Origin of the sequence: Bifidobacterium tissieri (assembly GCF_002259645.1) — a bacterium.
GTDB classification, from domain to species: Bacteria; Actinomycetota; Actinomycetes; order Actinomycetales; family Bifidobacteriaceae; genus Galliscardovia; species Galliscardovia tissieri.
The window spans coordinates 1-57,671 of record NZ_MWWV01000011.1; the positions used below are offsets into that span (position 1 = coordinate 1).

General features: G+C 61.3%; 42 protein-coding genes, 1 tRNA gene and 1 pseudogene (1 of these 44 running past the window's edge). 15 read left to right on the forward strand and 29 right to left on the reverse strand.

Annotated elements, in window-relative coordinates:
- On the forward strand, positions 1-643 hold a 643-nt coding region (locus BTIS_RS07825; protein WP_143248911.1), incomplete at its 5' end, for an IS3 family transposase.
- A gap of 201 nt (positions 644-844) precedes the next feature.
- Positions 845-2,191, forward strand: coding sequence for an NADP-specific glutamate dehydrogenase (gene gdhA, locus BTIS_RS07830; protein WP_094664296.1), 1,347 nt, complete (start codon positions 845-847; stop codon positions 2,189-2,191).
- 168 nt (positions 2,192-2,359) lie between these two features.
- On the opposite strand, the gene BTIS_RS07835 is transcribed toward gdhA, so the two are convergent.
- The gene (locus tag BTIS_RS07835) at positions 2,360-3,250 is read right to left on the reverse strand and encodes a prolipoprotein diacylglyceryl transferase (protein ID WP_094664298.1); all 891 of its coding nucleotides are present in this window, start codon (positions 3,248-3,250) and stop codon (positions 2,360-2,362) included.
- A gap of 217 nt (positions 3,251-3,467) precedes the next feature.
- Positions 3,468-5,168, reverse strand: coding sequence for a PspC domain-containing protein (locus BTIS_RS07840; protein WP_094664300.1), 1,701 nt, complete (start codon positions 5,166-5,168; stop codon positions 3,468-3,470).
- A gap of 147 nt (positions 5,169-5,315) precedes the next feature.
- On the opposite strand from BTIS_RS07840, the gene BTIS_RS07845 reads away from it, so the two are divergent.
- The 3 genes from BTIS_RS07845 to BTIS_RS07855 all read left to right on the forward strand — a co-directional run bounded on the left by BTIS_RS07845 (position 5,316) and on the right by BTIS_RS07855 (position 9,196).
- A complete protein-coding gene (locus BTIS_RS07845) occupies positions 5,316-6,725 on the forward strand; it encodes an ATP-binding protein (protein ID WP_094664302.1) in 1,410 nt (469 codons plus the stop codon).
- A gap of 92 nt (positions 6,726-6,817) precedes the next feature.
- Positions 6,818-7,552: a LuxR C-terminal-related transcriptional regulator gene (locus BTIS_RS07850; protein WP_245819379.1), complete on the forward strand. Its 735-nt coding sequence runs from the start codon at positions 6,818-6,820 to the stop codon at positions 7,550-7,552.
- 177 nt (positions 7,553-7,729) lie between these two features.
- Positions 7,730-9,196 carry a metallophosphoesterase family protein gene (locus BTIS_RS07855; RefSeq protein ID WP_094664304.1) on the forward strand — a complete coding sequence of 489 codons (1,467 nt, stop codon included), beginning with the start codon at positions 7,730-7,732 and terminating at the stop codon, positions 9,194-9,196.
- Between the two features lie 61 nt (positions 9,197-9,257).
- Here BTIS_RS07855 and BTIS_RS07860 read toward each other — a convergent pair whose 3' ends face one another.
- Positions 9,258-9,914: an HAD family hydrolase gene (locus tag BTIS_RS07860; protein WP_158216874.1), complete on the reverse strand. Its 657-nt coding sequence runs from the start codon at positions 9,912-9,914 to the stop codon at positions 9,258-9,260.
- Between the two features lie 61 nt (positions 9,915-9,975).
- Between BTIS_RS07860 and BTIS_RS07865 the strand changes: the two genes are divergently transcribed.
- Positions 9,976-10,686, forward strand: a complete 711-nt coding sequence (locus BTIS_RS07865; protein ID WP_094664308.1) for a nucleotidyltransferase family protein — start codon at positions 9,976-9,978, stop codon at positions 10,684-10,686.
- A 76-nt stretch (positions 10,687-10,762) separates the two neighbouring features.
- On the opposite strand, the gene BTIS_RS07870 is transcribed toward BTIS_RS07865, so the two are convergent.
- The 4 genes from BTIS_RS07870 to BTIS_RS07885 form a co-directional block, all read right to left on the reverse strand.
- Positions 10,763-10,847 (reverse strand) — tRNA-Ser (locus BTIS_RS07870).
- 92 nt (positions 10,848-10,939) lie between these two features.
- The gene (locus tag BTIS_RS07875) at positions 10,940-12,094 is read right to left on the reverse strand and encodes an MFS transporter (RefSeq protein ID WP_245819381.1); all 1,155 of its coding nucleotides are present in this window, start codon (positions 12,092-12,094) and stop codon (positions 10,940-10,942) included.
- Between the two features lie 360 nt (positions 12,095-12,454).
- Entirely contained in the window at positions 12,455-14,686 is a 2,232-nt protein-coding gene (locus BTIS_RS07880; protein ID WP_094664312.1) for an exo-alpha-(1->6)-L-arabinopyranosidase, read from the reverse strand.
- A 52-nt stretch (positions 14,687-14,738) separates the two neighbouring features.
- A complete protein-coding gene (locus BTIS_RS07885) occupies positions 14,739-16,058 on the reverse strand; it encodes an MFS transporter (RefSeq protein WP_158216875.1) in 1,320 nt (439 codons plus the stop codon).
- Positions 16,059-16,488: 430 nt separating this feature from the next.
- Here BTIS_RS07885 and BTIS_RS07890 point away from each other — a divergent pair, with 430 nt between their 5' ends.
- Positions 16,489-17,085 (forward strand): TetR/AcrR family transcriptional regulator, encoded by a 597-nt coding sequence (locus BTIS_RS07890; RefSeq protein ID WP_094664316.1) that lies wholly within the window; start codon positions 16,489-16,491, stop codon positions 17,083-17,085.
- A gap of 85 nt (positions 17,086-17,170) precedes the next feature.
- On the opposite strand, the gene serS is transcribed toward BTIS_RS07890, so the two are convergent.
- Positions 17,171-18,457, reverse strand: coding sequence for a serine--tRNA ligase (serS, locus tag BTIS_RS07895; protein ID WP_094664318.1), 1,287 nt, complete (start codon positions 18,455-18,457; stop codon positions 17,171-17,173).
- 194 nt (positions 18,458-18,651) lie between these two features.
- On the opposite strand from serS, the gene BTIS_RS07900 reads away from it, so the two are divergent.
- The gene (locus BTIS_RS07900; protein WP_094664320.1) at positions 18,652-19,932 is read left to right on the forward strand and encodes a diacylglycerol/lipid kinase family protein; all 1,281 of its coding nucleotides are present in this window, start codon (positions 18,652-18,654) and stop codon (positions 19,930-19,932) included.
- An 83-nt stretch (positions 19,933-20,015) separates the two neighbouring features.
- Here the strand turns inward: BTIS_RS07900 and BTIS_RS07905 are convergent, their stop codons facing one another.
- The 3 genes from BTIS_RS07905 to BTIS_RS07915 form a co-directional block, all read right to left on the reverse strand.
- Positions 20,016-20,291 carry an HPr family phosphocarrier protein gene (locus tag BTIS_RS07905; protein ID WP_094664322.1) on the reverse strand — a complete coding sequence of 92 codons (276 nt, stop codon included), beginning with the start codon at positions 20,289-20,291 and terminating at the stop codon, positions 20,016-20,018.
- A gap of 159 nt (positions 20,292-20,450) precedes the next feature.
- Positions 20,451-21,290, reverse strand: a complete 840-nt coding sequence (locus BTIS_RS07910) for a PRD domain-containing protein (protein ID WP_094664324.1) — start codon at positions 21,288-21,290, stop codon at positions 20,451-20,453.
- 81 nt (positions 21,291-21,371) lie between these two features.
- Entirely contained in the window at positions 21,372-23,573 is a 2,202-nt protein-coding gene (locus tag BTIS_RS07915) for a glucose PTS transporter subunit IIA (RefSeq protein WP_094664326.1), read from the reverse strand.
- A 135-nt stretch (positions 23,574-23,708) separates the two neighbouring features.
- On the opposite strand from BTIS_RS07915, the gene pgm reads away from it, so the two are divergent.
- Positions 23,709-25,385 carry a phosphoglucomutase (alpha-D-glucose-1,6-bisphosphate-dependent) gene (pgm, locus tag BTIS_RS07920; RefSeq protein WP_094664328.1) on the forward strand — a complete coding sequence of 559 codons (1,677 nt, stop codon included), beginning with the start codon at positions 23,709-23,711 and terminating at the stop codon, positions 25,383-25,385.
- 133 nt (positions 25,386-25,518) lie between these two features.
- Here the strand turns inward: pgm and BTIS_RS07925 are convergent, their stop codons facing one another.
- From BTIS_RS07925 to BTIS_RS07960, 8 genes are all read right to left on the reverse strand, one after another.
- Positions 25,519-28,059, reverse strand: coding sequence for a hypothetical protein (locus BTIS_RS07925; protein WP_143248912.1), 2,541 nt, complete (start codon positions 28,057-28,059; stop codon positions 25,519-25,521).
- Complete coding sequence (locus BTIS_RS07930; protein WP_094664332.1) at positions 28,056-29,480, reverse strand: hypothetical protein; 1,425 nt, start codon at positions 29,478-29,480, stop codon at positions 28,056-28,058. Before BTIS_RS07930 ends, BTIS_RS07925 begins: the two co-directional genes overlap by 4 nt.
- Entirely contained in the window at positions 29,477-30,418 is a 942-nt protein-coding gene (locus tag BTIS_RS07935) for a heme ABC transporter ATP-binding protein (protein WP_094664334.1), read from the reverse strand. The genes BTIS_RS07930 and BTIS_RS07935 overlap by 4 nt, the downstream gene beginning before the upstream one ends.
- Complete coding sequence (locus tag BTIS_RS07940; RefSeq protein WP_169713079.1) at positions 30,415-31,635, reverse strand: FecCD family ABC transporter permease; 1,221 nt, start codon at positions 31,633-31,635, stop codon at positions 30,415-30,417. Before BTIS_RS07940 ends, BTIS_RS07935 begins: the two co-directional genes overlap by 4 nt.
- 12 nt (positions 31,636-31,647) lie before the next feature.
- The gene (locus BTIS_RS07945; protein WP_211279445.1) at positions 31,648-32,895 is read right to left on the reverse strand and encodes a heme/hemin ABC transporter substrate-binding protein; all 1,248 of its coding nucleotides are present in this window, start codon (positions 32,893-32,895) and stop codon (positions 31,648-31,650) included.
- Between the two features lie 291 nt (positions 32,896-33,186).
- Positions 33,187-36,345 carry a fibronectin type III domain-containing protein gene (locus BTIS_RS07950; RefSeq protein WP_094664336.1) on the reverse strand — a complete coding sequence of 1,053 codons (3,159 nt, stop codon included), beginning with the start codon at positions 36,343-36,345 and terminating at the stop codon, positions 33,187-33,189.
- 209 nt (positions 36,346-36,554) lie between these two features.
- The gene (locus BTIS_RS07955) at positions 36,555-36,746 is read right to left on the reverse strand and encodes a hypothetical protein (RefSeq protein WP_094664338.1); all 192 of its coding nucleotides are present in this window, start codon (positions 36,744-36,746) and stop codon (positions 36,555-36,557) included.
- A 536-nt stretch (positions 36,747-37,282) separates the two neighbouring features.
- Entirely contained in the window at positions 37,283-37,504 is a 222-nt protein-coding gene (locus BTIS_RS07960; RefSeq protein ID WP_094664340.1) for a hypothetical protein, read from the reverse strand.
- Positions 37,505-37,896: 392 nt separating this feature from the next.
- On the opposite strand from BTIS_RS07960, the gene BTIS_RS07965 reads away from it, so the two are divergent.
- The 3 genes from BTIS_RS07965 to rpiA all read left to right on the forward strand — a co-directional run bounded on the left by BTIS_RS07965 (position 37,897) and on the right by rpiA (position 41,431).
- A complete protein-coding gene (locus tag BTIS_RS07965) occupies positions 37,897-38,517 on the forward strand; it encodes a hypothetical protein (RefSeq protein ID WP_140556976.1) in 621 nt (206 codons plus the stop codon).
- Positions 38,518-39,107: 590 nt separating this feature from the next.
- Complete coding sequence (locus BTIS_RS12325; protein WP_094664344.1) at positions 39,108-40,493, forward strand: ribonuclease H family protein; 1,386 nt, start codon at positions 39,108-39,110, stop codon at positions 40,491-40,493.
- 239 nt (positions 40,494-40,732) lie between these two features.
- A complete protein-coding gene (gene rpiA, locus BTIS_RS07975) occupies positions 40,733-41,431 on the forward strand; it encodes a ribose-5-phosphate isomerase RpiA (protein WP_094664346.1) in 699 nt (232 codons plus the stop codon).
- A 577-nt stretch (positions 41,432-42,008) separates the two neighbouring features.
- Here rpiA and BTIS_RS07980 read toward each other — a convergent pair.
- A complete protein-coding gene (locus BTIS_RS07980; RefSeq protein ID WP_004268639.1) occupies positions 42,009-42,098 on the reverse strand; it encodes a 30S ribosomal protein bS22 in 90 nt (29 codons plus the stop codon).
- Between the two features lie 193 nt (positions 42,099-42,291).
- Positions 42,292-42,900 (reverse strand): hypothetical protein, encoded by a 609-nt coding sequence (locus tag BTIS_RS07985; protein WP_094664348.1) that lies wholly within the window; start codon positions 42,898-42,900, stop codon positions 42,292-42,294.
- 249 nt (positions 42,901-43,149) lie between these two features.
- Between BTIS_RS07985 and BTIS_RS07990 the strand changes: the two genes are divergently transcribed.
- The gene (locus tag BTIS_RS07990; RefSeq protein WP_245819382.1) at positions 43,150-44,871 is read left to right on the forward strand and encodes a DNA repair protein RadA; all 1,722 of its coding nucleotides are present in this window, start codon (positions 43,150-43,152) and stop codon (positions 44,869-44,871) included.
- Positions 44,872-44,949: 78 nt separating this feature from the next.
- Here BTIS_RS07990 and BTIS_RS07995 read toward each other — a convergent pair whose 3' ends face one another.
- Together BTIS_RS07995 and BTIS_RS08000 are read right to left on the reverse strand one after the other, a co-directional pair.
- Positions 44,950-45,723, reverse strand: a complete 774-nt coding sequence (locus BTIS_RS07995) for a hypothetical protein (protein ID WP_143248913.1) — start codon at positions 45,721-45,723, stop codon at positions 44,950-44,952.
- Positions 45,724-45,850: 127 nt separating this feature from the next.
- Positions 45,851-46,939, reverse strand: a complete 1,089-nt coding sequence (locus tag BTIS_RS08000) for an HhH-GPD family protein (RefSeq protein ID WP_094664352.1) — start codon at positions 46,937-46,939, stop codon at positions 45,851-45,853.
- A 670-nt stretch (positions 46,940-47,609) separates the two neighbouring features.
- Between BTIS_RS08000 and BTIS_RS08005 the strand changes: the two genes are divergently transcribed.
- Entirely contained in the window at positions 47,610-48,209 is a 600-nt protein-coding gene (locus tag BTIS_RS08005) for a tRNA (cytidine(34)-2'-O)-methyltransferase (protein ID WP_094664371.1), read from the forward strand.
- 198 nt (positions 48,210-48,407) lie between these two features.
- On the opposite strand, the gene BTIS_RS08010 is transcribed toward BTIS_RS08005, so the two are convergent.
- The 5 genes and pseudogenes from BTIS_RS08010 to BTIS_RS08030 form a co-directional block, all read right to left on the reverse strand.
- On the reverse strand, positions 48,408-50,537 hold the full coding sequence (locus BTIS_RS08010; RefSeq protein WP_094664354.1) for an FIVAR domain-containing protein: 2,130 nt from the start codon (positions 50,535-50,537) through the stop codon (positions 48,408-48,410).
- Between the two features lie 224 nt (positions 50,538-50,761).
- Positions 50,762-51,307 (reverse strand): annotated as a pseudogene (locus BTIS_RS08015) (arsenate reductase/protein-tyrosine-phosphatase family protein); the annotation flags it as partial.
- Between the two features lie 127 nt (positions 51,308-51,434).
- Complete coding sequence (locus BTIS_RS08020; RefSeq protein WP_094664358.1) at positions 51,435-52,280, reverse strand: hypothetical protein; 846 nt, start codon at positions 52,278-52,280, stop codon at positions 51,435-51,437.
- A 91-nt stretch (positions 52,281-52,371) separates the two neighbouring features.
- Positions 52,372-53,787, reverse strand: coding sequence for a hypothetical protein (locus tag BTIS_RS08025; protein WP_211279446.1), 1,416 nt, complete (start codon positions 53,785-53,787; stop codon positions 52,372-52,374).
- A 145-nt stretch (positions 53,788-53,932) separates the two neighbouring features.
- Positions 53,933-55,705, reverse strand: coding sequence for a DUF4012 domain-containing protein (locus BTIS_RS08030; RefSeq protein WP_245819380.1), 1,773 nt, complete (start codon positions 55,703-55,705; stop codon positions 53,933-53,935).
- A gap of 432 nt (positions 55,706-56,137) precedes the next feature.
- On the opposite strand from BTIS_RS08030, the gene BTIS_RS08035 reads away from it, so the two are divergent.
- Positions 56,138-57,589 (forward strand): glycosyltransferase family protein, encoded by a 1,452-nt coding sequence (locus tag BTIS_RS08035; RefSeq protein WP_143248914.1) that lies wholly within the window; start codon positions 56,138-56,140, stop codon positions 57,587-57,589.
- On the opposite strand, the gene BTIS_RS11720 is transcribed toward BTIS_RS08035, so the two are convergent.
- Positions 57,536-57,671 carry the 3' portion of a hypothetical protein gene (locus BTIS_RS11720; protein ID WP_143248915.1) on the reverse strand. It continues 161 nt past the right edge of the window, so 136 of the gene's 297 nt are visible here — the last part of the coding sequence; its start codon lies beyond the right edge, outside the window — the gene reads right to left on this strand; its stop codon occupies positions 57,536-57,538. The two genes, BTIS_RS08035 and BTIS_RS11720, sit on opposite strands and share 54 nt — an antisense overlap.

A 57,671-nucleotide genomic window follows, 5' to 3' on the forward strand; every position in this document is an offset into this window, starting at 1 on the left:
CATCGTCGTCTCCGCGAAGCGCGTCATGCGGCTGATGACCCGCCATGGCATGGTGCCGGTGTTCAAGAGCGCGAAGCGCTACAGCTCCTACAAGGGAGAGATCGGCGGCGCGCCGGCCAATCTCGTCAACCGCGACTTCCACGCCGCGAATCCGAATGAGCTGTGGGTCACCGACATCACCGAGTTCTCGATCCCCGCGGGCAAGGTGTACCTGTCGCCGGTGATCGACTGCTACGACGGCATGCCGGTCGCGTGGACGATCGGCACCAGCCCCAACGCCGCGCTGGCCAATGGGATGCTCGAGGACGCGTGCGCCACGCTCAAACCCGGTCAGACGCCCGTCATCCACTCCGACCGGGGATGCCACTACCGGTGGCCCGAATGGATTCGCATCTGCACGGATCATGGATTGACGAGGTCGATGAGCGCGAGGGGCTGCAGCCCGGACAACGCCGCCGCCGAGGGGTTCTTCGGCCGGCTCAAGCAGGAGTTCTTCCACAAGAGGAGCTTCCAGGGCGTCACGATCGACGAGTTCATTGCGATGCTGGACGAGTACATGGTCTGGTACCGGGACAAGCGCATCAAACTCGAATACGGGATGAGCATCATGGACAAGCGCATCCAGCTCGGGCTCGTCGCCTGAACACATGTGATATCGTTCTGAACGACCATTCAGACAACGAAGTCCAACAAAACGTCACCACCCCCTTCCTTTGCTGGACATCCTGTTTTATGATGAGGATGTTTCATCAATCAGAGCATCGCCGCCCGTCCATGACTGTCGCGTTTATCGATGACGGGGGAAATCGAGGGCGGCATGACTCCCAACATGCTAAGGAGCATGATGCTGAACAACGAGTATCTCAAGCGCGTCTACGCACAGGTGGAACAGCGCGACGGAGACCAGCCCGAATTCCTGCAGGCCGTGCGCGAGGTCTTCGAGACCCTCGAGCCGGTTGTCGAGAAGCACCCCGAGTACGAGAAGAACGGCGTTCTCGAGCGCATCGTCGAGCCCGAGCGTGTGGTCAAGTTCCGCGTGGCCTGGGTCGACGACGAGGGCAAGGTGCAGGTGAACCGTGGCTACCGTGTTCAGTTCAACTCCGCCATCGGACCGTACAAGGGCGGTCTGCGTTTCCACCCGACCGTGAACGAGGGCGTCATCAAGTTCCTCGGCTTTGAGCAGATCCTGAAGAACAGCCTGACCACGCTGCCGATGGGCGGCGGCAAGGGCGGCTCCGACTTCAACCCGAAGGGCAAGTCCGACGCCGAGGTCATGCGCTTCTGCCAGGCCTTCATGACCGAACTGTGCCGTCACATCGGCCAGTTCACCGACGTTCCCGCCGGCGACATCAACGTGGGCGGCCGTGAGATCGGCTACCTGTTCGGCCAGTACAAGCGCATCCGCGACGAATACTCCGGCGTGCTCACCGGCAAGGGCCTGGAGTTCGGCGGCTCGCTCGCCCGCACCGAGGCCACCGGCTACGGCGTGTGCTACTACACCGCCGAGGCGCTGCGCGTGCTGAAGAACGATTCCTTCGAAGGCAAGACCGTCGTGATCTCCGGTTCCGGCAACGTGGCCATCTACGCCGCGCAGAAGGCTGAGCAGCTGGGCGCCAAGGTCGTCACCGTGTCCGATTCCAACGGCTACGTCTACGATCCGAACGGCATCAACGTCGACGTGGTCAAGCAGATCAAGGAAGTCGAGCGCGGCCGCATCAAGGAGTACGCCGAGCGCGTGGACGGCGCCGAGTACCACGAGGGCTGCTCCGGCGTGTGGACCGTGCCGTGCGACATCGCCCTGCCGTGCGCCACCCAGAACGAGATCAACGAGGAGTCCGCCAAGGCTCTGGTCGCCAACGGTTGCAAGGTCGTCGTCGAGGGTGCGAACATGCCGAGCACCCCGGAGGCCATCGCCGTGTACCAGGAGAACGGCCTGCTGTACGGCCCGGCCAAGGCTGCGAACGCCGGTGGCGTGGCCGTCTCCGGTCTGGAGATGAGCCAGAACAGCTACCGCCTGAGCTGGTCCTTCGAAGAGGTGGACGCCAAGCTCAAGAACATCATGGAGACCATCGTGTCCGAGTCCCTGGCCGCTGCCAAGGAGTACGGTCACGAGGGCGATCTGATGCTCGGCGCCAACGCCGCCGGCTTCGTCAAGGTCGCCAACGCCATGGTCGCCCAGGGCGTGCTGTGATCTGACTTGATCTGCTCTGATCTGATTCGCTGATACGCGAGACGAACAGTGCCCTACCGTCTGTACTCGGTAGGGCACTGTTCGTTTCCGTACGCGTTTCGTATCAGTGCTCCAACACTCCAGCGCTCTCAACCACGATCCGTAGCGTTCCGCCACGTCCGCACCTGATCACTTGCTTACCGCCCGGACGTGATGAAATGTACGGATAAGAACACCCGCGATGAGGGCAAGTCCGGAGACGGCGAGAAGCACCGCCAGCAGAATGGCGTCGATGGAACCGGATTGCGCGGAGAACACCGGCTCAGGGAAGCGGTAGACGGCAAGGAAGCCGATGCTGGAGAGCATGAGCAGAATCAGGCCGAAGGTGACGGTCAGCGCGCTGACACCGGTTTTCCACGGGGAGGATTCTTCGGTTTTCTCGGATTCGTTGCGTTCCTTGTCTGGTTCGGTCGCGAGTGCAGTCGTGGCCTTGTTGTCGGTATCCCCAGAATTATGCGCAGGGGTGTGCACGGTATCGGATCGCGTCGCGGAATTATCCCCAGAGTTATCGTCGCCGTCCACAGTGAGCCGCACAGCCTTGCCTGGAATCGGAATCGTGGATTCGGCCGGTGCGTCGGCACGGAATTCCCCAGTATAGGGGACGTCGGACGCGGCCTGCACGGTTTCGGCGGTTCGTGTCGCGGTTGACTTTGCCGCCGATGCCGTGGACTGCGACGCTGCGTCCGACGATGTCACCGCCGGTATTGTCATCGTCGGCGCCACCTCGTGCGCAGCCGACGCGTGTGCATCAGACGACGTGACGGGCAGCGGCGTGGTGGGGGGAAGATCACTGGCAGTATCGACGGTATCGCCGGACCTGCCAGACGCGGTTTTCGGCAGTTCAACGGTGCTAACGGAATCCGCGGAGAACAGCGGTACTTTGGCCGCATTGGCGGCAAAGGGATTCGCGGACGAGACGGAATCGTCGGCGGACAATACAGGAACATTGTCGAGGGATGCGGAAGCGGGGTTGCCGGTGGGGTCGGTGTCGGACTTGCGGTTGGATGATGCAGAAGCCATGATGACAGTCCTTAGCTTTGGGTTCAGGTTCGAATTCGAATTCATGTGTGTTGTCTGAATTCGAACGATTGATGGTGTGCAATTGGGTATGTGATGATGTGCGTCATCGTGCGATCGGCTGTGTGATCGTGCGTTTGCAGTTGTCGTCCACGAACACGAAACGACTGCATGCAACACACGAATTCGCGAGCACGATCAGGACGGGAATCAGGGCAAATCAGGACTTGGGGGCGATCACCTCGACCGAGGCGAAATGAATGGATGCGTCGATTCTGAGCAGTTTGGTGTCGTCATAGGACCAGTAGGTGTTGTCCGACGACAGATCGTATGCGTCCCCATCGGAATACTCGCCGTTCGAATCGGCACTGTCAGCGCTATCGGCACTGCCCGCGCTATCGGCGCCGTCAACACTGTCAGACTGGAAACCCGCGGCATCGGCGGACACCTGGCCGCTGGCAAGATCGTCGTATGAGTGATCCGTGAATCGACTCAGCCACGGCGAACTCGAGGACAGACCCTGCAGGCCATCGATACCGGTCATGTACCCCATCGATTCGTTGCCCAGCAGGAAACTGCATCCCTTGGGCATGCGCACCACGAGTTTCGCATATTCCACGTGCAGGTGAATGGTACCGGTCGGGCATTCCTGCAATTGACTGAGATTGATCGTCGCGCGACTGGACAGATTGAAGGAGCGCTCGCCGCTTAACGTCAGACCGTCACGATACATCTGCATCTGATCGTCGCCGGACCCCAACTCAAGGTTCGAAGAGACTGTTTTCCGAACGGGATAGTGCGATTCGTCGGCGGAAAACGTGCCGGCATACATGATTCCGGACATCGACAGCACCGTCACGGCGACGAGAAACAGCGCGGCGATCGGCAACAGTCCGCCGGACTTGCGGCCGAGGAATCCGAGCACCACCAGCGTCGCACCCATTGCGAGCGCGGCGGCGCACACCCAGAGCAGCACATTGCGGATGGCATCCAGCTGACTCGTCTGCGCGACGACGTTCGTCAGCAGCACGCCGGCCAGCGAAATCAGCAGAAGGCCGCAGGTCACGCCGACCACGATGAATCCGGCGGGGCGTCGACGTGGACGCCGGACGGTCGGGCGCGGCATCGTAGACGACGCGGCCGCGGATGTCGTCGGAGATGAGCCAACCGACGGGTCAACGTTCATGACGGGAATCGGGATGGATGAGACCGCCGAGGCGGGCCGCCCGTCATCAACACCGTCATCAACACTGTTCTCAACGCTGTCATCACCGTTGCCAGCGCTACCGCCGCGTCCGCCTGAAACCGGACGAATCCGACTGGACGGCACCACCACATATTGCGCGTGCGATCCGCTCCAGTTCAGGAACATCAGCAGCACTGCCGTGGCGATGCAGAACATCCAGAATCCACTCATGCCGCGGACCGCCCCGCCCATCAGCGACGACGGCAGACTGCACGCCGTAATGAACGCGGTCCAGAACAGTGCGCTCGCGCCGACGAATGGCCACGACAGTTTGGCATGACCGAAGTCCTGCAGCAGAATGCGTCCGGTGCGTCCGTCGGGCAGAATCAACCATGCCAGCGCATACACCGCCGCGCCTACGCCGAAGAAACAGCAGGCCGCCACGAATACGGCGCGGATCAGCAGTTCGCTCACGCCGATGCGATAGGCGATGCCACTGCACACGCCGCCGATCCACCGGTACGGCGAGCGCTCCACCGCGCTGGCCCGCACCCAGCGGAAGAATCGGATCTGTTTGGGGGGATTATGCTGCGCAGACTGCGACGATGCGGCGGTCTGAGCGTCATCGTTGCGAGCGCCGGCATGGATACCGGATGTATCGGAGGCCGACGTCCCGGGACGCTTCCCGGTCGCGGATCCGGCCGTCTTTGAGTTCGTTGTCTTGTCGTTGTTCATACCTTTATGAGACCACGCTCTCGTATCACTCGTCTATGAGGGTTCGCCCTGATCTTTGCCTGACATTTGGCGATGATTGCCTGATCTTTGCCTGACATCGTTGGGGAATCGGCATGGCCTGACGTTGACTACGGTAGGACTGGAATCATGATGATCGTATGGAATTCCCCGATGCGTGTGATGCCGCGAGCCGATGCCCTCCGACTGGCCGCCGAGCATGGGCGGGACGACGATGGGCTGGGCAACACCGTCAACGAAACGGCGACGCCCCTGGCACTCGCGTCCGCACCGCTGCTGCGTCCCGACCGCAGGCACGGCGGATTGCTGTGTGGCGTCTGTTCGGGACTGGCCGCTCACCTTGGTCTGCCCACGCCGCTGGTACGCGCGCTGATGGTATTGCTTGCGCCGGTATTCGGTTTCAGTCTGGTGCTGTATGTGTTCCTGTGGGAGTTCGTTCCGCGTGGCGATCCACGCGCATCCTCACACGAGCCGCCGGACTTTGCGCAACTGCCACTGGCCAGGGGCAACGCGCGGATCGTTGAGATGGACGAACCGTCGAATGCGAACGCAAGTGCAGGCGCAGGAGCAGGCGCAAGAGCCCGATCATTCGCCGACATTTTGCACGACGCGTCCACGATTTCAGTGGTCGTCGCCACCTACACGGCATTGATTCCCGTGTCGGCGATCGTGGGCATGCTGGTTCACGAATCGTCGCCCGTGCTGACGCTGCTGTTCGCGGCCACGGGCGTGCTCGCCGACTGGTCGCTTCGCCGGTATCCGCGGACTTCCGGCAGGATCAGTCTGGTCACCGGATGTTCGTTCCTGATGCTGGCGTTGCTGGCATTCGCCTCGTCGATCGGGTATGAGGATTCCCGTGGCATACCGTTGCGCATCATCGTCTGCGTGATCATGCTGATGACCGCCGGCGCGATGATGATCCGTCCTCGTATCGCCGAAATGACCCGTCGTCTTGCCGACGAACGCGCGGCGAAGGAGCGTGAGGAGGAGCGCGCCGACATGGCCGCGCATCTGCACGATGGTGTGTTGCAGACGCTGTCGCTGATTCAGGTGAACGCCGACGATCCGGCGATCGTGCGGCAGCTGGCCCATGCGCAGGAGCGCGAACTTCGTTCCTGGCTGTATCAGAAGCGCGCGGTGGCGGCCCAGTCGTTCGCCGCGGAGCTCAAGGACGTGGTGGCCGATATGGAGGCTCGCACCGGCACGACGATCGAAACCGTGACCGTGGGCGACGCGCATCCCGATGAGTCGCTCACCGCTCTGCTGGAGGCGACACGTGAGGCGTTGACGAACGCCAGCCGTCATGGCCGGCCGCCGATCAGCGTGTACTGTGAGGTGATGGACGACGGCGTTGATGTGTATGTGAAGGATCACGGTGATGGTTTTGATCCGTCGCTGGTTCCGGAAGGCCGGCTGGGGGTGCGCGAGTCGATTGTGGGCCGTGTGCGTCGGCGCGGCGGGCATGTGGATATCGATTCGTCGGCCCGGCTCGGCACCGAAGTGCATATGCATATGCCGATTGTCGGCGGACTGTCATGAAGGACGCACAGGATCGTACGGAACCGTGCGGAATCATGCGGAACCGTGCGGAATCATGAGCCGCGCGAAGAATGGGAGGAAGGGTGACGACGATGTCCGAGGCAATGATGGACAGTACTCAGCCCGATGAGCACATCACCGTGGCCATCGTGGATGATCATGAGGTGTTTCGCGCCGGCGTGATCACGATTCTCGGCGATCGGTTCGATGTGGTCGGTCAGGCGGCGGATGTGGAGGGGTCGGTGGCGATGATCACGCAGACCAAGCCGGATGTGGTGCTGCTTGACGTGCACGTGCCGGGAGGAGAGGGCGGCGGAGGCGCGGAGATCATTCTGAAGTCACGCAAGGCCTCGCCGAATTCCGCGTTTCTGGCGCTGTCGGTGTCGGATTCCGCCCAGGATGTGGGCTCGGTGATTCGAGCCGGGGCGCTGGGATATGTAACCAAGACGATCTCGCGTATGGATCTGATCTCCTCGATTCATCAGGTGGCGCAGGGGTACACGGTGTTCTCGCCAAAGCTGGCGGGATTCGTGCTGTCCATGTTCCAGGCCGGAGCGGCGAACACCGGCGATCCCGGATCGTCCAACGGCACGGCCAACGTAGGGTCCACACCCCGCGCTGAATACGATGACGAGCTGAACCAGCTCACTCCTCGCGAGCGCGAGGTGATGCGTCTGATCGCCCGCGGCTACACGTATCGGGAGGTGGCGGCCAAGCTGTTCATCTCCATCAAGACCGTGGAAACCCATGCCTCGCGCGTGCTACGCAAACTGCAGCTGTCGAATCGGGCCGAATTGATCCGTTGGGCGTCCGATCGCAACATCTAACGGAGAAAAAATCACACAACTGCAATGTACCCGAATTGGAGCATTGGAATTCCAACGGTCATTATGGCGTACATTGCAGTTGTGTGATTTTTTGAATATGTATGGAAGGCAAACAGCAGCTTTCGACTTCGCACACAGCCGTATATTCCTTCATCCCCCGTAATACAGTGGATAAATATGAATCTTCGATTTCGTAAAAACGGCACGTTCCGAGTGCTGCAGATGGCCGATATTCAGGACGGTCCTGACGTCAATGAGGACACTATCCGCCTGATTCGTGCGGCGATCGCGGAAGGAGATCCCGATCTTATCGTGCTCACCGGCGATCAGATCCGCGGATATGATCCCGCCTACATTGACACGTTCCTGCGTCGTCGTGACGATGAGCCCGGCGAGCATATCCGTTCGGTGACCAAACTTGAGGCCCGCGTACGCGGCATCACGCCGATGGACGAGTCCGGCCCCGATGTGGACGCCGACGCCGCCGATCACAAGGCGCTGCTGGCCGCCGCCATGGACGCCACCCGACAGAAGGTTCGTCGCACCTTCGCATCGTTCCTGTCGCCTGCGATCGAGGCGCATGTGCCATTCGCGGCCACGTATGGCAATCATGACTTCCAGTGCGGCATTCTCGTGGACGAGCAGGATGACATGTATCGCGAGTTCGACGGCTGCCTCAATCCGAAAACCGACGCGCACACCGACACGAACGCCAACACCAACCCGCTGACCTGCGAGCCCGGCACGTTCGCCCTGCCCATCGCGGCGTCGGATGGCAGCGATCGCATCGCCATGAGCGTGATGATGGTCAATTCCGGCGACTACGCCGGCAAGGCCGGGGACGAGGACGGCGAGCCCGCCTCCTACATGGAAGGCACTCCGCAGGCGCTGCACTCCTTCACTCACGAGCTCTACGCCCGGCATTCCAGGACCATCGATCTGGCCGACAGCGCCGGCTACGGCTCCCCCAGCCCCGAGGCCCTGCAGTGGCTCGGTGACGTGCAGCGTCATCTGGGCGAGGCCAACGGCGACAACGCGCCGGTACCGTCCATCGTGTTCCAGCATATTCCCCCGCAGGAGTTCTACCGCTGCCTGAGGCAGGTTCCCGCGTGGACGCCCAACGCCGTGGAGGGCACGCGCGCCTTCGCCCACCGTTGCTACGTGATCGACGAGTCCATTTGCCGTCCCGGCGCGATACTCGGCGAATCGATCGGATGCCCGGATGAGGATTGCGGCGAGGTGGACGCCATGCGCAACGCCGGCGGCTATTTCGCCCTGTTCACCGGCCACGATCACAAGAACGCGTTCATCGGCCATGTGGATGGCATGGATCTGGGCTACGCCCCCACCTGCGGATTCGAATCCTACGGCCCCAAATCGGCGTTGCGAGGCATCCGTCTGTTCGTGTTCCACGAGGACGATCCGGCCGCCTACGACTCCCGCATGCTCACGTTCGGCGAACTGATCGGCCGCCACAGCGGCAACGAACTGCGCGTGTTCATCGGCGATCATCTCATGACCGATGGCGCTTCGGTACGCAATCAGCTGCGCCGTCCGAAGGTGTTCGCGGCGGCCCTGCTCACGGCCGCAACCACCGCCCATGTGGTCTGGCACGATGTGATCCGCCGCCTGTGGCGCAGATAGTCAGGTATCAAGTAGTTGAAGGTTGAGGGTAGGGTTGAGGGTTGCACCCCCGCAACCCTTCTCATCTTGAGAACGCGCCGAACCCGGCAAGCTGGGCACGCGCGTCAAGCGCGTTGGTGAACACGAAGGAACGGAATCCTGCCTCCTGCGCCGCGTGCACATTCCATGTCTTGTCGTCGATGAACACGGACCGTCCGGGATCGATGTCGAATCGTTCCGCGGCCAGTTCATAGATCCGACGATCAGGCTTCTTCAGCCGTTCGGTGGACGAGACGACCACGTCACGCAGCAGATGCAACGACGGGTACTTCCCCATCGCGAAGTCCACGGCGTCCTGCGTGAAGTTCGTCAATCCCCACATCGGCACGCCACGACGGTCAAGATCGACAAGCAGCGTATCCATGCCCGTGATCATGCCGCGGAACGCCTGCTCACGATGCGCGTAATACACGTCGAACATGCGCTCACACGGATCGCCCTGATGATGCGTCCGGTAGTCGGCCGCCGCCTCGGCCGGGTCGAGACCGCCGTCGAGCAGACCGTCGTAATGCCACATGCCGTACGGCGCATCCTCATCGTAGAAATCCCGCCAGGCGTCGATGCCAAACTCGGCGGTCAGCAGATCATACGTGCCACCCCGGGGATCCCAGTTGAGCAGCACGTCGCAGAAGTCAAAGACGACGTTCAATCCGTCGCGATCATGATTGTTCCCACTCATATCACTCATATCGGCGACACTAGCACGCACCGTCATGCCACGCCGGGCCTAGACTGGCCTCATGAGACGAAGTCTGATCGATCTGTACACGTGGCGACCGCAGGTGGTGGCCGCGCTGTGTGATGCTTTTGGCGATTCGTTGCGATGTGTGGGGCTGCAGGGCAGTTATCTGCGCGGCGAGGCCAATCCGGACAGCGGCATCGATTTGCTCGTCATTCTCAACGACATGGATATCGACGACCTGTCGACGCTACGACGGGTGATCCGCGATCTGCCGTACGGCGAGCGCGTGGTGATGTTCGCGTCCGGCCGGCGGCAGCTGGCGCACTGGCCGATGTATGAGCTGTTTCAGTTCGCACAGGGCACGGAGACGTGGTACGGCAGTCTGGAGAACAATCTGCCGAGCATGGAGCCGCGTGACACCGTGCTGGGCGCGCAGGCCAGTCTGGCGAGTCTGTATCATCTGACGAACAATGCGTTTCTGCGTCATGGCGATGATCTGGAATCCTGCGTGGAGACGTTGCACGCTGCGTACAAGCATTTCTTCTTCTCCCTGCAGATCATCGAGTATCTGCGGACGGGGCGGTTCCTGCCGACGAAGAGCGATCTGCTGGAGGTGTGCGTACGCGACGGGCATGACGATGAGGCCCGGATGATGGAGTTGAGTATCGACGACAACTCGATTCGTATTGCGATCGCCGATCATGATCTCAATGCTCCGTATCGTTGGCTGCTCGACTGGGTGAGTCGTTCGATGCGACTGCTGGGCTGACCGACGTGCAGCGGCGCGTAGCACATATCAGCGCATATGCAAAGGGCTCCTCAGCAATCGCCAAGGAGCCCAATCGCGGACAGAACGAGATTCGAACTCGTGGTGGCTTGCGCCACAACGGTTTTCAAGACCGTCTCTTTAGACCGCTCAGACATCTGTCCACGGAATTTGCGAGCGGGAGTTCCCCGAACGCAAAAGCACGCGAACCATCATAATGCAAAGCGGCCGGTTCGCCAAACCGATCGGTGTTCGCTCACTTGTTCTGGGCGGCCTCGCGGCGTTTGAGGTCCACGTTCAGCCACACGGCGGTGAGGAACGCGCAGACGGCGAAGATGGCACCGAACGGGCCGAGCCAGCGCATGCCGATGTGGTCGGTCACCAGACCGCCGACGGCCGACCCCAAGGCGATGCCGATGTTGAACGACATCGAGTTGAATGAGGATGCGAGATTCAGCGATCCGGGATGGGTGGCCGCGGCCACGTCCATGTACAGCACCTGCGACGACGTGTTCTGCAGATACATGAGGAAACCGAGGGCCAGCAGCACCACGCACCCGATGATGGGGTTGAGCACGGCGAACGGCAGTGCGACCATGAACACCGCCTGGATCAGGTAGATCGGACGCCCCTTGACCAGCGGCACCACGCCACGGCCACGGTCACCGAGCTTGCCGCCATACAGGTTGCTTGCCAGACAGGCCAGACCGTATGCGGCGAGCGCGACCGAGATGTACTGCGAGGGAATGCCGATCTCCTGTTCGAGGATTGGCGTGAGATACGTGTAGAACACGTAGCTGGCAGCGGCCGCGAACACGACGGCGAGGATGCCGCCCCAGATGCGCTTCTCGGTGAAGATGAAGAACTGGGCGAGGAACCGCGACTTGGGGCCGTAGTGGTTCTTCGGCAATACGACGCACATGAGCACGATCAGTGCCACGGTGAGCACGTTGATGACGTGGAATGCCCATCGCCAGCCAAACGTGTTGGCGATGGATGTGCCGATCGGCACGCCGAACACGGACGCGATGGAGAATCCGGAGAACACCCAGGCCACGAATTTGGTGCGGTTCTTCGGTGTGGCCACGTCGTCGGCGAAGGTCATGGATACGGCCACGGTGGTGCCGGAGATCAGTGCGATCACGATTCGTGCGGTCACGAGCATGCCGTAGCCGACGGCGAACGCGCACATGATATTGCCGATGAGGAACACGATGGCGAGGAACAGCAGCGTGCGGAATCGTTCGAACCGGGAGCTGATCGATGCGCCGATCGGGGTAGCGGGCGCGTAGACGAAGGCGAACAGCGAGACGAGTCCGCCCACGGTGGTCAGGGATACGTTCAGACCTTCGGCGATGTCGGGCAGGATGCCAACGACGATGAATTCGCTCATGCCGAGCATGAAGCTCATGGCGATCAGGGAGATGACCGGCAGGGTGAAGAACCGATCATCGCGCAGAGCCGGAGCGCCGGCGGCCGATGCGGACTGAACAGCCGCACGGGAGGATTCGCTTTTGACGTTCTTCTGGCTGGCGAGTTTCGACTCCTGCGTCATATGGTGATCTCTTCCACATACGTCTCCGTCCATGCGATTGCGAACGGAGATCATCCTATAGGGACACGTAAAAAATAACGCTGTCTCCTGACAAGAAAAACGCCGGCCCCGTCGTAGCCAAGACAACGGAACCAGCGCTTGCGCAATAGTGCGATTCTCATCGGAAGCAGGCGAAACCAGGATCCGACTTCGCTATTCAGCTACTCCGCTACTCCATTACCGGATCAACGCCGCCTTATAGTCGGCGAGCACGGATTCCTTGAACCAACGCCCCTTGGGGCCGACGAAGGTGGTGATGCTGTTCAACGGCACCGTGAGGAAGAACATGGCGTTCACCTCGTCCTCGGGCCAGAACGTGGAACCGTCCTGTTCGAATTCCGTCGCACGAGCCTTGAAGATCGCGGAACCGAGCGGGTCGTCGAGCCATTCCTTGACCGTGGACATGTCGGTCAGGTGAAGGGCCTTGCCGTCGCCGTCGAGCGTGATGAAAACGGTATCGTTCACGTCACGGGACGAGGAGGCGAATTCGATCGTGTAGTCGCCGGCCTCCACGTGCCAGTCCTCGTAGCGCTCGGACCAGTAGGCGAACGCACGATCGTCAAGATCAAACTCCACGGTCTTGCTTTCACCAGGCTTGAGATCCACCTTGGCGAATGCCTTGAGCTCATGGCAGGGGCGTACCGCGGACGAATCGTGGTTCGGCGCCACGTACACCTGCACCACCTGCGAGCCTTCGCGATCGCCGATGTTGGTGACGACCGCGCTCACGGTCGCACTGGTCGGGCCGGTCACCGTGGCCTTGGCATCGCCGATCTCGAATGCGGTGTAGCTCAGTCCGTAACCGAACGGATAGGCGACTTCAAGATCGCGGCTGTCATAGTAGCGGTAGCCGACGAAGATGCCTTCGCCATAGTCCACATAGCCTTCACCGCCGGGGAAGTTCACCATCGACGGATTGTCTTCGATATCCAGAGGAATGGTTTCGGACAGACGTCCGGTGGCGTCCACGTCGCCGTACAGCACATCGGCGATGGCTTCGCCGCCGGCCTGGCCGAGCAGCCATGCTTCAAGCAGTCCCTTGGCGTCGGATTGCCAGTCACGCACGGAGACCACAGCACCATTGGACAGCACGACCACCACGTTGGGGTTGACCACGGAGACGGCGTGCAGCACTTCGATCTGCTTGGCCGGCAGGTCAATGTCCGTACGATCGTAGCCTTCGGATTCAGCGCTGTCGGGTAGCCCCAGGAACATGACCACCTTATCGGCGTTCTGCGCCACCGCGACCGCTTCGCCGGTCAGCGCACCATCCTGCTTGGCATCGTCGAGCGTGAAACCGGGAGCGAAGTCGGTCACCACGCCGCGTTCGGCGAGCGCGTCGAGGAAGGAGACCATGCGGGTGGGGTTGATGTGGGAGGATCCTCCGCCCTGATACCGCGGGGTGCGGGCGAATTCGCCGATGACGGCGATCTTCTCATCCTTGGCGAGCGGCAGGATGCCACAGTCGTTCTTGAGCAGCACGATGGATTCCCGCGCCGCACGGCGGGCGATCTCATGGTGGGCGGCCACGTCGAACGTGTAGTCGCGTTCCATGGCGGGACGGGTCTTCTCGAGCAGGTCGAGCATGCCCTGCGCCATGCGATCGAGCTGTCGTTCGTCAAGGCGTCCCTCACGTATGGCGATCACCACGTCATCATCGGTGTTGCTGGGAGGCATTTCGAGGTTGAGCCCAGCGGCGACGGATGCGGCACGGTCATGCACGGCACCCCAGTCGCTCATCACGATGCCATCATATCCCCATTCGTCGCGCAGCACCGTGGTGAGCAGCCACTGGTTTTCAGAGGAGAACACTCCGTTGATCTGGTTGTATGAGCACATCATGGTCCACGGCTTGGCATGCTTGACGATGTATTCGAATGCAGCCAGATAGATCTCGCGCAGCGCGCGCTCGGTGATACGCGCGGAGACGCGCATGCGGTCGGTTTCCTGATTGTTGGCGGCGAAGTGCTTGAGCGAGGTACCGACGCCCTGCGACTGCACGCCTTCGATGAGCGCGGCGGGCAGGCGGCCGGCGAGCACCGGGTCCTCGGACCAGTATTCGAAGCAACGACCTCCCAGCGGGTTGCGTTTGATGTTTACGCCGGGTCCGAGGATGACAGCCACCTTCTCCTGCACGCATTCCTCGCCCATGGCCACACCGACCTCGCGCGCGAGTTCGGGATTCCACGAGTTGGCGAGGCCAGCGGCTGGCGGGAAACAGGTGGAGGGTACGGCATCATAGAGTCCCGAGGCGCCGGTGGACTGCTTCATCTTGCGGAGGCCGTGGGGGCCGTCGGTGATCATGTATCCGGGAATGCCCTTGGATTCCACACCGGTGAGATGCCAGGCGTCCGCGCCTGAGGTGAGGGTCGCCTTTTCTTCGAGTGTGAGTTCGTTGATGTTGACCATAATGTGCTCCTTTGCGCTGTTTTGATGATGGTGTGTGCTGGGATTGATTGGGTTACTTGGCCTTGCGGATCAGGGCGATGAACACGCAGGAGATCACGAGCACGATCGCACCGATGAGGAAGGCGAGCTGGTAGCTGTCGAACGCCATGACGATGATTGATGTGGCGACCGGACCGGCCATCTGACCGACCGTGTTCGACAAGTTGAGGATGCCGAGATCCTTGCCGGCTTCGGCTTTGCTGGGTAGTACGTCGACGTTGAGTGCCTGATCACAGGCGTTGTATACGCCGTATCCGAAACCGTACAGGCCGGACCATGCATACATGGCCCATACGCTCGGCGCGAAGGCGGGGATGAGGAAGCCGATGGCGATGATCACGGCGGCTCCGATCACGAGGGCCTTGCGTCGCTGGATGAGGTCGGAGAGCGGACCGGTGACCGCTGATGCGATGAGCGAGGCGATCATGATGATCACGGCGGTGACAGACAGCACGGTGGCGGAACCAGTGGCGTCGAGTCCGATGTACTGCTGCAGGATGTATAGCTGGTAGTTGACGATCATGTACATGGAGGTGACCATGAACAGACGTCCAAACAGAGCCAGGTAGAAGTCGCGGCAGTTCTTGGTGGGCGGGGTGAATGCCTTGATGAGCGAGCCGAAGCCTTCGTTGGTGCGAGGTAGGTTCTGCGCGGAGGGCTCCTTGGGCCAGATGACCACGACGAGCAGGCCGGTGACGCCGAGCAGTACGCCCGACAGCAGGATACCGAAACCAAGGTTGTGGATGAGCTGGGCACCGACGATCTGTCCAACGGACTGGCCGACGGTCACGCCGAGGCCGTAGGCGGCGGACATGCTGGCTCGGTTGTTCTCCGGCACGCGGTCGGACAACACGGCGAGGAACGGGGCGAGCAGCATGTTGAGGAACAGCTGGGCTCCGCACCAGCACAGAATGATCAGCGCGGGACTGCCGACGACGGAGGTAAGCCAGAGGAACAGTCCGGCAAGAGCGGCACCGACGATCATGAACGGCGACCGACGACCGAAGCGGGAACGGGAGCGATCGGACAGGGTGCCCCACAGCAGATTGGCGGCAAGCGCCACGAAGGCGCCGATGGAGTTTAGCTGGGCCACGAGCGCGGTAGGGTTACCCACGCCGTCATCGAGGAACCGCTGCGGCAGCAGGATGCCGATGGCCGCGGCGAATGGCGCATACCACAGGATGCCACACAGCAGAAATCCGGTGAGGAATCGCGCGCGCTGCGCCATGGTGATGGGTTGGCTGGCAAGGGCTTCGATCGCATCGTGCGCGCTGATCGCCCCATCGGGCTGTTCGAGTCCTGCTTCTGTATGCTTTGCCTGCGAGTCTGTCATGCTCATCCACTCCTTTGATATGAGCCGCTTCGCCGGCGGCGAAGCGCATCCTTCCCATGCCCTGACGCGGTAGGTCTGCTTCGACCCCTCGCATCCCGCGACCAAATGATCAGATTGGTTGATCAATCAGTCGAATCGTCAATCGGGCTTGTACAACCAACACTCATTTTTACTTGAGTAAAATTTGACCGTACGTAAAAAATATACCAGATGGTAAAAAAGTGCAAGAACGTTAGAATATGAGGCGTGTCCAACCATATATACGCATTACATAGGCGGCAAGCAATCACGCATTAACATCACAAAACCACTGCGGTATCACACACTTCTCATATCGGACTTTACCGTTAGGTAAAAGTTATGTACGCTAATATACAACTGGCACCGTTGCCGGCCACATTCATCACGACACTATGGGAGAGCAGCCATCATGAGCAAGTTCGACAATCGTCTCGACACGATACTCGATGCAGCTACGGAACTGATGGCCAAATACGGGTTCTATGGAACTTCGCTCGACCGCATCAGTGACATGACCGGCATGAGCAAGCAGAATCTGCTCTACTACGTGAAGAACAAGAAGAACCTGCTCACACTGATCATCACCGAACGCTACGACGAGACTCCGGAATTCGTAAGCTTCATCAACCGCCACACCCGCGGTAACCCGGAATACGAAGGCCCCACGCCACTGCCCGCCTACTACCGCCTACTGGCACGTGTCAACGAGAAGCGTCCCGTATTCGTGCAGCTGTTCAGCATGCTCAATGCGGAGACACTGGAACCATCACACCCCGCACACGACTACTTCATCAAACGAGAAAATAAAACGCTGGCCTGGGCCGGCCGTGCCGACTGGCAGATTCCTCCCGGCGTGGACCTCCACACCACCATGCGCGTATGCGACGCCACCATGGACGGCATTCAGGTGCAATGGCTGCACGACACCAGTACGCCATTGACCGAGCTCTGGGCCGCATGCGAAGAACGGCTCTTCCCCTCCCCCATCTGGGATGGATATCGCTGACCTGAACAGGCACAACAAAAAATTCCCTCCCCGGGAAGGGGAGGGAATTCAAGACTCGGATCCGACGGATACTCCGGAATCGGAATCAGGCTTCCCAGGAGGTGGGCTCGATGACCTCGCGGCCGCCCATGTACGGACGCATGGCCTGCGGGATCACGATGGATCCGTCCTTCTGCTGGTGGTTCTCGAGGATCGCCACGATCCAGCGGGTGGTGGCCAGCGTGCCGTTCAGCGTGCTCACCGGACGGGTGGAGCCGTCCTCGGTGCGCTCGCGGATGTTGAGGCGGCGGGCCTGGTATTCGGTGCAGTTCGAGGTGGAGGTGAGCTCGCGGTAGCGGCCCTGCGTCGGCACCCAGGCCTCGCAGTCGAACTTGCGGGCCGCGGAGGAGCCGAGGTCGCCGGCCGCGGTGTCGATGATGCGGTACGGCAGCTCCATCTTGCCGAGCATCTGCTGCTCCATGCCGAGCAGCGCCTGATGCTGGGCGCGGGAGTCCTCCTGCTTGCAGTAGACGAACATCTCCACCTTGTTGAACTGGTGCACGCGGATGATGCCCATCGTGTCCTTGCCGGCGGCACCGGCCTCACGACGGTAGCAGGAGCTCCAGCCGCAGTAGCGCAGCGGGCCGTTCTCCAGATTCAGGATCTCGTTCTCGTGCATGCCGGCGAGCGCCACTTCGGAGGTGCCGACCAGGTAGTCATCATCGGGCTCGCGCAGGCGGTAGATCTCATCGGCGTGCGCATTGAGGAAGCCGGTGCCGGCCATGACCTCGGGACGCACCAGCGTGGGGGTGATGGTGGTGATGAAGCCGTTCTCCTCGGCCTGATCCACGGCCATGGTGAGCATGGCGATCTCCATGCGGGCCACGGCTCCGCGCAGGAAGTAGAAGCGGGATCCGGAGACCTTCACGCCGCGACGCATGTCGATGCCGGCCACGCCCACACCGAGATCGAGGTGGTTCTTCGGCTCGAAGCCCTCGGCCTCGAAGTCGCGCGGGGTGCCGATCTTCTTGACGACCACGTAGTCGTCCTCGCCGCCTTCGGGGGCTTCCGGCTCCACGATGTTGGACAGCTTCCACATGGCGGAGGTGTATTCCTCGGCGGCCTTGTCGGCCTCGGCCTTGTATTCGGAGACCTTGTTGGCCAGCTCCTTGGTCTCGGCGATGATCGCGGCCTTCTGGTCGGCCGGAGCGGAGGCGACCTTCTTGCCCATGGCCTTCTGCTCGGCGCGGGCGGCTTCGAATTCCTTCAGCGCCTCGCGACGGGCGGTGTCGGAACGCAGCACCTCGTCCACGAGTTCCACGGATTCGCCACGCTTGCGCTGCGATTCCTTGACAACGTCGGCGTGTTCACGGATGAATTGAATATCAAGCATACGGTTTACGTTAACGCCCACATGAGACACGGACAGCAACGCTCTTTCCGTTGATTTTTCGGCCCGTCCGCGGTATTTGCACAAGTATCGCCCGAGTTGGGACAACGTTTGGATGCAGCGGATTTTGTGGGAAAACGGAAGAAATCTGCGAGCCGTTGCGGATTTGCACGCCGATCGGATAACACAATGGGAATATGTTGTCATCGTTGTCCCCCCTGTGGATCGCGCTTATCGTGATCGTCGTGGTCGCCGTCATCGGCGTTGTCGTTTTCTTCGCCGTGCAGGCGTACCGCAAGCATCGGCTGGCGACGGCCATCGTGCAGAGGGACAAGGCACCGGTACATTACGCGTTCATTCTCAACCCGTCCAAGCCCGGTGCCGAAGAGGTCAAGCAGCAGATCCTCGAATTCTTTGAATCGCATCACCTTGCCGAACCGATGATCGTGGAGACACAGCTCGACAAGGACGGACGCGATTGCGCTCGCGAGGCCATGGCACGCGGCGCGGACGCCATCGTGGCGGTGGGCGGCGACGGTACGGTACGCACGTCCGCCAGCGCGGTGGCCGGCACGGATCGTCCGTTCGGCATCGTGCCGATCGGCACGGGCAATCTGTTCGCCCGCAATATGGGCATTCCACTCGGCGACGTCGAGGCCGCACTCACCGTGGCCACGTCGCACGGCTCCCGCAAGGTCGACATGGGCCGTATGGCGCTGCTGGATTCAGATGAGCCGGAACGCAAGCACGCGTTTCTGATCATCGCCGGCATCGGTTTCGACGCGGCGATGATCGACGACACCGATCCCGCGCTGAAGAAGAACATCAGCTGGCTCGCGTATTTCGTTGGCGGCGTGAAGAACCTGTTCACGCCGCACTATCACGGCGATGTGACGATCATCGGCACGGACGGCAAGGAACAGACGTCGAAGAACATCTCGTTCCGTACGTTCATGGCCGGCAACTGCGGCCAGATTCCCGGTTTTTCGTTGATGCCGGAAGCCTCGTACGACGACGGCATCCTTGACTTCGAACTGATCGACACGACCGGCGGTCTGATCGGCTGGGCGAACCTGTTCGGCGATGTGGTGCATCAGACGATCATGGGCAAGCCCGGGCAGAACCCGCTGTCGACGAACTCGTCCGTCGATCAGATCCAGGGAGTCCGCGCCCGTATTCGTCTGGAGAAGCCCGCTCTGGCCGAAGTGGACGGCGACATTCTGGGCAAGACGTCACTGATCGAATTCAGCGTGCAGCATCGCGCCCTGTGCGTGCGCGTACCCGAGGTGCCCGCGACCGTATCCGACGCCACGGGCGTGATCGCGCCGGTGAACGTGCCGGAAAGCAAGGACGGCAAGGCCGAGAATTCCGCGAATGCTGAAAATACTGACCCGTCGAAAACCGAACACAAGGACGGCAAGGACGACGCCGGTGACCATGCCGACAAACAGTCCGCACAACACCAGTCAGCAGACTGAACACAACCAAACCCGAATCACAAACTGAACCGAAACCGACCGGTTCGCCTTGACGTCAGGAGACGCTGGGAGCCCTTCTGACGTCAAGGTCTGACGTCAAGGTCGCTGGAGAGCAGCGCGGTCAGCGAGTCCAACGCACGCTGCGCCTCGGCGGAATCGTCGTTCACGCTCACGGTGACGGTGTCGGCACCGTCCACATTCAGCATCATGATCTCCAACGTGCTGGCGGCGTCGGCCTCCCCGGCCGGCGTGGCAATGCGCACCTCGAACCCGGAATCCTGCACGGCCTGGGCGAACAACGCGGCCGGGCGGGCATGCAGTCCGAGCGGAGTGCCGACCTTCACGGAACGGGAAAGCATAGCGGTCCTTTCTGTTGACCCATCCGGAACAGTTCCGGCAATATCCTGTCACATCCGGATGATCACAGTACAGTCAGGCGGTCGTCAATACGGATGGACGACCGCCAGTCAGCACAAGTAGCATTATCAGCGCCATCAAACGAACGTCGGGCCGCCCGGTCACGCGGCCTTGCCCGCCACACGCGCCACGTGCAACGCCAGATACGCCACCTCGTCCTCGGTGATGTCGGCATCGAGTCGCAGCTCCAGCACCGAGGCGATACGCGACGCGCACTGCATGGCCTCCGGATAGGAGTTCCGGATGGCGGACACGATCGGATCAGGTTCGGATTCCAGCTGCTTGTGCTGATGGATACGCACGAACAGATACCGCAGATGCGTGATGAACCGTCCCACGTTCACCGACGACTGGTCGAGTTTCACACCGTAGCTCTGCTCGATGATCGCCAGCATCTGCTGGATCACGCCCGTCATCGTATACGTGTATGTCAGATCGCCCGATGCGAAACCGGCGTTCACCAGATGCATGGTCAGCGCGGTTGACTCCTCGTCCGGCAGCACGCCGTCGAACCGCTTGTTCAACGCGGCGAGCAGCATCTGCGCCTGCACGTATTCACGCGGGTACAGGTTGCGCACCTCGCCCATCAGCGGGTAGGCGATATGCACGCCCTTGCGGATGCGCGCCACGGCGTTGTCCACGTGATCGGCGAGCGCCACGACGAGCGTGGTGCTGCCCAGCTCGGATTCGTCCAGTCCGGCCTCGCGCATCGATTCAAGTACGGCACGCAGTGTCTCCGGCGGGATGTCAGTGAGCATCTGCGCCAGATGGTCGGGATCACGCCCGTCCGATGGCACGAACTTGCGCACCACGCTCGCCGGGTCGATCCTTTTGCCCGGCTTGCCTTGGAAGCCGATGCCTCGACCGGTGATGATCACCTCGCCACCGTCATCGTCCTTGGCGAGCACGACGTTGTTGTTGAACACGCGAAGTATTTCCATACCGAATCCCTGTTCCCTTCATCCCATGTCGTTCAGTGCATGTCGTTGATCGTTCAGTATCGTCAGCGCTATCCGATGCCGTCAGCGTTCCACTCTGATCGCCGTATCGCCCGGTTGCAGCATGACGTCGAGTACCGGCGAGACCGTTGCCATCCGACTGCTGTTGGTCACGGTCATCACCGTCACCGCATTGCATCCGGAATCGACAATGCGGCCGAAATCAACCGTCGCCAACACATCACCGGCTCTCACTCGTGCTCCTTTGGACGCCATCATGGCAAAACCCGTGCCTTGCATCTTCACTGTACCAATACCGATATGCACCAGCACCTCGATGTCGTCGTCGGTTTTGATACCGAACGCATGCCCGGTTTTGGCCACGGTTTTGAGAATGCCCGACACGGGTGCGATCACGGGCGTTTCCACGCCGCTGACGGGATCGGATGACGGCAGCACGCCCACGCCTTCGCCGAGAGCGCGTGAAGCGAACACGGGGTCGTCCACGTCGTCGAGCGCGACCGTGCGGCCTGGCACGGGGGATCCGATGAGGGTGACACCGTCCTCGATGGGCTCGACGGACTCGACGGATTTGATGGGCTCGCCAGGTTTGGCGGACGGTGTCTCGACGGTCTTCGCCGTTCCACTGCCATCGTTCCCCGCATCGTCATCGTTCTCTGTACCGTCATCGTTCGCAGACGTATCGTCATCGGCCGAATCCGCGTCCGCGCCGGCCGCGCGCATGCGTGCGCGCTCCTCCGGAGTGCGATAGTCGAGCGCCATGATCAGCAGCATCGGCACCGTGAATCCCACGCCGATCGACACCATATACACCCACATCGGGTCGAACACCGGTATCGTCAGCAGCGACGTGAACGCGAACGCGCTGGCGGTGACCACGTGCACCACCGTTCCCGACGGCGTGACCGAGGGGAACATGAGCCCCAGCACGCCAATCACCACGCCGCCCGCAGCACAACCGGCGAGCATTCGACGGTAGATCAGACGATGCCGAAGATGGATGCCATACAGGCTCGGCTCGGTCAGGCCGCCGAGCAGCCCGGCAGTGAGCGCGCCCAACGCCGTGGACCGCATGGCCTTGTCATGCTCGCGCAACGACACGATGAGCACGCCGGCCGTGGAACCGAAGCAGGCGAAGTTCCACACGGCCATCGGCCCCTGAATGAAGTCGTAGCCGAGCATCTGCACGTTCATCAGCATGAGCGCGTTGAGCGGCCAGTGCAGTCCCACCGGCACCAGGAACGGATAGATCAACGGCAGCAGCACGGCGAACGCGAACGGCGCATGCACGCTCAGCCATGCCAATGCCGCGCAGATGCCGTTGCTCAGCCACACACCGAACGGTCCGATCACGAATCCGGTGAGCGGCGTGATCACCGCCATGCTCAGAAACGGCAGGAACACCATGCGCATGTTGGCCGGCACCACGCGGCGCAGACCGTGGTAGAGTCCGGCGAGCGCCAGCACCATCAGCAACGGCACGAACACGTTGCCGCTGTAGTCGCTCACCAGCATCGGCACGCCGAACACTTGCACCACGCACGATCGCATTCCCATCGTCGCGTCGACCGAGCAGGACGCGGTCGGCAGATCCATGAGCCCCGTGTACTGCGGTGTCATGAACGCGGCCATGATCATCGCGCCCAGCCAGGGGTCGACCTTGAGCTTGCGCGACGCGTTATACGCGACGATGATCGGCAGGAAATAGAACACGCCCTTCCACATCACGGTGATAAACGTCCCGCCGGGCGAATCGTCGCCGCCGACGGTCATGCCGAACGCGGTGGCCAGATTGACGATGGCGATGATGATCGAGGCCCCAAGCAGCACGCCGATGATCGGACGGAACGAATCGGATAGGTATTCGAAGAACCATGTCAGCCATCGTGCGCCGCGTTCCCGCCATGCGGTGAATGTGGGGATGGGTGTGTCGGATACGGCCTCGTCGAGCGTTGCGTCGTCTGTGGTAGTTCCCGTGTCGGCGGTTTCGACGTCGTCGGCGTCGACATCGGTCATGCCGGGCAACGCCATCACGGCATGGTAGATGTCCTCCACATCACCGCCGATGACCACCTGATACCGGTCGCCCTGACGGGGGAATCCGGCCAGTACCGCGGGATTGGCGTCGATCGCCGCCTGATCGACTAGTGTCGCGTCGGCCAGTTCGAACCGCAGACGGGTGGCGCAATGCGTGAGTCCGCGAACGTTGCCCGCTCCCCCGATGGCCGCGATGATCGCCCGCGCCGTATCACGTTCGCTCGCCATGGTCCGATCTCCCTCGCTGCTCCCTTGTGTCCGCCATTGACCCACCACAAACTTATCCCGTTTTCTTCGCCGGCACGACAGTGATTGTTCATTTCGTGCACGCGTTTGCGCAGTTTCGTGTGGCAAGATGGTCTTATGGTTGCTAAAAATGCGGGACTTCCCGCCACCCCAGAAGATCTGATCAATGTCGATGAGGTCATCGGCAAGTACTATGACCTCGTCCCCGATCCCTCGGTTCCCGAGCAGCGCGTGTCGTTCGGCACGTCCGGCCACCGCGGATCGAGCCTGAAGACCTCGTTCAACGAGGCACACATCGTTGCCATTTCGCAGGCTATCGCCGAATTCCGTAAGAAGGACGGCGTCACCGGACCGCTGTACATCGGTCGTGACACGCACGCCCTGTCGGAGCCGGCATGGAAGACCGCCATCGAGGTGCTGGTCGCCAATGGCGTGCGCGTGCGCATCGATTCCCGCGACGACTTCACCCCCACCCCCGTGGTCTCCCAGGCCATCCTGACGCACAACCGCGCGGCCGACGGCACTCAGCGCTTCAGCGGCGATGATCTGGCCGACGGCATCGTGGTCACCCCGTCGCACAACCCGCCCACCGACGGTGGTTTCAAGTACGATCCGCCGACCGGCGGCCCGGCTCCGGCCGAGACCACCAACGCGATCGCCGCCCGTGCGAACGAGCTGCTCGGCGACTACAAGTCCGTCAAGCGCGTGCCGTTCGAGCAGGCCGTCAAGTCCGACCTGGTGGAGCGCTTCGACTTCCGCGACCACTACGTGTCCGATCTGGGCAACGTCATCGACTTCGACGTGATCCGCAACAGCGGCGTGCGTCTGGGCATCGACCCGCTGGGCGGCGCCTCGGTGAACTACTGGCCGCTCATGAACGAGAAGTTCAACCTGTCCATCGACGTGGTGCGTCCCGAGGTCGACCCGACCTGGCGCTTCATGACCATCGACCACGATGGCAAGATCCGCATGGACCCCTCCTCCACGTACGCGATGAAGGGTCTGGTCGACGAGCTCAACGCCGGCGCGTGGGACAAGTACGACCTGGTCGGCGGCACCGATCCTGATGCCGACCGTCACGGTATCGTCTGCCCGAACTGGGGCGTGATGAACCCGAACCACTACATCGCCGTGGTTGTGGAGTACCTGTTCGGCGGCAACCGTCCCGGCTGGCCGGCTGGCGCGGGCATCGGCAAGACGCTGGTGAGCTCCTCCCTGATCGACCGCGTGGCCGCCTCCATCGGCGCCAAGCTCGTCGAGGTTCCGGTGGGCTTCAAGTGGTTCGTCGACCCGCTGTTCAAGGGCGAGGTGGCCTTCGGTGGCGAGGAGAGCTCCGGCATGAGCTTCCTGCGTCGCGACGGCCGTGTGTGGACCACCGATAAGGATGGTCTGATCCCCGACCTGCTGGCCGCCGAGATCACCGCCAAGACCGGCAAGAACCCGGCCCAGCTGCACCAGGAGCAGGTGGAGCGTTTCGGCGAGAGCTGGTACAAGCGCATCGACACGCCCACCACGCTCGAGCAGAAGCAGAAGTTCGCCACCCTGTCCGGCAGCGACGTGACCGCCACGCAGCTGGCCGGCGAGGACATCACCGCCAAGCTGACCGAGGCCCCGGGCAACGGCGCCAAGATCGGCGGTCTGAAGGTGACGACCAAGGACAACTGGTTCGCCGCCCGTCCGTCCGGCACAGAGAACATCTACAAGGTGTACGCCGAGTCGTTCGTCTCTCCCGAGGCGCTGGACAAGGTGCTCGACGAGGCCGGTGCCGTGGTCGACAAGGCGCTCAGCGAGTGAAACCGATCGGATTGATCGACTGATCGGACGGTCCAAGTAATCCGGATAGTCCGATAATCACAAGGTCCCGGTATCGCATGATCTGCGGTATCGGGACCTTGGCGTATTCGACGTAATTCAGCGTATTCACACTCTATCTGCCGGCGAGGAGCCGATCGAGCGCTGCGGAGGGATCGAGTCCCAGCCGACGTCGGATGAACCATCCGCATCCCAATGGCAATGCGGTCGCTGCGGCGATACCTGCCGAACCGGCGGCGATGGTCCGCGCATTGTCCTCGATCAACGGGCCGGCGTCGGCCGCCGATGTGGCACCGTTGCCGTTCGCACCGGGAGACGCGGAACGACCTGTGCCGTCATCCGCAGTGTTGTCGCCCGTCGCACCCGTGTTCTGCTGCGCGGTGGTCTTCTTCGCCGACGAGCTCTTGGAGCCTGCGGAACCGTTCGTTCCGGACGAGGTCGAGGCCCTGTTCGCAGTCGTACCACCCGTGGATCCTGTCGATCCCGCGACGGCCGCACCGGCACCCGCGGCCGACGCCGCCACCGGCGAATCGGCAGGAACGTCGACCTTGTATGAGGCGTCGAACTGCACGGACATCGGCAGCGTGACCTTGGCGAAATCGCGAGCGCCGCCGGCCGTGTACCAGTAGGCGGACTGGCCGGTCTCCAGCTGGAAGTCGACGAACGACTGCGGGAACGAGCCCCAGTACGCCGCATTGGTGTCGTCCTTGGCCGCCTGACCGCCGTGGTCGCCGCTCGCCGTCACCGCGACGCCAAGATATTCCGGTGTGACGGTGAAACCGTGCGCCGGCTGCGCCTGCTGGAGGTTCACATTCCTGATGTCGGCCACGTGAATCGTCCGGGGAGACAGCGTGACCCACTTGCTTGAATCGGTCATGGACGATCCGTAGCCGGAGGCCGTGGCGGTAAGTGCGCCGTTGCCGTTGGCGTCAAGCGTGAGCTTGGGGTCGGTCACGCTCCAGTAGGTCATGCCGCCGTAATAGGCGACCGTCCACGAACCCTTCCATGAGATCTCGACGGAACCGTCCGCTGCCATGGTGCCGGAACCGTTGGCGATCACCACCTGCGATTCGGTGTTGACCGATCGGCCGTCCGCGCGCTTGCTCATGGTGACGTTGTCACCATCGCGGGTGAGACATTTGCTGTCCCATGATGCGCGCGCCCACTGTCCGGCCGAGTTCGGCTTTTCGATGCTGACGTTGCCGTCCACCGCCTTGTAGAAATCCTGCGTCCAGACCTTGGCTGAGCCGGTGTTCGCCGCCTTGCCCGCCGACAGGAAGTTGCAGTCCCCGTAATAGGACGCCGAGTTCGTCTCGTCGTTCATGCCCCAGCGGAGGGTGACGTTCGAGTAGGTGACGGTGGCGTCGGTGTTGTCGTTGGAGTCATCACCGGAGCCGTTGTTGTTATTGTTGTTCCCGTTGTTGTTGGAGTCACCGCCATTGTTGTTGGAGTCACCGTTGTCGGTATCGCCTCCGGAATTGTTGTCTCCGCTGCCGTTGTCGCCGCCGGAACCATTGTCGCCGGAACCACCGTTGTTGTTCCCGTTGCCGCCGGAATTATTGTCACCGCCATTGTTTCCATTGTCTCCGCTGCCGCCGTTGCCGCCATTATCACCGCCGCCGGGATTCGACGGTGTGCTCGGCGCGGCGTCTCCCCACGCAACGCTGATGGGCGAGGCGACCTTGCGCGGCTGGATGCTGTTGGCGTTGCCATCGGTGGTGTACCAGTACGACGTCTGCCCGGTACGCTCGTTGAACGCTACCCACGACTCGGGGAACGATCCCCACCAGTCCTTGTTCGCATCGGTCTGGGCGACCTGTCCGGAACCGGCCTTCACACCGAGATAATCGGGCTGGGCGTCAATGCGCTCATCGCCGAACACGATCTGCTCGGCGTCGCCGTTCTTCACTCCGGTGGCGAAATCGGCCAGATGGATGGTCGTGGCCTCCAGCGTCTCCCACTTGCTCGGATCGTTGCGATCGGCGCCGTATCCGGTGGCGGTTCCGGTGAGCGTGCCCTTGCCGTCCTTGATGTCGAGCACGGGATCGGCGATCGACCAATAGGTCATGCCGCCGTAATACACGATGGTGAACGACGCGTTCTTCCATTCGATGTGTGCGATGCCCTTGCTTGCGTTGACGGTGCCGGTGCCGCCGGTCAGTCGCACGACGTTCTCCGAGTACGTGGGTTCGGCGTCGGCCTTGCCCTGCGGGGTGAACGTGAGTCCGCCGGTCCGTCCGCTGATGCTGGTGCCGTTACGGTTCGTGCATCGATCGTCGAACCCCGATACCTGCTGCAGATCGCCGTTCGCATCGGGTTTGAGGATCTGCGCGTGCGCGTCCTCGTCGACCGTACGGTACAGCGGATTGCCGTCGGTGTCGACCGAATCGGCGGTCCAGATGCCGGCGCTGCCGGCGTTGCCCGACGTGCCCGCGGACAGCGCGTTGCATCCGCCGGCGTATGCGCCGCCGCCGCTTTCGGGGTTCACGCCCCAGTCCAGTACGACGTCACTCACCGTGGTATCGGTCGTGGTGCCATCCCCGTCGCTTGTTACGGCGAATGCGGGTGCCATGGCCGCCACCGATCCGGCGCAGACCGCCGTGACCGTGGACAGCGCGCAGATGGTCTTCAGTATGGTCTTTCCAAGACTCATCATGATTCCTTCCGCTCGGATCCGGCCGAATCGGTCTTGTCGTCGGCGCCGGAGTTATCGACGATGGGCAGCGTCTGCGTCTCCTGCACATCGGATCCCGTGGAACGCAATCCACGCAGTCCGCCGCCGGGAACGAATATGGATGGCGTACCGGCGGACTGTGCAACAGCTGAATTCGCAGTACTGTTCACCGGCGAATCGCCCTGAGACGGAACCGCGAAATCAGACGGATTCCCCTCGGCCATCGCCTGTGCCTTGTCGGCCTTCGCCTGCTCCTTCAACACCCGCTCATGCAGTCGACGACGGTGCTTGGCGGTCCTGATCTCCTCGCGCGCGCGGACGCTGGCGGCCTTGCGCTCGCGACGCGCGGCCTCCCTGTCCAACGCCGCCGGCGAAATGCCGAGCAGCAGCGACTTGGCCGCAAGATATCCGCCGACTCCCGCAGCCAGCACGATGATCGAAATCCCCAGAATGATCACCGCCGCCATGATCAGCCATCCGGCGATTCCCCAGGTCGGTACGTTGGTCATGCCATTCCTCTCCGTTGTCGCTCCCGCAGCCGTGGTCGCCGCATTATCGTTCGCCGCATTGTCGTCTGCCGCGGCGGCATCGTTGGTCGATGTATTGTCTGCCGTACCGTTCTTCGCATCGGCGTTCGCGTCACCGTTCGCCGTATCGGCGGACTGCGTCTGATCGGCGTTCTGATCGTTGGATTCCGTGGAGCCATCGGCGGACTGATCGTTCTGCGACTGCTGGTCGGACGCCGTCGCGAACGTCATCGGCGTGAACGTCTCGTTCGTCGAATTGGCCACGCCATGCGCGCCGATCGTGATGATGCCGCACTGCACGGCCGTGCAATCGACATCGACCGGATTGCCCGACCGGTCCACGCTGGTGAACTTCGCACCGGGCACGGTGATCTTGGCATGCCACGTGCCATCCGCAGCGAGCTGTCCGCCATTGGCGGCCGACGCGGTCGAATCGCCGGGGAACGCGACAAAGACGTCATAGCCGGTCGGATTGTTCTCGTCATCCGGCACGTACCGGTAGGTCTCCCCCGTCACCCCGCCCTTCGACGGCTTCCAGGAATCCCCGTTCGGATCGCTGACCCAGCCGAACAGCACGTAGATGCCGCCGAATCCGCCCTGCACCGACTGGAATCTGCTGCCGGACAGATCAACGGTCGTCGCCGAATCGGGATGCAAAGTGCCGCCCTCCACCGACGTCGACACCTTGGCGCCGGCCGCATGCGCGGGCAACGGCAACGCAACCGACGTGACGATCGCGATCACCACGGCAGTCACGGCCATCATAATCATCGCCGCACGTCGTACCGCGTCGGTCATGAACGTATCGGCCGCGATCGTGCCGGGCCTGTTCGTGCCGATCCGGAAACCCCGGCCCCTGCTCAACTCGTCGCTCACTGCACTCCCCCTGATTCCACGGTTCCACCGCCAGCATCAACGCCAGCATCAACGTCAACGCCAGCATCAACACCAATGCCATGCCTGCCATGAACATTGCGGTCCACGACCGGACGCCACGGCACGATGATCAGTCCGCCGTCGGGATGACGCAGCACATCGATCCGGCACTGATACACGTCACTCAGCAGCGTCGGCGTCAGCACCTCCTCCGGCGTGCCCAACGCTCGCAGACGCCCCCGCTCCAGCAACGCCACACGATCGGCCCACGCGGCCGCCGCATCCAACGCATGCACGATCACCACCACCGCACATCCCGCGGCCGCATACTCACGCCCGACGCGCATCAACATCTCCTGATGCTTCACATCCATGGCCGCGGTCGGCTCATCAAGCAGCAGAATCGGCGCGGTCTGCGCCAGCACACGGGAGAACGCGGCACGTCCCCGCTCACCGCCGGACAGCGACGTGTACACACGGTCGGCAAACGGATCGACCTCGGTCATGGCCATCGCATCGTCGACGATATCGTCGTCATGCATCTCCTGAGCGGTGCCCTCCCACGGGGATCGGCCCATACGCACGATGTCGCGCACATCAAACGGGAACGTCACGTCCACGGACTGCAGCAGCACCGCGCGACGCATGGCCAATTCCGTGGAATCCCAGGCGTCGATCGGCTTGCCGAACAGGGAGATGTCACCGTCATCGAGCGGAATGTCGCCGGTGATCGCGTTGAGCAGCGTCGATTTTCCGGCACCGTTCGGCCCCACCAACGCCAGCAGTTCGCCGGCACGAATGTCAAGATCGATGTTGGACAGCACCGGGCGCTCGCCGATGGTCACGCTCACGTTCGACAGGTCCAGTACGCATTCGCCCGGCTTGGGCATATCGGGCACCAGATGATCGGTGCGCCACGGCATTGTCAGAGTCATCATGCCCAACCTCCCGACTTGGAACGGCTGCGTCGCAGCAGCCAGAAGAAGAACGGGCCGCCGACCAGCGACGTGAGCATGCCGATCGGCAGATCGGCGAAGGCGATGGTCGTACGTGCGGCGAAATCGGCGATCGTCAACAGCAGTGCGCCGCCCAGCGCGGACGCCGGCAGCAGTGCGCGATGCCGCGGACCGATGATCATGCGCAGCAGATGCGGCACCACGAGTCCGACGAACGAGATGATACCGGAGAACGCCACCGCCGACGAGACCAGCAGGGCCACCGCGATCATGCAGACGAACCGCAGGCGTTCCACGTTCACGCCAAGATGACGGGCCGGCTTCTCGCCCAACGACAGCAGATCGAGACGACGGGCCATGCACTGCACGATGATCATGCCCACCACGCACAGCGGCGTCACCAGCGCGACCTGCTGCCAGCGGCTGCCGTTGAACGAACCCATCTGCCAGAACACGATCTGATCGCGGGCACTGGTGGGCGCGGCGAACGTGAAGAACGCTATGAGCGCCCCTGCGATGGCGTTCACCGCCACACCGGTGAGGATGAGCGTGACGACTTCGGTACGGCCGCCGCGACGGGCGAGCACGTAGACGAGCATCGTGGTGCCCAGACCGCAGACGAACGCCAGGAACGGTGTGGTGAACGAGCCGAGGAACGTCCAGCCCATGAGAATCGAACAGCTGGCACCCACCGCGGCACCCGACGATACGCCGACCGTGCCGGGTTCGGCGAGCGGATTGCCGAACACGCCCTGCATCACCGCACCGGCCACGCCGAGCGCGGCACCCACCACGATGGCCATGGCGATGCGCGGGAATCGTACGTTCCACAGCGCCTCGTTGCCGAACGAACGACTGGGGCCGTTGAGCCAGTGGATGCCGATCTTGTTGAGCACCGATCCGATCACCTGATCGAACGGGATGACGAGCTGGCCGAGCGACGCCGACACGATGGTCATGATCAGCAGCGCCACGGCCATGATCAGGAACGTGGCGGCGGTCCGGCCCATTCCGGTTCGGGAGGCGTTGGCGGCGAGGGCGAGATCGGCGGCGTTGGCGTGGATGCGGGCCTCGCGATCGCGCTGGGATTGCTGAGGTGCCTGGGATTGCTGGGCGACGATGCGGTCCGGACGATCATGCGGACTGGGACTGACGCCGCCCGCACGTGCCGTATCGTCTGCACTCGTTGTGCGTGTCATGTGTGCGTGCTCCTAATTCTGCTGACTCTGCTGACTCTGATTTGCACCCTGCAGCTGGTTCTCGATGACCTCGGGCTTCTGGTCCGGCTGATACGACAGTTCCGGCGCATACACGGCGGTGGCGAGCGCGGCCAGCACCTGCGCGGTCTGCGGTCCGAAACTCATGATCTCGTAGTCGCTCATGTCCACCACACGCCGATGCTGTCCGGCCGGTGTCTCCTTGATTCCGGGCAGCTCAAGCATGGAATCAAGGCCGCCTGCGGATTGCACGCCGAGCGTCATGGCGAGGATCACATCCGGTGCCGCCTTGATCAGCGCCTCGGCATTGGTGGGGGCCATGCCGTTGAATCCGACTTCCTTGGCCACGTCCACCGCGCCGATCGACTGGATGAGCGAATCGGCGCCGGAGCCTTCGCCGAACCAGTAGTAGATCGACGTGCCGCGGACGTAGAGGAACACGATGCGTGGCTTGTGGTCGGCGTCGGCCGGCACGAAACGTTTGCCGATCGTATCGATGGTCTGGCTGATTTCGCTGTTCGTGCGTTCGACGAGCTGCTTGCCGAGTTCGCTCACGCCGAGCGCGTCGGCCACGGCCTGGATTTGCGTGCCGACGCCGTTGATGCCCTGATCGCTGACGATGGGCACGAACACGACGGGCACGCCGGACTGGCGCAACTGTAACTGCACGTCGTACGGTCCGATGCTGGTGTCGGTGATGATGACGGTGGGCGACAGCGCCATGATCGCCTCGGCGTTAAGATCCATGCCGTTGGCGGTCACCTTGGGCAGCTTGTCCATGCCGGACGAGCCGGTGGCGGTGTCCCTGCCGACGAGGTTGCACCCGAATCCGAGCGCGTACACGGCGGCGGCGAGGCCCCCGTTCTGGTTGAGCGCCAGGATGCGGGTCGTGTCGGTAACGGTCTGTTCGGGACCGTCGGAGCTTTTCACGGTCACGGGCAGCTGCTGCTGTTCGAATGGCGCGTTGCTGATCGGGATGATCTGGTCGGATTTGGTGTAGGCGGTGGTCGGTCCTTCGATCGTGCGCGGATTCTGCAGTTTGGCCGCAGTGACGTCGGGCAGTTCCGGAGGGTTCGGTTCGGTGGAGGCGTCCGGCACGATGCATGATTCGAGGCTGGCCTCGCTGATGGTGCCGATGTTGGCGCATCCCGCCACGGACAGCAGGCATGCGACCACGAGCGCCGACGTCAGCAGCGTGCGTGCGCCGCGTCGGAAATCGCTGATCATATGTCCGATGTGCATGGGTGATCCTTGTGGGGGTGTGGGTGTTTGTGTGTATGTGGGTGTGGGTGTGGGTGTGGGTGTTTGTGTGTGTGGGTGTGGTTGGGCTTGTGGAGTTTTTTTGGGGGGGCGGAGGCGGCAATCGGCAAATATGATCCGGCTCTCCTCCACCCATCGAAGGGTGTCATGACCGATGTCATGACGGGAAGAGAACCGGATCGTTACGTGTGATGATCAGTCGGATGATTGGTGCGATCTCGACGATCTCACGAATCATCCGACGATCAATCGTCACCCAATCGTCACCGTGACTCAGTCGCGGTTCATGCGGCGACGGGCGGCGAACGCGATGCCGGCGCCGGCGGCCAGCACGAGGGCCACACCGAACACGCCGAGGACGGCGGAACCGGTCTTGCTCAGCGTGGCGGGCTTCTTGGTGGCGTTCGCGGCATTGGCGGAAGCGTTGCCATTGCTCGTCGTGGTGGACGAGGTGTTGCCGTTGCCGTTCGACGTGGTGCCGGAGGTGCCGTTGTTGTCGGCACCGCCGTTGTTGGTGTTGCCGTTGTTGTCGGTACCGTTGTCACCGGTGTTCGGCGCGGACACGTGCACCGGCAGCGAAGCGGACACGGCGACGTCGTCGATGGTGGCCTTGATGGTCACAGTCGCGGAGCCGGCCTTCAGCGCGTTCACGGTCGCCTTGGCACCGGTCTTGTCGGCGGTCACCTTGGCCACGGCGGCGTCGGAGGACTCCCAGGCGACGGTCACGTCGTCGGTGTTCTCGCCGGCGATCACGGCGTTCACGGTGGCCTTGCCGTCCACGTCGAGCTTGAGCTCGGTGATGGTCTTGCCGTCGGCGTTGGCGAAGGTCAGCTTCGGCGCGATCGGGGCGGGGGCCACGGCGGTGCCGCTCTGCGTGGCGTCACTGGTGCCCTTGGCGTTCTTGGCGGTCACGGATGCGGTGTACTCGGTGGCCGGGTCCAGCTTGGTGAAGGTGTGCTGGAACGTGTCGGCGTCCACGTCGGCGGTCAGGTCGGAGGCCTTGACCTTGGCCGCGGAGGCGTCCTTCGGCGTAAGGGTCACGGTGTAGCCGGTGATCGCGGAGCCACCGTTGTCCTCGGGCTTCTCCCAGCTGACGAGCAGCTCGTGGGCGGCACCCTGCTTGGCGGTCACGTTGCGCGGGGCGGACGGCTTGGTGGCCTCGGTCGGGGTCACGGCTGCGGACTTCTCGGACGCGGCCGAAGAGCCGGCCTCGTTCTTCGCCACGACGGTGGCGGTGTAGGAGACGCCCTTGGCGGTCAGGCCGTCGAAGGTGACGGTGGTGGCGTCGGCGGCAACGTCCTTGGTGATCGGAGCGCCGGTGGACGGGGTAAGGGTCACGGTGTAGCCGGTGATCGCGGAGCCACCGTCGGACGGAGCCTTCCAGTCGACCTTCACCGAGCCGGCGGCCGGCACGGAGACGGCGGGCTTGGCCGGGGCGGCCGGAGCCTGGGCCTGGGCCTTGAGCGAGATGGTCTTGGCGGTGTCGAGACGACGGTCGCTCAGCGACAGTCCGTGCGCGGCGGTGGTGCCCACCACGTAGGTCTTGCCGTACTGGAAGGTGTTGGCGGGAATCGTCACCTTGGTGGTGAACTCGCCATCCTTGATGTCGGCGGCCTTCACCCAAGCGGCCTTGAGGAAGTCCTGGGGGCTGGTCGGGTTCTTACCGGCGGTCCACACATCGGCGTCGGCGACCACGGCGTAGGCGCCGTAGTAGGCGGCACCACCGGTGAAGCCGGTGCCCTTGACGGTGAAATCGGTGTCCTTGGTCGGGTCGATGTCGGAGACCGGGGTCACGGTGATGGTCGGGGTGGAAGTCGGGTCGGCGTTCGGGGTCACGGCGTCGGAGGCCGGGGACGCGGCGCTGGAGCCCTTGTCGTTCTTGGCAACCACGCTGGCGGTGTACGACACGGCCGGGGCGGTGAGCTTGCCGAAGGTGGCGGAGGTGGCGTCGGCGGCAACGTCCTGGGTGATCGGGTCACCGGTGGACGGGGTGAGGGTCACGGTGTAGCCGGTGATCGCGGAGCCACCGTCGGACGGAGCCTTCCATTCCACCTTCACCTGGTACGGATCGGCCATGGAGCCGGCCACGGTGGCAGTTGGCTTGGCGGGGGCGGCCGGGGCGGTGGCCTCGGGCTCGGCGGCCTTGAGGGTCAGGGCCACGGCGTGGTCGAGGTTGCGGTTGGTCACGGACAGCATGTGTGCGGCGAACGTGCCGACCACGTATTCCTTGTTCGGGTCGAGCGTGTTGGCGGGGATGTCGAGCACCTGGGTCCAGTTGCCGTCCTTGTCCAGGTTGGAGTAGCCGTCCTTCGGATCGTTGGCGGGACGTACCCACTTCTGAACCAGGAAGGCACCCTGGTCGGTCGGGACCTTGCCCGGCTCCCACACGGACTTGTCGGCGATCACCACGTACGTGCCGTACGCGGCGCCGGAACCGGTGTATCCCTTACCGGTGACGGTGACCTGCTGGTCCTTGGTCGGGTCGATGGTGGTCGGATCCGCGGACAGCGTGCCGACGTTGCCCACCTTGGACGGATCCTCGGCGGCCTTGGCGGTGTAGGCCACGGTGATCGGCGTGGGGGCCTTGGCCGAGGCGTTCGCATCGGAGGTGCCGTTGTTGTACCAGTAGGAGGACTGGCCGGTCTTGTCCTGGAAGGTCACGAAGTCCTGCGGCCAGGATCCGCCGTCCGGGGCCTCGGTGGTCTTGATGGAGTTGTACTCGGGGGTGACGGTGAAGCCGGTGTCGGTCACCTTCACGTTCTTCAGCTCGGCGATGGTCTGGTTCTCGGCGACGGGCAGCTTGCTCCAGCTGCTGCTGCCGCCACGATCGGTGCCGTAGCCGGACAGATCGGCGGTCAGGGTGGCGGTGCCGTCGGCGTTCACCTTCAGCTCCGGATCGGCGGCGAACCAGTAGGTCATACCACCGTAGAACGCGACGGTGAAGGAGCCCTTCCACGTGATGTCAGCGGTGTTGGCCGTCGTGTCGATCGTGCCGGTGCCCTTGCTGAAGTTGACGGTGGCACCGGTGGAGGAGCCATTGCCGCCGGAGTACGGCGTGGCGGTGGCACCGCTGGCGGTGAGGCACTTGGTGTCCCACGTCGGGGTGACGGTCAGGTCGCCCTTGGCGTCGGGGTACTTGATGCTCACGTTGCCGTCGGCGGCCTGGAATCCGGGCTTCGGATTGTCTGCGGTCCAGGCGGTCATCGCCTTGCCCGTGTCTCCGGCCTCGCCTGCGGAGATGAAGTTGCAGCCGCCCACCCAAGAGCCGCCGGTGGCGATCTTGCTCAGGCTCCAGCTCAGCGTGGCGTCGCTGGTGGTCTTGGCGGTGGTGTCGGCGGCAGAGGCCACCGGCACGATCAGACCGGCACCCATCGTGGCCGCGGCGACCACGGAGGCGAGCGCAGCGGCCCGTTTCCTGTTGTTGAAGAACACTGGTGTTCCTTTCGTCTCATTCCCCAGCGCCCGCTGCGAACCCCGATCGGCGCATGACTGCGTTACGCGATCATCGTTCCATTTCGTACACGTCGTTCACGTTCATCAGGGCACGGAACGAATCCCATGAACCCCAACGAATCCCATTGGCGTGTGCGACTCAACGTCTATTCCGGAGCCTCCCTTATGGGTAATAGGTCCGGTTCGTGTCAGGCGGGCATCGGCGCCAGCGTTCCGACGAGACGATCCCGGCATGCATCAACCATCGACCCGTCGTCGGCCGTCACCGACTTTCGTTTATTCGTTTCGGCCACCGGCATGCCGTTCGGGCACAGCCGCTGGTCCAAGCGTCGGTTCAGTCGACGGCCTGCGCCGTCGGCTCGGTCGACCGCAATGATCATGACGATCCTGCGGGATAGTCCAACACTGTTCCACGTCCATCGCCTCGACTGCTCCAACTTGTGTATGACAGGCGTGGTCCGTGAAGAACACTCGCACGATACGACGAGGAAAAAATCATTCTCAAGTCTTGATTTATCCAGGAAAACTACGTAGTCGCGCGCGCGATATCAAGAATCATTCGCAAAATCAATACCTGTGATAAGAATCACACTTGTCCATTTCCCCATTTCCCCGGCATATCCCTTACCACGTATCCGGTCAGTAGCATGACACACTGCCCGCTAGAGGTCTGCAGTAGCCTACGTACAAACCTGCAGCAGAGCAGCCCTCTGTCAATCCAGCACAATCAGTAATCAACACAATCCGTAACAGCAACGCACTCATTGCGGGTTTGTCACAACTGAAAACCAACCCGCAGTGAAAGGTGACCTTCACTGCGGGTGCAATAGAATCGCACGATCAACCCGCAGCAAGGACCAGTCCCCCGTGCGGGTCCACCAACGCAACATAGAAAACCCGCAGTGTAGATCGCTCCTCACTGCGGATACATTGCAATACGGATATCAACCCGCAGCAAAGCCTCCTCCTCACGCAACGAATCCACCTGTAGCGTCTGGTTGAGCAGGTCTGCAGCCCCCACGCACAACGGATCCGCCACACCAAACCTACTCACCAACCCAACGACAGCCCCTTTCCACTGCCGATGCGGCAATAAGCGAATCCACTGCGCCTCAACGGAATCAACACGAATCCACATTCGACCACATTGGCCAATTCCCCTGGTCAAGCTGGTTCCCACGCAATAGCGTCGATCATATGAGAACGAACACAGCCATCGAGACCCTCCTCGACAATGCACAACAGACACGACGCTGCGCTGCCGGCGCCAACGAATCCCAACGGAAATCACTACGATTACGAGCGCATCAACAACTCCTCGTAACCCCGTATCGCAACATGTACGCACGTCCGGAATACTGGCAATCGCTAAGTCCTCCAGAACGACATCTGCATGTGGCACGAACACTCTCCGAAATCCACTCTGCATGGACTTTCGCCGGTCTGACCGCCATCTGTGCGTATGGAATCGAGCATTCGTATGCATTGCATCGAGAATTGACGGTTCATATCGCAAGTGCCACGAAGATCGTGAATCGCAAGAACGCTCCGATACGCCGAATACATGTCCACGACATTCGACGCTATCAAGCCAACGGCATACCCGTCACCGACATCCATCGCGCACTCATCGATTGCGCATCCATGTATTCGTTCACCGACACACTGCCGATGTTCGATTCCGCGGCGCATAAAGGAGTATCACTGAACGGTCTTCCGGAATCCTGCCGGACACTCAGCATCGACAGCGCCAACGTCGTCGCACTGTGCGCATACGCGGATCCGCTGAGCGAGAACGGCGGTGAATCATTCGCCCGCGCGACGATCATCGAACTGGGATTCATCGTGCCTCGACTGCAACGGCCGTTCATGAATCCATCGAATCCGAACGCGCCGTTACGCGCGGATTTCACGTGGGAGCTGCCTGGAGGCATACTCATCGTGGGTGAATTCGATGGCATGGAAAAGTACGTCATGAACGATACGACACGCAGCAGCGTTCAGGCCAGAGTGCATGCCGAACGAGAACGAGAGAACCAACTCAAGGCTCAGGGCGTGACCACGATCGTACGGTTTGAATTCGAGGATCTCACTCATCCCGAACGGCTGGAGCACAAGCTGCTGCAAGCAGGCGTGCCGAAGCGGCGGTGATATGACCGTAAGTGCGGATCGTACCGTACGTGGAATCATACGGATGAGCGTGATGTGTACCAGCAACAACCATCCTTCGATGCCGATTCGGCACAGGCTGGATGCAGACCCGCAGTGAAGCGGTCAGTCCGCTGCGGGTCTGCATCACATTATGCGCGAACCCGCAGTGAAGAGCATGCATAACTGCGGGAATAGCGGAGTAGTACTACCAACCCGCAGTCAGCGGTTCTCCTCCATGCGGGTTGCTGTCAAACCGCACACCAACCCGCAGCAAACAGCTCTCTTCTATGCGGGTTTTTACTGATCCACACACCAACCCGCAGCAAAGATCATGTTCCATCTGCGGATCCGAACAAGTCGTCAGCGTCCAGCTATCCATCAGTTACCGAGGCAAAGCAATACCGATCAGAATCCACGTACATCCACGCATATTTGACGTGCCTCGCCGCTCCTACAAGCCAGACCTAGATCAACAGGAGAATCATTCCGCAAGCGATACCACACCCTCATGTGATGAACAAATTGGACTGTAAGTGGACGACGGCGCGACGCGGATGTTCCCGAGAAGGGCAGACGGTAGGGTGGGGCGTATGACGATTACTGTTTCCACAGACGGCAGCGCGCTGGGCAATCCGAACGGTCCGATGGGATGGGCGTGGGCCGATCATGAGGCGCATGCCGGCGGACGTCCTGGTCACGAACACAGTGGCGACTGCGATGCCGGTGGCGCCACGAACGGCACGAATCAGATCGGCGAATTGTGCGCGGTGCTCGAGGTGCTGCGCGCGCATCCCGGCAGCGAGCCGCTGGTGATTGAAACGGACTCCCAGTATGCGATCAACTGCTCCACCAAGTGGGTGCACGGTTGGAAGCGCAACGGATGGCGGAATTCGCAGAAGAAGCCGGTGAAGAATGCGGCCGTGATCAAGGCGATCGACGTGGAGCTTGCAAAACGTCCCGGACCGGTGAAGTTCGTGTGGGTGAAGGGGCACGCGGGCAACGCCGGCAACGAGAAGGTGGACGAGCTGGCGCGCACGTACGCGGAGGACTGCCGGTCCGGCGCCCGCGATGGATACCTGCCCAAGGAGGGTTGGGAGTCGCTGCTGGCGTCGGAGTATGCCAAGGGTACGGATGTGCCCGCCGACGCGCAGATGCTCATGGATGGGAAGATCACGGCGGCTGAATATCATCTGGGGCATGGCGAGGATACGGGTGGCGTTGGCGCGGCCGGTGGATCGTCGGGGAGTGCGGCACGCGCCGACGCACGTGGTACGGGTGTGGCTGCCGATCGCAGCGAACGCACCGATCGCGGTGAACGATCGCACACGTCGCATACGTCGCGTGATCGTGGCACGAAGTCGTTGACGCAACGTCTCGCCGGAGAGGAGGGCGTCCCCGAACTGGCTGATTTTTCGGCTGCATCGACGGCTACGAACGCGTCGGCAGGCGGAACCGGTATCGGTTCGAGTAATCGCACTGTCGGCATTGACGTCGACAACGGTTCAGTCGACGATGGCGGTACGATCATCAGCGGTAATATCAACGGCGGCACGACTGGCGATCGTGCTGCCGGACACGCTTCAGCAGGAAGCACTCCGACCGAAATCGATACGGATCGGCGCAATGCGGCCACGGCAGAGGATGGCAGGAATGCCGCACATAGCCGTCAACTGGCGGAGCCTCAGGCATCCGGTCCTGCGACCGGAACCGTCAACGACATCGTGCAGAATACCCGTCAGACCGCCGCCCGACAGACGTCGCCTGCTGCTTCGCAATCGCCGCGACGGGCGACCGGGAGCGGATTGCACGCGTCAGGACGGATCCGGATCACGCCGCCGCCGTCAAGCAGTCCGTCGTTTGCCGGCGGCACGATCACGATCAACGGCACGATCTCGTTCACCGGAACCGTGGATGCCGACGGATACATGCAACTCGACGGCGATGTGACGATCATCCCGCATGGTTCGCGTGGGTGACGGCAGAACGAACCGTCGCCCGCGAGCCGAACCGCCACTGGAAGCAGTAAGCATAGGAACGTACGCGCCAACCGCACCGCCACCCACAAACCGCACCGCCACCTGCCAACCGCACCGTCACCCACGACAATGCGGCAATATGGCCCCCCGAAATTCCACGCGGCCGCCTAGACTGGGCAGGGAACTCATAGAACGTTCAAAACCGATCGCTCAGACGCACATATCGCGAAGGAGAAGACATGGATAAGGCACAGCAGGACGCACTGAAGAAGGCGGCGGGCATCGAAGCCGCCAAGCTCGTTGAGAACGGCATGATCGCGGGTCTGGGCACCGGCTCCACCGTGCGCTTCCTCGTTGACGAGCTTGGCCGCCGCGTGCAGGAGGAGGGCCTGCAGTTCACTGGTGTGACTACCTCCCGCCGTACCCAGGAGCAGGCCGAGGGCTATGGCATCAAGATCGTGGATGTGGATGATGTGGACCACATCGACGTGACGATCGACGGTGCCGACGAGGTGGACAAGAACTTCAACGGCATCAAGGGCGGCGGTGCCGCTCTGCTGTGGGAGAAGATCGTGGCCATCAACTCCAACAAGATCGTGTGGATCGTGGACGAGTCCAAGGTGGTCGACACCATCGGCAAGTTCCCGCTGCCCGTCGAGGTGATTCCGTTCGGTGCCGGCCACGTGGTCAAGAAGTTCGAGGCCAAGGGCTACAAGCCGGTGCTGCGTCTGGACGCCGACGGCAAAGAGGTGCGTACCGATGAGAACAACTTCATCGTCGACCTGCACCTCGAGCGCATCGATCATCCGCAGGATCTGGCCGAGGACCTGATCAACACCGTGGGCGTGGTGGAGCACGGCCTGTTCCTCAACATGGTCGACACCGTGATCGTCGGCGATCCGAACGGTCCGCGCGTGATGACCAACGGCAACAAGTGACCGGACTGCGAACGGATACGATCCGATCCATCTGGTTCATCCGAACCATCTGATTTCGCGGTTTATCCAGTAGTGCCGTCGACATCTTTGTCACAATATGACGATAGATGCCGACGGCACTTTTGTATATCGTTCTTTATGTCCATTTCCGCCATATACACGGGCAGTGAGTTATTCATAACGTCGTGTGCCCACGACCATCGGGACCGTTCGATGCTTATTCGCCTTACGTGTACGTCCGATAGGCATCGCAGTCCATCCCCGATGCTTGTTTGACGCACACATACGACCGATAAGCACCGACACTCTTCCTCGATGCTTGTCCGACACATGCATGTGTCCGATAGGCATCGCAACACATCCACCATGCCCATTCGCCGTACGCATGTGTCCGATACGCACCGTAACTCATCCCCGATGCTTGTCTTACGCATGCGCGCGTCATACAGGCAGCCCGTCGGCCGCGCAACCAACCAACCCCAATCCCAATCTTTCACATATAACGAAAGGTCCCGAACCACGTCGTGTGATCCGGGACCTTTCCATGCTGTTGAGCTGCTCGCAACGGAGCGCAACACTACTTGCGCTGGTGACGAGTCTTACGCAGCAGTTTGCGGTGCTTCTTCTTGCTCATCCGCTTGCGGCGCTTCTTGATGACGGAACCCATCTGAAGCCTCCATTCTATACATGTCGAAAAGATTGCAACTTGCCCAATAGTACTACGGCTTTCGGACGAACACCACGAAACTCCCACACTTCGTGGGTAAAACGCCGATGTATCACCGAAAACGGTCGACCGTCATACGCTTGACGACCCATCCGTCCGGCCCGCGCACCCGGCGTTACAGGCGTTACGGGCGTTACAGCGGGAACTGCTGGTAGAACGACAGCACCGCATCCTTCGGGCCGGTCACCTGGAACACCGCCGTATCGTTCTGCCACACGGCCACGGCCTGCTTCTTATCGGAGGCATCGGCCTTCACCAGATACGTACCGGTGTTCGCGCCCGACACCTTCACATTGCCCTGGGCCAGCGTGTCGCCGGTGAGTGCTCCAGCCACCGCATCGTACTGCGCCTTGGCGGCATTCGAGTCAGACCACTGTCCAACCAGCACGGTCAGATCCTGAGTCGTATCGCCGGTGGAATACGTGACCTTGTACTCCTCCACCGGATTCGCGGATGCCCAATCCTGCGCGGCTTCGGCACCGGTACGGGCGTAGTTGGTCACGGAGTCGGGTGCCGCCTTGAGCAGATCCGTCGCATCGGTCGGCAGAGCGCTTGCCTTGATCGTGGGCGTTGCCGGAGCGGACTGCGTCTGCGAGGTCTGACTGGATCCATTCTGGTTCTTCATCGCCCATCCCGGCCAGATGAATGCGCTGGCCAGTGCCAGCAGCACGACCACCGCCGCGATGACCACGACAACAAGACGACGACGAGAGGAAGTGGAATTGTTATTAGGATTAGGCATACGGCGATTCTCTCACGGCGTTAGGACGCTCATACCCTGCCCATTCACGGTGTTTTTCTCAGGTTTTCGCCATGCGGTAGTTCGTCGCCATCCGACATCTGCCACTTCACGCGTTTGACACCAACGTCGATCTCATGGCACCGTTGCCCAAGGATGTACAAGAATGTCCGGCTCGACCATCATCCATGGTTCGCGCGGAACTTGACCGGCATCGAACAAATGTCATCCAACGCCAATAGCGTGGAGATCATGGCGAAATCCTCAACTCAGTATCTATGCTCGGAATGCGGCTGGAGCGGCGGCAAGTGGTTCGGTCGATGCCCCGAATGCGGCCAGTGGGGCACGGTCGAGGAATTCCATGAGGCACGACCGAGTTCGCGTACGCGCGCGGCGAAGATCATGGTCACGGAGACCGGTGTCGTGACCGCAGGAGGCCGCACCGGCACAGGCCGCGGCACCAACGCCGGAAACGGCTCAGCGAATAGCTCTGTCCGTGCCGGCAGTACGCGTGCCGCCGGTACCAACCCTGTCTACGACGTCAGCGCGGGCGGCATCGGCGCGGTCCGCACATCGCGTACGGAGGCCGTGTATGTTCCGGATAGTCTGATCACGCCGATCACCGAGGTGGCCGATCATGACGTGGATCGCATCGGCACCGGATTCGAGGAGTTCGACCGCGTGCTCGGCGGCGGCATCGTGCCTGGATCGGTGGTGCTGGTGGCCGGTGAGCCCGGCATCGGCAAGTCCACGCTGCTGTTGGAGACCGCGGGACGCGTGGCCAAAAGCATTGGCGACACCGCTGTCAGCGACACCGCCAACACAAACACTGGCGACGCCGCTCCCACTGGCAACACCGCCAGCAACACCACTACCGTCACCGCCAGCAACACTCCCACCCCCACCGACCTCACCGGCAAGGTCCTCTACGTCTCCGGCGAGGAATCCACCGCCCAGGTACGCATGCGCGCCGGACGTATCGGCGCGGTGAACGAGAATCTGCTGCTGTCATCCACCACCGATCTGGCCACCGTGCTTGGTCTGCTCGAACAGGTGAATCCGCGTCTCGCCATCGTGGATTCCGCGCAGACCATCACCTCGCAGGACGTCGACGGCATCGCCGGCGGTTCCACGCAGGTGCGCGAAGTGGCGAGCGCGCTCATCGACGTGGCGAAGAGCCGCGGCATCCCCGTGCTCCTTGTGGGCCATGTGACCAAGGATGGCTCGATCGCGGGCCCGCGCACGCTGGAGCATCTGGTCGACGTGGTGTGCCAGTTCGAGGGCGACCCGCAGACCGCGTTGCGTATGCTGCGCGCGGTGAAGAATCGTTTCGGCCCCACCGACGAAGTCGGTTGCTTCGACATGAGCGGCGAGGGCATTGACGAGGTGACCAATCCCGGCGCGCTGTTCCTGTCCGACGCGGACGACACCGGCAGCACCGGCAGCGGCGGCTCGGCGAACACCGAGGGCACGTGCGTCACGTTCACAGTGGACGGCCACCGTAGTCTGCCGATCGAAGTGCAGGCGCTGGTCACGAATTCCGTGCTGCCCACGCCTCGCCGCGCCACGAACGGCATTGATTCGAACCGTCTCGCCATGCTCGTTGCCGTGCTGTACCGACATGGCAAGGTACCGCTGTTGACGAACGACCTCTATATTTCCACGATCGCCGGCGGTCTCGCCAAGGAGCCGTCATGCGATCTGGCCGTGGCGGCCGCGTTGGCGAGCGCCGCGTTCCATGCGCCGATCCCGCGCGACTGGGCCGCCATCGGCGAGATATCGCTGACCGGTCAGGTCCGCCCTGTTCCACGGTTGGAATATCGTCTGCGTGAGGCGGCCCGATTGGGTTTCACGCATGTGGTGGTGCCGAAACATCGTCGCGGTGCCAAGCCGATATCCGTGGACGGCATCACCGTGATCGAGGTCGACTCACTGCCGCGCGCGTTGCGTGCGCTGGGCGTGGAGCGTAAATAGTCGCAACGATCCTACTGCACAGCGATCCCCCTGCCCAGCGATCCCTCTGCCCAGCAAGCCCCCACTGCACTGCATCCGTCACTGCACAGTGATCGTCACCGGCGAGGACTTGATCTTCTCATGATCGCGCACGGACAGCGTCGCCACATACGTGCCGGGATCCACCTTGGCACGCGCGTTTTCCGCCTGACACTCACTGCCGGTGCTGGTCGTGTTCCACGCGATCGTCTGCGTGTCCTTGTCGGAACCGGTCATGAGCAGCTGCCGCGAATCCACCGGGCAGGAATCCGACCGCCAGACCGTGTTGTCACCGGACGTGATCGTCAGAATGCGTGACGCGTTTGACGCGTCGATCACACAGTCGCGTTTGCTGTCATGTTTGATCACGACCTTGAAGGTGACCTTGCCGCCCTGTGCGACGGTGGTCGTGTCGGCGGTCAGGTCCAGCGAGACGTCAGACGCCGTGCAGTTGGGGATGCCGGGATTCTTCGCCTTGGTCGAGCTTTCCGACGCGCTGGGCGTGGCGGATTTCGACGTCGCGGATTCGCTGGGCTTGGCCGACTGGCTTGCCGACGCACTGCTCTTGCCGTTCGAGGCACTTGCCGTGGCGCTCGCGCTTTGCGACGACGATGACGACGACAATGAACCGCTCACCGCCTGCACGCCCCGGACCACGCCATACACCAGACCGCACAGTGCGGCGATCACCGCCAGCAATACGATCACTGCGACGATGCGACGACGACGATAGATCCGCTGCTGTTTCTTGCTGATTTTGCGCACCGGTTTCCGGGCTGGTTTTCTGGTGAATTTCTTCGGGGAGCCATTTGACGTGTTCTTCCGCTGTGCCATAGCACCGAGTGTAATCGGCACCACGGTATTCCAACAGAACCGTATTCCACCAGAACGGTATTCCAATGGGACAATATCCCGGCGGTCGGTATCCAGCAGGACAACGTCAGACCCGGATGGCCGTAAGTCACCGCGGCAATGTCAATGCCCCATCGGGCAGGATCTCAATCAGTCCGTCCTCGTCCAACGATGCGATGCACGCGTCAAGTTGCACATGATCAGCCCATAGTTGTTCGACCTGCGTTCGTGTGATCACACTAGCGGATTGGGATGGATGGGTTCCCGATTGGATTTCGGACTGCGCTTTACCCGCCTCGCGCAATGCGGCCATCACCAGACCGCGCACCTGACGATCCGTTCCCTGGAACCGCTGCCGTGGCCTGGTCCGCTTCTCCCCCAGCCCCGGCAGCCCGGCCTTCAGAAACGCGCAATCGTCCGACACCGGGCACGATTCGCACAACGGCTTCTTGGCCGTGCACACCACCGCACCCAACTCCATCACCGACTGGTTCCACACCACCGACTGCGCAGCATCGGCCGGCAGTACGGTAGCGGCAAGATCACGCTCGGCACGGGTCGCCGCACCGCCGCACGACTCCTCACCGAGGAACACACGCGACAACACCCGACGAATATTCGTGTCGATCACCGGAACACGACGACCGAACGCAAAACTACTCACCGCGCTCGCCGTGTAGTCACCGACACCGGGCAGATCGAGCAGCCGCTCGTAGTCATCCGGCAGACGGTCCCCGTAGGTGTCCGCCACTACGCGCGCACACTCCTGCAGTCGCAGCGCTCGCCGCGGATAGCCGAGTCGCCCCCATGCGGTGATCACCTCGGCGGTGGGCGCCTTGGCCAGCGACGCCGCATCTGGCCATGCGGCCATCCATGCCGTCCAGTATGGCACCACGCGGCTCATCTGCGTCTGCTGGCTCATCACCTCCGATACGAGTACACCCCACGGGGTGGCGCGACCGAACCGCCATGGCAGATCGCGCGCGTTTGCCTCCCACCATGCGGCCAGTCTGCGGCGGATACGTTCCCGACTGGTCTGCGTAATGCCACCATTCTGCCTGACGCCTCCGGTCTGTCTGACATCTCCGGTCTGCTCGGTGTCTCCGATCTGCTCGGTGTCTCCGGCCCGCGCACCATCCCCGGTCCGCTTGCTATTCCCAGTGTGTGTAATGACTGAAGTCCGTGTAACGCCTGCCATGTCTGCCCCTTCCCTCAGTACCGTCGTTCGTGCCCGACCGCCAACCATATCGACTTGCACGATTTGCCATCAGCAACCATGCCAAACCCGCACTGATCATGCAACTTCATTGGTCAGACGAGTATGTGAGTATGTCGACGCCGACGAATCGCGTGACCAGACAACGGCATGACGCCGGCAACAAACAGCAGGGGAAGTCCACAGATCGGTTACGTAGGCCAACATACGGACTACATCCGTCGGCCACGACCGGTTTGACCCAGAGTCATGGTCGGTTTGACCCAGAAACCACGTCCGGTTTGACCCAGAAAGACAGAAACTGGGTATACCCGGTACACGAGCAAGCCGATATCGGCCTCTTCGTGTACCGGGTATACCCAGAACCGGTTGAAAAGGATCGGATATACCCAGAACCGTGACCGGATATACCCAGAACCGACCTAGGAACCGGCAGGAGACCGGAAGCAGGGTCACACGAACCGACGACCGGACAGCCGAACGCTAGAGAACGCTACGGAACTGTCGCTTGGCGTTCTTATTCTTGACGATTGTGAATATGGAACAGAATCCCGCGAACACGACTCCGGCAACCCCCGGAAATCCGCAGAATCCCGCCGAAACCGAATCCGTCTCCGCCAACGCTTCCAATCCTGAGGCCAAGGTCGAGAAGATGTTCGAGTACGGCTACCGCAAGTCGAACTACGGTCCCGACGAACTGGTGACCGACGCCCATGGCAACCCGATCAGCGTGGTGGATGCCATGCTCTCCCCGCACGCCGCGGCCCAGGCGGAAACCGTCACCCCGCACCTGTGCTACTACTCGCCGCGTATTCCGGGCAACACCGGTTCAGCCATCCGTCTGTGTGCGGTGACCGGAACGATCCTGCATCTGGTTGAGCCGCTGGGCTTCAACCTGCGCGACACCAAGCTGCGTCGCGCCGGCCTGGACTACCATGACATGGCCCATGTGGTGCTGCATCCGAACTTCGAGAATCTGGTGGAGTCGATGCCGAACTCCCGCATCATCGCGTTCACCGCGCATGCCACCAAGCTGTACACGGATATCGAGTACCGTCCGACCGACATTCTGCTGTTCGGCCCCGAACCGGGCAACATTCCCGATCCGATGGACATCATGGAGGGGCCGCATGTGGCCGAGCAGGTGCGTCTGCCCATGCGTCCGAGCCTGCGTAGCCTGAATCTGACGAACTGCGCGTCGATCGCCATCTATGAGGCATGGCGACAGCTGAATTTCGCCGGCGGTGAGTGAGTCCAATACCACCGACCCAATAACCCTCAAATACAGTTTCGCGCATTCTTCGACAACGAAGCCGAAGGATGCGCGAAACCTGTTCAATCATCCTTGGAATTGCACGGTTCTCCGAAAAACTCCCAGTTCACTCACCACAGTCGTTCACGAAGAGTGCGCTGCAATTCCCGATCTTCCCCCACGTGGAGGCCAAATCCTTTAGTTTGAGGTTCCTGTCTTTCCGGAATTGTTGCCGTTGTTCCCATTGCCGGAGTCGGTATTTCCCGTATTGCTGGATCCGTTGTTACCGTTGTTACCGGTGTTTTCATTGCCTCCGTTGCCGTTGTTGTTATTATTGCCGTTGTCCCCGGTGTTGTTACCACCAGTGCTGCCGGATTCCCCGGAAGTTGGCTCCTTGGATGTGGTAGGCGACGAAGTCGTCGGGCTCGGGCTGGTCGGCGAGGTGGAGCTCTTCGTGCTCGGCGAGGGGCTTGTGGTCCGTCGCGGCGTCGTGGTGCGGCGCCGGGTGGTTCCACTGTTGCTGTTCGAGTTGCTCGAGTCAGAGTCGTCGGACTCCGCCTGTCGTTGCGCCTCAAGCGCCGCCTGATACTCGTCCATCGACTTCTTGACGGCGTCGACCGCGCTCTGCAGATCGCTCTTCGCCTTGTTGAGATCGTCAACGGTGGCGTCGGTCTTCCCGAGCACGCCGTTCGCAGCATCGATCGCGGACTGCAGTGCGGTGCGCGTGGATTCATCGGACACTTCGCCTTCGCTGTCGGTCATGGTCTGCTGTGCGGTGCCGACGAGATCCTGCAGCTGCTGCTTGGCGGTGTCGATTTCCTTCTGCTGCTTGCTGTCGGTCACGGCCTTGGCCGCATCGGTCACCGCGGTCGCGGTCTTTTCGATCTTGTCCGCCAGCGTGCGGTTGTCCTTGGCAGCCGTGTTCAGCTGATCCGCCGAGGTCAAATATGTGCAGCTCTTCGCCTTCTCCATGCTGCCAGCCGTTTCGACCGCGGTCTTCAACGTGTTGACGGTGTTGGCATCGGCCACCTGGTCACCGGCGATGCCCTGCGCGTCCTTGGTGCTGCTCAACGCCTTACTGAGCTTTTCATTGGCGATGGTGACACGGTTGTTCGCCGCGATGCACTGGGTCATGGCATCAGAGTGGGCACTGTCTTTCTTCAACGAGTTCCAGTAGACAAACACGCCCACGATCAGACCGATCACGACCAGGATCGCCACGACGATCGCCACAATCACCCACGGGGATTTCTTCTTCTCCTCGGGCTTTTCCTCCTCCACCATGTCATCGGAGAATCCGGTGCCGGCGAGCGCGGCCAACGCGGGCTTGTCACTGTGTTCGAAGTCGTCGGGAGCCGAAGACGGTCCGGCGAACTGCGGCAGATCGCCGAACGGTTTGGTGGCGTCGTCGCTGGGAGCTTCACCGGTCACGGATGCCGGGAACTGGATGGGCTCAATGCCCCAAGACGTGTCGACGATATCACCACCGTGCCGCGCGGATGCGGCGGCGGCATCGTCCGGGTACAGCCATGCGGATGTGGACATGGTCGACATTTTGTCGGATGATTCGGCATTGGCGTTCGCCTCGGCGGCGGCATCGGCGAGCGCGGACGGAGAGAATACCATAGTCGGCGCTTCCGTGACGGTGCCGGGAACATCGACTGCCGACATATTCGAATCGGCGACCACCGTGGGTACGCCGGAAACCCCATCCGGTGCATCATCGTCGGCATGTGACGGATCGATCGACGGTGCGTTGACAGGGATGGAATTATCGAGATTGAGACCGTCAGAAATGGCATCATTCAGATCGAGCGACGACGTCGAAACAGGTGCAGTCGCTGGAGTTACCGGCATTGTTTCCGTTGCCGCGCCCGCGTTCGCGGATGTATCCGTCGGAAAGACGGTCGCATTGATATCCGGAATGGAAACATCCGGAATGACGATATCTGGAATGACATGGGCACCCTGACCGTAGTCATGCTCCTGCTCCTGACCAGAATCCGGACTCTGACCGGCAAAGTCCACATTGTCGTTCTTGCCGTCCACCGATTCAGCGGGAATATTCAGTGGAATATCCACAGGAGTGTTCACCGATGACACCGGAACGGGCCCGGATATCGAGTGGGAATCAGCAACGGCAGGCATGCCGGATCGTACGGACGATCCGGGAATATCGGCCATCATGGGCACATCGGCGCCCACGCCGGAAGCGGCGGCATTGGTCGGAGCCGGACCGACAACTGGTTTCTTGGCACCGTCACCGTTGATACCGTTGGCACCATTGGCGTCGTTGGGTGTGGAAGTGATGTTCTGATCGTCGGTCATTTCGTCAGGGTCGCCTTTCCGCGGTCGACGCCGGCATCAACAGGAGCGGCAATGGGAGGGAGCACAACGGTTTCCGCTGAGGAACCCACGGATTCAATAGCACTACGACCGGTACTGCTACCGGCGTCCGGGGATCCAGCCGTGGCGGTCGGGGCAATCACCGTGGTCGCGTTCACGGGTTCGACCTTGCCACCCTTGGTGCCACTACCGGCACCGCCGTCCACATAATGCTTGCGCATGCTGTCCAGAATGATCCACAGCGCCTTGTTGGTTTGTTCCGCGGCACGGCAGAACACATCGAAGCTCTTGCCCATCGGATCGTCCACGTCGCGCGGCGCGGGGATCATCGGTCGGATGAATGACGCGGCGTCGATCACGGACTGGAGACGCTCCTCAAGCGTCCGCCCCTTGACCAGCTGCTGCTGTGCGGAATACAGGCACATGTTGGCGAATTCGGTCACCAGGAACGTATAGTTCACCGTCATCGGTGCCATCGAGACGATGTCGCGCCGCTGTTCCTTTTCGAAACAGAGGATCAGGTCGGAGTCCTGCGCCATGTCGGCGGTGAGCGGCCGGGATCGGAACGCGCTGGAGTCGATGCCCACGCTGGTCATGAGCTTGGCGCTGGACTGGTGGATCGGATGGCTTTTCAGCCCCTTCACCCCGGCGCTGGACACCACGATCGACGAGCCGGCAAGATACCGCTTCATCATCAGTTCGCCCATGGGCGATCGGCAGACGTTGCCCGTGCAGACAAACATGATGCGCATGGATCGACCTCTACTTACCTTTTCCTTTGCCTGTTTACGTATGTTTCCTAATGGTTCCGTATTCCCATTTCCAGCATGGTCGCATAGATTACCGCCGAATGCAGGCCTGCATGGAGTTGGACGGGGCTCAGCCCAGCGAGGACTTATTGACGTTATCCACCGCACTCTGCAAAGCGCCAGCGGCGTTCTTGTACACGGTGGTGCTCATGATCTGGTTGGTGCTCACCAGCTGCTGTGCCTGATTGATCACGTCAGCCAGCTGAGTTCTCGCAGCCGGGTCGGCCTTGGACGCGGCCGCGGAACTGAAGAACAGCTGCACATCCTTCAGCTGGTTGGTAAGGTCCTGACGGGCCGCCTGGGCTTCCTTGGCATCCTTGGACTTCAGAACGGCATTGCTGGCATCCAGCACGTTTTCGTTCTTGGTGCCAAGATCACGGGTCTGCTTGGTGATGTTGTCGTCGACGGACTTGTTCTGGCCAATGCCCGCGCTCGGATTGCAGTCATTGGTGATCTGGGGCACGTTCTGCGTATCGGAGATGGCTTTCTGCAGATTGTCAAGGGTTGCGGGATCGGCCACCGCATCGGCAGTGACCTGGGTTGCCGGCTGCACGGATTCCACGGTCTTCTTGAGTCTGTCGGTGCTCTGCTGATAGATGGAGACGGACTGCTGGCAGGAGTCGAACGCAGCCTGGGTCGCATCCTTGTTCTGCAGGAACACAAACCCTCCGCATGCAGCGGCAGCCACGACGACCACCACCGAGGTGAGGATGATGGTCAGTCTGCGTGCGGGATCGGACGGTAGCACATTGCCGGAACGTGCGGCGAGCGCGCTGGGATCCAGCAACGGCATACGTCCGGTGGAGGTGGTGGGAGGGAAGGAGAACAGGGTGAATCCACCATTACCAGTGGAGTCATTTTTCGCACCAGCTGCGGCGCGTATGTTGTCAATCGGCCAATTGTATTCCTCTGCCATGCAAACCCTCTCCTGCAGTACCGCTACGAAACAATCCAATAGCTGTTTTACCAAACCCCCGCTACAGTTCGGGGGTGTTCACGGTCTTTCGTTACCTTACGCTTTTTCGCCCCGACCGATGCCGGCCTCGTGCAAAAACTTCACGTTTTTCACGAACACGCCCCTGTCCCGTCGTCCCTTGCCGGTTCGGATTCAGCCCCGTGAACCACAGGAACATCCACAATGCGTAGAATGCGTATCCCTCGAATTGGATGTACAGATAGATCAGCAGGAGGAACCAGCATATCGTCATTCGGTTCCACGCATGATTGCGATTGATATGCATGACGATCAGTACGATCGCGGCGATGAATAGCACCAGTCCGAATTCGGTGATGAAATCCACGTAGGCGTTCATGGTGAAGATGTAATGGTCTTCATGGAGGCTGCCAAGCAGTCGGATTTCATAGCTGTCCTGCGGATTGACGCCTAAAGCCATGATCACGCTGCTGGCAGCGTCGTATCCTCGTGCGATAGCATCCTTGAGGTTGCCCGCACCGAATCCGAACAGCATATGCAACGGGTCCGCGAGCCATGCCTCGATCGGTGCCAAGGAGCGGAACAGACGGGCGAACGCGGATGCGTCACCGGTCAGCACACCGTTCTGGAGTAATGACTGCACGCGCGCATTGCGGAGCAGTACCACGGCTCCTCCCACGCACACCGCCGCAAATCCCGCCGCCGCGATGGCTCGATTCCGCTTGTGCCGGAAATCCACAACTACGGCGATCCACAGCACGAAGGCCACCACCGTATCGATGAGAATCCTCACGCCAGCGCCCATGGCCGCAGCCCCGAACGCATACACCAGTATGAGCACGAGCACGTCCTTACGTTTGGTGAGCCAGCAGATCGGCATGAGCACGCCGAACAGGTGCATGCCGATGTATGAGGGTTCAGCAAACAGGAACTGGATGTGATGCGGCACATAGCTGCGTTCCATCTTGAACTGGAAGAATCGGATGATGGTCTGATCGCCTGTATGCATAATCACGAACTGCAGCACACCCACGCCGAATGACAGCCAATAGGCCACGGCGATCACCGTGACCGCCGCCGATATGCTCAGTCGTTTGATCCGAAACGCCACATCGAGCGATATCAGACAGCTGATACCAGTGGCCAGCGCCACAAGAGTACGTACCGCGGTGTTGGTATGAAAACCGATGGTCAGCCATCCGAAAACGGAAACGAGCACGCAAATCACAGGGAATACCAGCAGGGTGCCGTACCGGACGACCGTCTTCGGCAGGGACCAAACGTTGAGCAGCACATACGCACCGAATAGGATCGGCGCGATCGGTGTCCAGTACATCATGGAGAAGCCGTATATGGTGCCGTCCACCGGCAGCATGAGGAACGCCAGATACAGCACCACGTCGGTGGGATCGGCGAACAATCGCCTTGGACTTACCGGCTCCGAATGTTTTCCTGTCGGCAATGCGGCATCGTGCTCAACATGATTCATGATGATTACACCTCCATCATCGTCCCAACAATCGATTGTTGTATGCGGATCGAAACATTCCTAATGTCCTCCACCTATCAGTAGCGACACCGTAGGAGACCGACGAAGGAAGATCAGATAACCGATATGCTCCTGTCAATACGTGTCATCGCTGATAGTCGTATTCGATCTTCGGGTCTCCAACCGTGGGAGTCTGGTCAAACTGCAGCGGAGATGCTCCAGGAGCGGTGGACACATCATATTCCAATGTGGCAGTGGATCCCGGAGAAATGAGTGTGGCCAGATTCACGTAATAGGTGACTCCGTTGGATGTAATCCGGTCAAAACCTTCCTGAGCCTTGGGCACCTGTGTGGGTGAGTTGCTCGTCAGTTTGATATTGGCGACGGTTCCACCGGCCGGCTGGGCGATAGCCAGCGAATGTCCCACGACTCCAGGCTGTGAGAGTCCGGAAATGACCGTATTGACTACAGTTCGCTGATCATCGGGAAGTTTCGACTGGCCGATCAGATTATTCATCATGCCCACGGGGAATGTTCCGGTGATGTACTGGGGCAGGGTCTTTGCCTGATCGCTGGTCATGCTGTTAGTGATGGTGTACGACACATGATAGGAAGTGGAACCATCCTTGCCTACGGATGTGCGCTTGATCGTCGCCGAACGCTGTACGTACCAATCGGATTTTGTCCATCCCATTTCATTTGAATACACGCCAGTAGTCGGAGTTGATTTCTGCTGGGAAATTTCGCCAGTCATGCCGGCGGCGCGCAAAGCCGACTGATCCTGCTGGTCAAAAGACCAGAGATAGAGGTGACGTTCCTTGGCCATCTTCGGCAGGACCCCGACAAGCTTCATGGCCTTGTCCGCGTTGATTCCGGAAAGGGCTCCACCGATGATGCGCTGCGCGCTCTCCTCGAAGAAACGGTCTTCGTCTTGGGGACTGGGGATATCGATGTATACCTGATTCGACAGATACTGTGCGGTGTTATCCGCAGTGAGCGTTTGACCCGTACTCAATGTGACATTCCCGGTCACTCCAATCAGTGATTGGAGCGCTGCGATGTCGAAGGACAATACGCCATCAATGTCGTTGGAACCGAACGACTGTCCTGCCCATACCTCCTTGGCATATGCCGCGCCTTCAGGGAAGTTCGGAGTCGCAGACGCGATTCGGATATCACCACCATATGGTAGTCCAAGACGGCTGATGGCATACATCTTATTGATTTCATCAGTGGATTTGACCGGCTCGGTCATGGTGAATTTGGAATTGGAGTAGAAGTCGCCCAATGTGACCTTGCCATCAGAGACCGTTACTGTTCCCACGGAACCCACAATGCCTCCCGACGATCGCATTCCAGCATTGGACTGGGAGAGAATCAGATAGTGCCGGGTGCCGTCGTGGCCAAACAAGGCGCTCAGGCTGGTGATGGTGTCCGAATAGGAAGAAATCGTTCCAGCGAGGGAGTCAAGGATGCCGGTTCCGGTTTTCAACGCATCCCGCACCTGTCCAATATGCGGTTCGGGAGCCTTATGCAGTGCGGCCACTTGCTCCTGCAGCACGGTTTTCGCGCCACCGATTTTGGACGAGACGGCACTAAGAGACTTCACATTGAAGCTGCCGTCGCCGTTGGACAGGCCGGACTGCTGCATGGTGTTCGCCGCATCGATCAGGCTCGGCAATGCCTGCTGTGCAAGCGTGTCGAAGGCATCGGTGGCAGTACGGGCTGCCGTGAAGTCGTCACCGATGTAGGGAAACGCCGTGGCGATGCGCCAGACGACGCCATCGGCCTGCTCACGGGCCTTTCCCGTGTGCTCCTGTAATTGAGGAACGACCGATTTGATCTCGGAGAACTGTCCGCCGCCGTTCTGTGCACCGGAGACGTCCACGCTGAGGTTCGAGGACGAGGCGACCTTCACCGCCTGCTCGAGTTCGGACTTGAGTATCCGGGCGGAGTTGAACAACAACGCGGCATAGACAACGACCATCGCCAGCAGTACTCCGACGATGATACTGACGGTCCTACCGATATAACGCATGTCGCCTCCTGCGTGACGTCGTTTGGCTGTCTTTGTATGACGTCGTTTGTCTGGTCCCGTATGACGTCGCCGAGGCACCGCCGCATGACGCCGGCCGGCCGATCCCACGGAGTGACGCGATTTTCGAGACATGCAGACCCCTTACCCTGTTCTCCGATAAGAATACCCCCATGATGCATATGAATGATACGTATGGCACCTGCTTCGAATCATATTTCCCGATTTGCCTTGTGCATTGCAGCGAGCGGAAGACTCATCATATTCGCCGCAGCCTGCATACTGTCCACGACGGTACGCAGCAAAGCACTCAACTTGTTGAAGTGGCTACTCGACCATCAGCGTGTGGTATTCATCGCCATGCTCATCTGGCAAGGCATCGTCTTCATCACACTACTGGTCTCCTACACATCCTGGGACCCTGCACAGACCGCCGTGGAAGCCGTTTATGCGGCACATGATCCAGGCAAATTCAGCTGGTATCTATCCAGCTACCCCAACAATCGATTCCTCTCGCTGATCGAATATGTCCCCGCATGGCTTAACGTCCATGTATTTGACGACCATTTCAGCGATTTCGCCATGATGAACATCGTCGCGATCCCGATGCAGATCCTCAACATCATGGTCATCGATGCCTGCATCCTATGGGTGCGACACCTGCTCGCCAAATATTCGAGGACCGCAGCCGGCATCGGATTCCTACTTATGTCACTGCTCCTGGGCTGCTCGTGCTGGATCATGATCCCCTACACCGACACACTCAGCCTGCCATTCTCCATCCTCCTGATCAGCACGACGCTCGTTATTCTCGAACCACATCACACGGATCGTCACGCTTCCACAGCGCCAGCCATCACCCGAACTATCCTGCTACAGTTCCTCCTTCTCGGCTGTGCAGCGTCCCTTGCTTATGCAATGAAACCCTCCACGGTCATCCCGGCCATCGTCTTCGCCATCATCTGGTTCATACTCAACATGGGCAAACGGCTACTGACCGTGTTTCTGCCTACTATGCTCACTGCGTCTTTGGGATTCATACTCGTACTCGTTCCCGTAACCAGTGCCGAACACGCCGTATTCAACATCAATGACACACAGGCTGTCCCCATGACCCACTTCATGATGATGGGACTCAAAGGACACGGAGGATTCGACGCCCAGGATACCCACATAACGGGTTCGTTGCCTACGAAACAGGCCAAGGAGCAGGTCAACCTCCAACAGATACGCTCCCGCATCCACGACTACGGACCGGCCGGATACCTCACATTCCTCCTGAAAAAAAGCTGGTACACCACCGCCGAGGGAACCTTGGGATACGGGTGGCCAGCACAGTTTGTCGACTCCATACGCAATGAAGACAGGGGCGCGAATCTGCTCGCCGTGTCACACAACAATCCGATAGTGAGATCAGGATTCGGTCCGTTGCTGACATTCCAGGATTTCTTCCTTGACCATAATCCGACGAACAGGTTGTACAAGCTGATCATGCAGACGTTCTACATCCCCCTGATCGCGGGAATGCTGCTATTCACCATGTTGGTGTATCGAAGAAGGAAATTCACGAACACATCAGTATGGCTGGCTCTCTCCCTATTCGGAGGATTCCTGTTCCTCATGCTCTTCGAATCCGGCACGTCCCGCTATCTCATCCAGTTCCTGCCACTCATCGTGATGCTATCCGGCATGGGATGGGCCACATGGAAGGAATCAGGACTCACTCCGTTTCTCGTCCATCAGCCTGACACCACCGGCGGACAGTGAGCTGAAGGCCATCCACAGCAGAGGAAACGCCGCGCTTTCATGACGGGTCCATGAGCCGAAATCCGGCTCGAACAGGAACGAC

Bases quoted from the DNA above. Each gene is read 5' to 3' on its own strand.
- BTIS_RS07890 (WP_094664316.1), top strand. From the start codon at position 16,489: ATGAGCAAGTTCGACAATCGTCTCGACACGATACTCGATGCAGCTACG.
- BTIS_RS07835 (WP_094664298.1), bottom strand. From the start codon at position 3,250: ATGGCTTCTGCATCATCCAACCGCAAGTCCGACACCGACCCCACCGGC.
- BTIS_RS07880 (WP_094664312.1), bottom strand. From the start codon at position 14,686: ATGGTCAACATCAACGAACTCACACTCGAAGAAAAGGCGACCCTCACC.
- serS (WP_094664318.1), bottom strand. From the start codon at position 18,457: ATGCTTGATATTCAATTCATCCGTGAACACGCCGACGTTGTCAAGGAA.
- BTIS_RS08025 (WP_211279446.1), bottom strand. From the start codon at position 53,787: ATGAATCATGTTGAGCACGATGCCGCATTGCCGACAGGAAAACATTCG.
- BTIS_RS07985 (WP_094664348.1), bottom strand. From the start codon at position 42,900: ATGCCTAATCCTAATAACAATTCCACTTCCTCTCGTCGTCGTCTTGTT.
- BTIS_RS07860 (WP_158216874.1), bottom strand. From the start codon at position 9,914: ATGAGTGGGAACAATCATGATCGCGACGGATTGAACGTCGTCTTTGAC.
- BTIS_RS07955 (WP_094664338.1), bottom strand. From the start codon at position 36,746: ATGATCATTGCGGTCGACCGAGCCGACGGCGCAGGCCGTCGACTGAAC.
- BTIS_RS12325 (WP_094664344.1), top strand. From the start codon at position 39,108: ATGACGATTACTGTTTCCACAGACGGCAGCGCGCTGGGCAATCCGAAC.
- BTIS_RS07980 (WP_004268639.1), bottom strand. From the start codon at position 42,098: ATGGGTTCCGTCATCAAGAAGCGCCGCAAGCGGATGAGCAAGAAGAAG.
- gdhA (WP_094664296.1), top strand. From the start codon at position 845: ATGCTGAACAACGAGTATCTCAAGCGCGTCTACGCACAGGTGGAACAG.
- BTIS_RS07990 (WP_245819382.1), top strand. From the start codon at position 43,150: ATGGCGAAATCCTCAACTCAGTATCTATGCTCGGAATGCGGCTGGAGC.
- BTIS_RS07845 (WP_094664302.1), top strand. From the start codon at position 5,316: ATGATGATCGTATGGAATTCCCCGATGCGTGTGATGCCGCGAGCCGAT.
- BTIS_RS08010 (WP_094664354.1), bottom strand. From the start codon at position 50,537: ATGACCGACGATCAGAACATCACTTCCACACCCAACGACGCCAATGGT.
- BTIS_RS08005 (WP_094664371.1), top strand. From the start codon at position 47,610: ATGTTCGAGTACGGCTACCGCAAGTCGAACTACGGTCCCGACGAACTG.
- BTIS_RS07945 (WP_211279445.1), bottom strand. From the start codon at position 32,895: ATGCACATCGGACATATGATCAGCGATTTCCGACGCGGCGCACGCACG.
- BTIS_RS07915 (WP_094664326.1), bottom strand. From the start codon at position 23,573: ATGGCGAGCGAACGTGATACGGCGCGGGCGATCATCGCGGCCATCGGG.
- rpiA (WP_094664346.1), top strand. From the start codon at position 40,733: ATGGATAAGGCACAGCAGGACGCACTGAAGAAGGCGGCGGGCATCGAA.
- BTIS_RS07935 (WP_094664334.1), bottom strand. From the start codon at position 30,418: ATGATGACTCTGACAATGCCGTGGCGCACCGATCATCTGGTGCCCGAT.
- BTIS_RS07905 (WP_094664322.1), bottom strand. From the start codon at position 20,291: ATGCTTTCCCGTTCCGTGAAGGTCGGCACTCCGCTCGGACTGCATGCC.
- BTIS_RS07940 (WP_169713079.1), bottom strand. From the start codon at position 31,635: ATGACACGCACAACGAGTGCAGACGATACGGCACGTGCGGGCGGCGTC.
- BTIS_RS07840 (WP_094664300.1), bottom strand. From the start codon at position 5,168: ATGAACAACGACAAGACAACGAACTCAAAGACGGCCGGATCCGCGACC.
- BTIS_RS07910 (WP_094664324.1), bottom strand. From the start codon at position 21,290: ATGGAAATACTTCGCGTGTTCAACAACAACGTCGTGCTCGCCAAGGAC.
- BTIS_RS07995 (WP_143248913.1), bottom strand. From the start codon at position 45,723: ATGGCACAGCGGAAGAACACGTCAAATGGCTCCCCGAAGAAATTCACC.
- BTIS_RS08000 (WP_094664352.1), bottom strand. From the start codon at position 46,939: ATGGCAGGCGTTACACGGACTTCAGTCATTACACACACTGGGAATAGC.
- BTIS_RS08020 (WP_094664358.1), bottom strand. From the start codon at position 52,280: ATGGCAGAGGAATACAATTGGCCGATTGACAACATACGCGCCGCAGCT.
- BTIS_RS07925 (WP_143248912.1), bottom strand. From the start codon at position 28,059: ATGATGAGTCTTGGAAAGACCATACTGAAGACCATCTGCGCGCTGTCC.
- BTIS_RS07900 (WP_094664320.1), top strand. From the start codon at position 18,652: ATGTTGTCATCGTTGTCCCCCCTGTGGATCGCGCTTATCGTGATCGTC.
- BTIS_RS07885 (WP_158216875.1), bottom strand. From the start codon at position 16,058: ATGACAGACTCGCAGGCAAAGCATACAGAAGCAGGACTCGAACAGCCC.
- BTIS_RS07960 (WP_094664340.1), bottom strand. From the start codon at position 37,504: ATGTGGATTCGTGTTGATTCCGTTGAGGCGCAGTGGATTCGCTTATTG.
- pgm (WP_094664328.1), top strand. From the start codon at position 23,709: ATGGTTGCTAAAAATGCGGGACTTCCCGCCACCCCAGAAGATCTGATC.
- BTIS_RS07850 (WP_245819379.1), top strand. From the start codon at position 6,818: ATGTCCGAGGCAATGATGGACAGTACTCAGCCCGATGAGCACATCACC.
- BTIS_RS07865 (WP_094664308.1), top strand. From the start codon at position 9,976: ATGAGACGAAGTCTGATCGATCTGTACACGTGGCGACCGCAGGTGGTG.
- BTIS_RS07855 (WP_094664304.1), top strand. From the start codon at position 7,730: ATGAATCTTCGATTTCGTAAAAACGGCACGTTCCGAGTGCTGCAGATG.
- BTIS_RS07875 (WP_245819381.1), bottom strand. From the start codon at position 12,094: ATGAGCTTCATGCTCGGCATGAGCGAATTCATCGTCGTTGGCATCCTG.